46 protein-coding genes, 4 tRNA genes and 2 pseudogenes (1 of these 52 cut by a window edge) are annotated in these 57,385 nt (G+C 72.0%); 8 read left to right on the top strand and 44 right to left on the bottom strand.

The genetic code is table 11. From position 1 onward, the window contains the following. A protein-coding gene (locus ACFYUY_RS16280; RefSeq protein ID WP_387901125.1) for a hypothetical protein crosses the window boundary here: on the bottom strand, window positions 1-310 show its 5' portion. 1,511 nt of this gene lie to the left of the window's left edge; only the first 310 of its 1,821 coding nucleotides appear in the window; its start codon is at window positions 308-310; its stop codon lies off the left edge, out of view. A 146-nt stretch (window positions 311-456) separates the two neighbouring features. Beyond that, window positions 457-1,350, bottom strand: coding sequence for a glycosyltransferase (locus tag ACFYUY_RS16275; RefSeq protein WP_360209101.1), 894 nt, complete (start codon window positions 1,348-1,350; stop codon window positions 457-459). A 422-nt stretch (window positions 1,351-1,772) separates the two neighbouring features. On the opposite strand from ACFYUY_RS16275, the gene ACFYUY_RS16270 reads away from it, so the two are divergent. Continuing rightward, on the top strand, window positions 1,773-3,527 hold the full coding sequence (locus ACFYUY_RS16270; RefSeq protein WP_387901122.1) for a hypothetical protein: 1,755 nt from the start codon (window positions 1,773-1,775) through the stop codon (window positions 3,525-3,527). A 102-nt stretch (window positions 3,528-3,629) separates the two neighbouring features. Here ACFYUY_RS16270 and ACFYUY_RS16265 read toward each other — a convergent pair whose 3' ends face one another. The 10 genes from ACFYUY_RS16265 to rpsL form a co-directional block, all read right to left on the bottom strand. Then, a complete protein-coding gene (locus tag ACFYUY_RS16265) occupies window positions 3,630-4,007 on the bottom strand; it encodes a DUF2304 domain-containing protein (protein WP_360209106.1) in 378 nt (125 codons plus the stop codon). Further along, entirely contained in the window at window positions 4,004-4,693 is a 690-nt protein-coding gene (locus ACFYUY_RS16260; RefSeq protein ID WP_360209108.1) for a glycosyltransferase family 2 protein, read from the bottom strand. Before ACFYUY_RS16260 ends, ACFYUY_RS16265 begins: the two co-directional genes overlap by 4 nt. Window positions 4,694-4,800: 107 nt before the next feature. Further along, the gene (locus ACFYUY_RS16255) at window positions 4,801-6,132 is read right to left on the bottom strand and encodes a hypothetical protein (protein WP_387901118.1); all 1,332 of its coding nucleotides are present in this window, start codon (window positions 6,130-6,132) and stop codon (window positions 4,801-4,803) included. A 124-nt stretch (window positions 6,133-6,256) separates the two neighbouring features. Then, the gene (locus tag ACFYUY_RS16250) at window positions 6,257-8,332 is read right to left on the bottom strand and encodes a hypothetical protein (protein WP_360209113.1); all 2,076 of its coding nucleotides are present in this window, start codon (window positions 8,330-8,332) and stop codon (window positions 6,257-6,259) included. Window positions 8,333-8,505: 173 nt separating this feature from the next. Beyond that, window positions 8,506-8,931 (bottom strand): GtrA family protein, encoded by a 426-nt coding sequence (locus ACFYUY_RS16245; RefSeq protein WP_360209115.1) that lies wholly within the window; start codon window positions 8,929-8,931, stop codon window positions 8,506-8,508. Next, window positions 8,928-9,887: a glycosyltransferase family 2 protein gene (locus tag ACFYUY_RS16240; protein WP_387901113.1), complete on the bottom strand. Its 960-nt coding sequence runs from the start codon at window positions 9,885-9,887 to the stop codon at window positions 8,928-8,930. The genes ACFYUY_RS16245 and ACFYUY_RS16240 overlap by 4 nt, the downstream gene beginning before the upstream one ends. A 186-nt stretch (window positions 9,888-10,073) precedes the next feature. Continuing rightward, window positions 10,074-11,267, bottom strand: coding sequence for an elongation factor Tu (gene tuf / locus ACFYUY_RS16235; protein ID WP_326846505.1), 1,194 nt, complete (start codon window positions 11,265-11,267; stop codon window positions 10,074-10,076). 234 nt (window positions 11,268-11,501) lie between these two features. Then, entirely contained in the window at window positions 11,502-13,607 is a 2,106-nt protein-coding gene (gene fusA, locus ACFYUY_RS16230) for an elongation factor G (RefSeq protein ID WP_360209121.1), read from the bottom strand. Between the two features lie 39 nt (window positions 13,608-13,646). Continuing rightward, complete coding sequence (gene rpsG / locus ACFYUY_RS16225; RefSeq protein ID WP_030055803.1) at window positions 13,647-14,117, bottom strand: 30S ribosomal protein S7; 471 nt, start codon at window positions 14,115-14,117, stop codon at window positions 13,647-13,649. A 2-nt stretch (window positions 14,118-14,119) separates the two neighbouring features. Continuing rightward, window positions 14,120-14,491: a 30S ribosomal protein S12 gene (gene rpsL, locus ACFYUY_RS16220; RefSeq protein WP_360209123.1), complete on the bottom strand. Its 372-nt coding sequence runs from the start codon at window positions 14,489-14,491 to the stop codon at window positions 14,120-14,122. A gap of 597 nt (window positions 14,492-15,088) precedes the next feature. Here rpsL and ACFYUY_RS16215 point away from each other — a divergent pair. From ACFYUY_RS16215 to ACFYUY_RS16200, 4 genes are all read left to right on the top strand, one after another. Continuing rightward, window positions 15,089-15,952, top strand: a complete 864-nt coding sequence (locus ACFYUY_RS16215; RefSeq protein ID WP_360209126.1) for an ABC transporter ATP-binding protein — start codon at window positions 15,089-15,091, stop codon at window positions 15,950-15,952. Further along, window positions 15,949-17,586, top strand: coding sequence for a transporter (locus tag ACFYUY_RS16210; RefSeq protein WP_360209129.1), 1,638 nt, complete (start codon window positions 15,949-15,951; stop codon window positions 17,584-17,586). Before ACFYUY_RS16215 ends, ACFYUY_RS16210 begins: the two co-directional genes overlap by 4 nt. Before the next feature lie 106 nt (window positions 17,587-17,692). Continuing rightward, window positions 17,693-18,979 carry a DUF2786 domain-containing protein gene (locus ACFYUY_RS16205; protein ID WP_387901107.1) on the top strand — a complete coding sequence of 429 codons (1,287 nt, stop codon included), beginning with the start codon at window positions 17,693-17,695 and terminating at the stop codon, window positions 18,977-18,979. 77 nt (window positions 18,980-19,056) lie between these two features. After that, window positions 19,057-20,169 carry an ADP-ribosylglycohydrolase family protein gene (locus ACFYUY_RS16200; protein ID WP_387901105.1) on the top strand — a complete coding sequence of 371 codons (1,113 nt, stop codon included), beginning with the start codon at window positions 19,057-19,059 and terminating at the stop codon, window positions 20,167-20,169. Window positions 20,170-20,250: 81 nt separating this feature from the next. Here ACFYUY_RS16200 and ACFYUY_RS16195 read toward each other — a convergent pair whose 3' ends face one another. From ACFYUY_RS16195 to ACFYUY_RS16095, 21 genes and pseudogenes are all read right to left on the bottom strand, one after another. Then, on the bottom strand, window positions 20,251-21,570 hold the full coding sequence (locus ACFYUY_RS16195) for a serpin family protein (protein ID WP_387901102.1): 1,320 nt from the start codon (window positions 21,568-21,570) through the stop codon (window positions 20,251-20,253). A gap of 50 nt (window positions 21,571-21,620) precedes the next feature. Then, a pseudogene (locus tag ACFYUY_RS16190) lies at window positions 21,621-22,013 on the bottom strand (ADP-ribosylglycohydrolase family protein); the annotation flags it as partial. Window positions 22,014-22,130: 117 nt separating this feature from the next. Next, window positions 22,131-23,345 carry a cytochrome P450 gene (locus ACFYUY_RS16185; RefSeq protein ID WP_360209154.1) on the bottom strand — a complete coding sequence of 405 codons (1,215 nt, stop codon included), beginning with the start codon at window positions 23,343-23,345 and terminating at the stop codon, window positions 22,131-22,133. 179 nt (window positions 23,346-23,524) lie between these two features. Next, window positions 23,525-24,268: a Sir2 family NAD-dependent protein deacetylase gene (locus ACFYUY_RS16180; protein WP_360209157.1), complete on the bottom strand. Its 744-nt coding sequence runs from the start codon at window positions 24,266-24,268 to the stop codon at window positions 23,525-23,527. 149 nt (window positions 24,269-24,417) lie between these two features. Beyond that, a complete protein-coding gene (locus ACFYUY_RS16175; RefSeq protein ID WP_360209159.1) occupies window positions 24,418-25,026 on the bottom strand; it encodes a hypothetical protein in 609 nt (202 codons plus the stop codon). Window positions 25,027-25,170: 144 nt separating this feature from the next. Continuing rightward, window positions 25,171-25,851: a response regulator transcription factor gene (locus ACFYUY_RS16170; RefSeq protein ID WP_360209162.1), complete on the bottom strand. Its 681-nt coding sequence runs from the start codon at window positions 25,849-25,851 to the stop codon at window positions 25,171-25,173. Further along, window positions 25,848-27,038, bottom strand: a complete 1,191-nt coding sequence (locus ACFYUY_RS16165; protein WP_387901097.1) for a sensor histidine kinase — start codon at window positions 27,036-27,038, stop codon at window positions 25,848-25,850. Before ACFYUY_RS16165 ends, ACFYUY_RS16170 begins: the two co-directional genes overlap by 4 nt. Before the next feature lie 127 nt (window positions 27,039-27,165). Continuing rightward, on the bottom strand, window positions 27,166-27,837 hold the full coding sequence (locus ACFYUY_RS16160; RefSeq protein ID WP_360209167.1) for a hypothetical protein: 672 nt from the start codon (window positions 27,835-27,837) through the stop codon (window positions 27,166-27,168). A gap of 181 nt (window positions 27,838-28,018) precedes the next feature. After that, a tRNA-Met gene (locus tag ACFYUY_RS16155) sits at window positions 28,019-28,092 on the bottom strand. Window positions 28,093-28,328: 236 nt separating this feature from the next. Further along, a complete protein-coding gene (locus ACFYUY_RS16150) occupies window positions 28,329-32,222 on the bottom strand; it encodes a DNA-directed RNA polymerase subunit beta' (RefSeq protein ID WP_360209170.1) in 3,894 nt (1,297 codons plus the stop codon). Window positions 32,223-32,320: 98 nt separating this feature from the next. Next, entirely contained in the window at window positions 32,321-35,797 is a 3,477-nt protein-coding gene (gene rpoB / locus ACFYUY_RS16145; RefSeq protein WP_360209173.1) for a DNA-directed RNA polymerase subunit beta, read from the bottom strand. Between the two features lie 739 nt (window positions 35,798-36,536). Further along, window positions 36,537-36,920 (bottom strand): 50S ribosomal protein L7/L12, encoded by a 384-nt coding sequence (rplL, locus tag ACFYUY_RS16140; RefSeq protein WP_360209176.1) that lies wholly within the window; start codon window positions 36,918-36,920, stop codon window positions 36,537-36,539. An 88-nt stretch (window positions 36,921-37,008) separates the two neighbouring features. After that, the gene (gene rplJ / locus ACFYUY_RS16135) at window positions 37,009-37,572 is read right to left on the bottom strand and encodes a 50S ribosomal protein L10 (RefSeq protein WP_188308276.1); all 564 of its coding nucleotides are present in this window, start codon (window positions 37,570-37,572) and stop codon (window positions 37,009-37,011) included. A gap of 370 nt (window positions 37,573-37,942) precedes the next feature. Then, window positions 37,943-38,809, bottom strand: coding sequence for a hypothetical protein (locus ACFYUY_RS16130; protein ID WP_387901091.1), 867 nt, complete (start codon window positions 38,807-38,809; stop codon window positions 37,943-37,945). A gap of 73 nt (window positions 38,810-38,882) precedes the next feature. After that, the gene (locus ACFYUY_RS16125; protein WP_387901088.1) at window positions 38,883-39,836 is read right to left on the bottom strand and encodes a hypothetical protein; all 954 of its coding nucleotides are present in this window, start codon (window positions 39,834-39,836) and stop codon (window positions 38,883-38,885) included. 113 nt (window positions 39,837-39,949) lie between these two features. Further along, window positions 39,950-40,738, bottom strand: a complete 789-nt coding sequence (locus ACFYUY_RS16120) for a hypothetical protein (protein ID WP_387901085.1) — start codon at window positions 40,736-40,738, stop codon at window positions 39,950-39,952. Between the two features lie 170 nt (window positions 40,739-40,908). Next, on the bottom strand, window positions 40,909-41,631 hold the full coding sequence (gene rplA, locus ACFYUY_RS16115; protein WP_360209186.1) for a 50S ribosomal protein L1: 723 nt from the start codon (window positions 41,629-41,631) through the stop codon (window positions 40,909-40,911). Window positions 41,632-41,708: 77 nt separating this feature from the next. Further along, entirely contained in the window at window positions 41,709-42,143 is a 435-nt protein-coding gene (gene rplK / locus ACFYUY_RS16110; protein ID WP_360209188.1) for a 50S ribosomal protein L11, read from the bottom strand. Between the two features lie 166 nt (window positions 42,144-42,309). Then, the gene (gene nusG / locus ACFYUY_RS16105) at window positions 42,310-43,206 is read right to left on the bottom strand and encodes a transcription termination/antitermination protein NusG (RefSeq protein WP_387901082.1); all 897 of its coding nucleotides are present in this window, start codon (window positions 43,204-43,206) and stop codon (window positions 42,310-42,312) included. A gap of 211 nt (window positions 43,207-43,417) precedes the next feature. Further along, the gene (secE, locus tag ACFYUY_RS16100) at window positions 43,418-43,756 is read right to left on the bottom strand and encodes a preprotein translocase subunit SecE (protein ID WP_360209190.1); all 339 of its coding nucleotides are present in this window, start codon (window positions 43,754-43,756) and stop codon (window positions 43,418-43,420) included. A gap of 144 nt (window positions 43,757-43,900) precedes the next feature. Further along, window positions 43,901-43,973 (bottom strand) — tRNA-Trp (locus ACFYUY_RS16095). Window positions 43,974-44,256: 283 nt separating this feature from the next. Here ACFYUY_RS16095 and ACFYUY_RS16090 point away from each other — a divergent pair. Beyond that, window positions 44,257-45,504 carry a pyridoxal phosphate-dependent aminotransferase gene (locus ACFYUY_RS16090; RefSeq protein ID WP_387901078.1) on the top strand — a complete coding sequence of 416 codons (1,248 nt, stop codon included), beginning with the start codon at window positions 44,257-44,259 and terminating at the stop codon, window positions 45,502-45,504. 106 nt (window positions 45,505-45,610) lie between these two features. After that, on the top strand, window positions 45,611-46,666 hold the full coding sequence (locus ACFYUY_RS16085; RefSeq protein WP_360209195.1) for an adenosine deaminase: 1,056 nt from the start codon (window positions 45,611-45,613) through the stop codon (window positions 46,664-46,666). Here ACFYUY_RS16085 and ACFYUY_RS16080 read toward each other — a convergent pair. From ACFYUY_RS16080 to ACFYUY_RS16045, 8 genes and pseudogenes are all read right to left on the bottom strand, one after another. Further along, on the bottom strand, window positions 46,656-47,699 hold the full coding sequence (locus ACFYUY_RS16080; protein ID WP_387901074.1) for a UDP-N-acetylmuramate dehydrogenase: 1,044 nt from the start codon (window positions 47,697-47,699) through the stop codon (window positions 46,656-46,658). The two genes, ACFYUY_RS16085 and ACFYUY_RS16080, sit on opposite strands and share 11 nt — an antisense overlap. Before the next feature lie 64 nt (window positions 47,700-47,763). After that, window positions 47,764-49,341: a DHA2 family efflux MFS transporter permease subunit gene (locus tag ACFYUY_RS16075; protein ID WP_387901071.1), complete on the bottom strand. Its 1,578-nt coding sequence runs from the start codon at window positions 49,339-49,341 to the stop codon at window positions 47,764-47,766. Between the two features lie 259 nt (window positions 49,342-49,600). After that, window positions 49,601-50,116, bottom strand: a pseudogene (locus ACFYUY_RS16070) (TetR/AcrR family transcriptional regulator); the annotation flags it as partial. 138 nt (window positions 50,117-50,254) lie between these two features. Beyond that, on the bottom strand, window positions 50,255-50,677 hold the full coding sequence (locus ACFYUY_RS16065) for a MaoC family dehydratase (RefSeq protein ID WP_360209206.1): 423 nt from the start codon (window positions 50,675-50,677) through the stop codon (window positions 50,255-50,257). A gap of 5 nt (window positions 50,678-50,682) precedes the next feature. Next, a complete protein-coding gene (locus tag ACFYUY_RS16060; protein WP_360209208.1) occupies window positions 50,683-51,141 on the bottom strand; it encodes a MaoC family dehydratase N-terminal domain-containing protein in 459 nt (152 codons plus the stop codon). A gap of 119 nt (window positions 51,142-51,260) precedes the next feature. Then, window positions 51,261-51,425, bottom strand: coding sequence for a 50S ribosomal protein L33 (rpmG, locus tag ACFYUY_RS16055; RefSeq protein ID WP_006604855.1), 165 nt, complete (start codon window positions 51,423-51,425; stop codon window positions 51,261-51,263). Between the two features lie 83 nt (window positions 51,426-51,508). After that, window positions 51,509-51,581, bottom strand: a tRNA-Met gene (locus tag ACFYUY_RS16050). 43 nt (window positions 51,582-51,624) lie between these two features. Then, a tRNA-Thr gene (locus ACFYUY_RS16045) sits at window positions 51,625-51,697 on the bottom strand. Between the two features lie 268 nt (window positions 51,698-51,965). On the opposite strand from ACFYUY_RS16045, the gene ACFYUY_RS16040 reads away from it, so the two are divergent. Further along, window positions 51,966-53,237 carry a hydrolase gene (locus tag ACFYUY_RS16040; protein ID WP_360209211.1) on the top strand — a complete coding sequence of 424 codons (1,272 nt, stop codon included), beginning with the start codon at window positions 51,966-51,968 and terminating at the stop codon, window positions 53,235-53,237. 383 nt (window positions 53,238-53,620) lie between these two features. On the opposite strand, the gene ACFYUY_RS16035 is transcribed toward ACFYUY_RS16040, so the two are convergent. From ACFYUY_RS16035 to ACFYUY_RS16025, 3 genes are all read right to left on the bottom strand, one after another. Continuing rightward, entirely contained in the window at window positions 53,621-54,295 is a 675-nt protein-coding gene (locus ACFYUY_RS16035; RefSeq protein WP_360209214.1) for a response regulator, read from the bottom strand. After that, window positions 54,288-56,831, bottom strand: coding sequence for an ATP-binding protein (locus tag ACFYUY_RS16030; RefSeq protein ID WP_387901066.1), 2,544 nt, complete (start codon window positions 56,829-56,831; stop codon window positions 54,288-54,290). The genes ACFYUY_RS16035 and ACFYUY_RS16030 overlap by 8 nt, the downstream gene beginning before the upstream one ends. A gap of 183 nt (window positions 56,832-57,014) precedes the next feature. Continuing rightward, window positions 57,015-57,385 (bottom strand): potassium-transporting ATPase subunit C (locus tag ACFYUY_RS16025; protein WP_387901063.1); only part of this gene is annotated, 371 nt, incomplete at its 5' end.

The raw sequence follows: 57,385 nt of genomic DNA, 5'->3' as shown, positions 1-57,385 counted from the left end.
CCAGGCTGCCCCGGTAGGCGGCGTAGAGCAGCACCGCGAGGACGGGCAGGCCCACGACGGCCGCGTACTTCTGCACCATGGCCAGGCCGCTGACCTGACCGACCCGGTTGAGCGGGTTGACGTTGATGCGGGTGCAGAGCAGCGTGAAGACGAAGGCCGCCACGATCGAGACCAGGGCCTCGGCCGAGCGCACCGCCCAGGGCCGTGCCAGCAGGCCGTCCATGCGCCCGAGGCGGGCGGCGATCGCGCCCTCCGCTTGTCGGGACTCCGCCTGGGAGCCGCCGACCGGGCTGGTGGCCAGATCAGTCATGTCAGTCACTTCCGTGCGGTGGCCACGTCCGGTGAGTGGCATGGAGTGGCGTGGTGGTCGGCGATCGGAGAACAGCGGACATCATAAAACCGCCGCCCGGAGCCCGGGCTCCGGGCGTCGGCCCGCGACGGCCGCTCAGTGCCTGGTCAGCTGCTGCGGACGGCGCGGCCGACCATGGCGCCGGCGTGGGCGAAGTCACCCGCGCCGAGGCGCCCGGCGGCGACCATCAGGGCGTGCAGGCGGGAGGAGAGGTGCAGGTCCGCCGAGCGGGCCGCGGCCGTCCAGCCCTTGGCGCGCAGCTCCTTGGAGATCAGCGTGTAGTAGCGCAGCTCCTCGTCGAAGCGCTTGCCGTCCTTGACCCGGTTCGAGGAGTCGCTGGCCTGGTGGCGGCGGTAGCGGAACACCTCGCGCTCGTCGACCAGCAGGTTGCCGCCCTCCATCAGCATGTCGACCATGAAGGCGAGGTCGTGGATGGCGTCGATGTCCGGGCGGTACGGGATCTTCGACAGCGCGGACTGGCGGTAGGTGAGCGACGGCGTGTAGAGCCAGTTGCCGGAGAGCAGGCTCTTCACCGCGGCCTCGCCGCCGATCACGCCGGCCTTGCGGGCCGGGGCGCTGATCCGGCGCTTGACCTTGTCGCCGATGCCGAGCGCGGGCACCAGGTTCCCGTCGCTGTCCATCACCCGCACGCCGGGCTGGACGGCGATCGCGGTCGGGTCGGCCCGCAGGCGCTCCAGGACGACGTCCAGGTAGTCGGGCTCCAGCAGGTCGTCGGCGCCCATCATCGAGACGAACTCGCGCTCGGCCAGGGTGGAGGCCTTGTAGGTGTTGCCGTTCGGGCCGAGCCGCTCCTCGTTGCGGACGTACCGGATCCGTTCGTCGTCCAGGCTCTCGATGTACTCGAGCGCCCGGGTGCCCGGGTACTGGTCATCCACGATGGTCAGCCGCCAGTCCTGCTGGTGCTGGGCCCGGATGCTGTCGATGGTGGCGAACAGGTACTCCGGGTCGCCGTAGTACGGGATGACGAAATCGACGCTCATAACGGCGCCGCACCTCCTGGTCCTGGATCACGCTTCGGTGCCGCCCGGCCGCGGCCGCAGGGCGAGCCAAGTCAACCAGCTTTGCCCGGCCGGTGCGTCGGCCGGTCCGCCCACCCGGGCCCGGAGCCCGGGCGAACCGCGGCGCAAGGGGCCCGAAAGGGAAATTCCGGCGCACGGAAATGCGTCCGGCGGGCGACCCGGAAATGAATCGTCCCGACGATGTCCGGATTTCCCCCGTTTTCAAAACATCCACACCTTCGCAAATGTGGTCTGGACCAATAGGATACCTTCGGAGCGACATGTCGGCCCCCGGCGATCCGGGTTCTGAAGGGCTCCACTCGATGACCATCAGCGTTCCGCAGCACGCCAGTAGGCCTCGGCGGTCGCATGCGATACCGGTGACTCCCCCTCCCGTTCAACGGATGAACGGGCGTCAGAGTTCAGCCTGGTGGCTCCCGGTCGAGGGCTTCGTCGGGGTGTCCGCCGCCCTGCTCATGACCTGGGCGGCCCGGTTCGTCCACGTCGATCCCATGGTGCGGGTCGGTCAGGTCAGCGGACTCGCCGGTCTGCAACTCGTCCTGCTGCTCGCGATGGGCGGCACCGTCGGACTTCTGCTGCTCGTGATGCGCCGGTGGCCGGTGCTCCCGCTGCAATTCGGCGCCGCGATATTCGCCGGCCTCTCCAGCGGCGTCCTCGCCGCGGCCGTCTCGCTCGCACTCCGCGGCACCCCCTGGCCGCTCGGCGGTCAGGGCGGCGACGCCGGAGTCCTCCAGGGCTGGGCCTTCAACATCATCCACGGCCAGCCGATCGACGACACCTACCCGCCGCTCTTCCCCCACCTGCTCGGCTGGTACACCCGGCACTTCACCGACGGCGACCCGGGCCACGCGCTGAAGATCGTCAGCCTGGTGTTCATCGCACTGCTCGGACCGACGGCCTACGTGGCCTGGCGGCTCATCCTCCCCCCGCTGTGGGCCCTCGGCATCGGCGTCACCGCCTCGCTCCCGCTGGCCGACCCGTACAAGCCGTACACCACGATCGTGCTGGTCGGGCTGCTGCCGGTGCTGGCCAAGCTGCTGCAGCTGATCCAGCGCTCCCAGCTCCTCGGCCGCCGCCGCGCGGCCGTCCTGGGCGCCGTCGTCGGGGCGGTGCTCGGGCTGCTGTTCCTGCTGTACTCGGGCTGGTTCGTCTGGTCCGCGGCCGGCCTGGTGCTGATGGGCTTCGTCCTGCTGGTCCGCCAGTGGCGCACCCACGGCACCCCCGCCCTGGTGACGGCCCTGCTGCTGGTCGGCTCGGCCGGCGCGGTCTTCCTCGCGGTGTCCGGCTTCTACCTCACCCGGTTCCTCTCCTCCGCGGGCGGCGCCGTCGACCGCTACTGCTACTTCGACGTCTACACGGAGCCCAGCTACTTCACGATGTGGGGCGGCGACATGCCCGGCGGCCTCGGGCTCGGCGCCTGGCCGCAGCCCGGCGAGATCGGCGGCGTCGGCCTGTTCGCCGTCGTGCTGCTGGTCGGGGCCGCCGCCGCGCTCGTGGTCGGCCCGCGCAACTCCGTGGTGCTGGCCACCGCGGCCGCCGCGGCGAGCGCCTTCCTGATGCGCTACTGGTACGCCTCCCACATGTGGAAGGACCAGGCGGTGATGCTCTACCCGCGCACCAACCAGCAGCTGCTCTACTGCTTCGTCGTGCTCACCGGTCTGGCCCTGTTCCTCGGCGTCGAGCGCCTCCTGGAACGGCGGCACCGGACCGTTCCCCGGGAGCACCCCGAGCGGCCCGGGCGCACGCCCCGCCGCTACGCGCTGGCCTCGCTGTGCGCGCTCGGCCTGCTGATCGGCATGGCCGGCTCGTCCACCGGCAGCCGGTACATGCCCGAGCCCGCCGCCCGGATCGACAGCACCGGCAACCTCGCCCACACCGCCCAGGTCCTGCGCGGGCTGAACGGCGTCTGCTCGCCCTACGCGGACGCCGCGCAGTGCGTCGACCCGGTGCCGCCGGCGGTCTTCGACCAGGCCGCGAAGATCAGGAAGGACCAGGAGAACCAGCAGAAGCCCGAGTACCGGGTGCTGAGCTGCCAGGAGGGCGGCAGCCCGTACCCGCACGCCCCCAAGCCCACCCCCACCACCACCAAGGGGGCCGGTCGGCTGGAGACCCTGGTGGAGGCCCTGGTCCGGGGCTGAGCGCCCCCGGACACGGCTGAGGGCCGGCACCCCGTTCGGGGTGCCGGCCCTCGGCCGTCGGTGCCGGGCGCGCGGCCCTCGGCCCTCGCCGCGGGAGGCGGGTCAGCGGTCGGAGCCGACCGGGGCGTCGAGGCGGTCGTTGTTGTGGCGGACGCCCTCGGTGATGGCGACCGTACGGGCCAGGTCCGTGAGCTTCTTCTCCAGCGAGCGGAAGCGCAGGTAGGTGTTGAGCGTCAGGAAGCCCATGGCGATCACCATCAGGTAGAGCACCAGGTCGGTGCCGCGGCCCACGCCCAGCGCGGTGGCCAGCTTGGTGACGCCGGCCGGCCACAGGATCGCGATCACGTTGGCGATCACGAACAGCGCGAAGGCGATGCGCTTCCACGCCCGGGTGTTCGCGGCGTCCCAGCGCCGGACGAACAGGAGGGCCATGGCCACCGCGGCCAGGACGAGGATCAGCTGAATCCAGAGGTGATTCATCGGCGGTTACGCTCCCGCAGCGAGATGTCGAAGAGGATGTTCACGCCGTTGATCAGGGACTGGCCCTTGGCGCGCGAGTAGTCGGTGTAGAGGATGTCCACCGGGACCTCGGCGACCCGGAGGTCCGAGCCGGCGAGGAAGGAAACGATCTCCGAGGCGTGCGCCATGCCGTTCATGGTGATCCGGATCCGGCTGGCGGCCTCGCGGTTCATCACCCGCAGACCGTTGTGCGCGTCGGTCAGCTTGAGCTTGCGGGCGGTCGGGCTGACGGCCGCGGCGGTGCGGAGCACGACCCGCTTGATCCACGGCACCTGGCCGGTCTGCTCGATGAAGCGGGAGCCGAGCACGATGTCGGCCTCGCCCCCGCGCAGCAGCGCGACCATCTTCTCGACGTCGGCCGTCTGGTGCTGGCCGTCCGCGTCGAAGGTGGCGAAGTACTCCGCGCCCTCCTGCTCCAGGGCGTACCGCAGGCCGGTCTGCAGGGCGGCGCCCTGGCCCAGGTTGACCGGGTGGCGCACCAGGTGCGCGCCGGTCGTCATGACGTGCTTGGCCGTGTCGTCGGTGCAGCCGTCGTCGATCACCACGATGTTGGGGAAGGTCTTGCGTGCCCCTTCCACGACGTCGGCGATCACCTGGCCTTCGTTGTAGGCCGGGATCACCAGCCAGACGTTGTCATACTCGGACACAGGGGGCTCCATGCTTGGCGAACGGCACGGCGGCGCGTGCCTGGGTCTGTCTGTCGTCGGTGGTGATCACGGGCGTCGTCGGCCAATCACGGTCACGTCCCCCGCCCTCACGAGGTCCGCAGCGGCTCGGCCGCACCGCGGTCGTCCAGCCCGGTGTGCCCGGGGGCGGGACGCGAGGGGAACGCCCGGTACAGCGACCAGAGCATCAGGACGGCGCTGACCAGCGCTCCGGCGAGGTACGCGAGCTCGGCGCGCACGCCGACGGCGCCGGGGGCGAGCGCGACGGCTACCAATGCTACGGAACCGGCGGACCAGCCCACCAGCTGCCGGCGGTGCTGCCCGCTCGACATCAGCGCCTGGCCGAAGACCGTCGCGAGGACGTAGCAGAGGGTGCCGAGGACGAGCCACGCGAAGTCCAGCGGGCCGAGCAGGTCCTTGGCGTTGAAGAGCAGCGGGTTGAGCCAGGCGCCGAGGGCGATCACCGGCAGGCCGCCGCCGATGCACATCGCGGCGACGATCGCGGTGGTGCGGGTCAGCACCTTGCGGAACTCGGCGTGGTCGCCGGCCGCGGCGGCGCCGGAGAGCGCGGAGACCATCGAGGCCTGCAGGGCGCTGTAGGCGAAGAGCGGGACGCGGGCCATCACCACGGCCTGGCCGAGGGCGAAGACCAGGGCGTCGGAGGCCTCGGAGTGCTTCGGCGCCAGCAGGCGCACGCAGACGACGGTCGCGTTGACCACCAGCTGGCTGAGCATCACGGAGGCGATCAGCAGGCCGAGGCCGCCGGTGAGCTGGCGCCAGGCGACCTCGGGCCCGGGCGCGCGGTCCGCGAGGATGCCGCGCAGGCCGATCAGCGAGGCGGCGACGGGGGCGACCACCAGGATCAGGCCGAAGGCCAGTGCCGAGTGCAGTCCGATCGCGGCGGTCAGCGCGGCCAGGCCGATGCGCAGGGCGCCGTCGACGGCCAGCTGGGTGCCGTAGGGCCCGAACAGGCCGAGGCCGGCCAGCGCGCCGCGGGAGACCGAGCTCACCGCGAGGCCCGCCATGCCGCCGGCGAGCGCCACCACGAGCGTGCGGTCGCCACCGAACAGCTGGTCGGCGATCGGGCCCGCGGCGGCGGCCAGCAGGGCGCAGGCCGCCGCGAGGATGGCCAGGGCGAGCAGCAGCATCCGCCGGACCGCCGGCAGCGCGCCGTGCCCGGCCACCTTGCGGGCGGCGACCAGGCGCGTCAGTTCGAGCTCGACGGGCTGGAACAGGCCCCAGCCGATCGACATCACGATGGTCCAGAGCATCGTCACCCTGGCTGCGCCGGCCGTCCCGAGGCTGTAGCCCACGAGCGCCATGTAGACGTACGCCGAGGCGCCGAGCACGACCGTCCCACCGACCACGAGCCGCGCCCCCGGGGGTAGGACCCCAAGCAGCTTGGCGATCGGGTTCTTCATCACATGATCACCGAATTCATCGGCCGACCTTGCCACACGTCTCCGCACGAGGCCGGCCCGGCCGTGCGATTGCTGTGAATAGTAGCGGGTGGGCGTGAACATCCGATGACGGTGGGTCCCACCGTCAGCCACCGGGGAAGGTACGGCCCCACGGCTCCGTCCAGAGGTTCTGAGGATCGCTCAGCACCGTCACCGTGACACCGGCCGCGGCCAGGTCCCGCTTGATCCGTTCGCCCACCGACCGGTCCGCGGTCACGATGGTCGGCCGCACCGGCGCGGCCGGGAGCTTGGCGATGGCGCCCTTGAGGCGACCCATCGACTTCTGGTAGTCCTCCTCCTTCACCTGGGGGCCGCCGATCGACACCCAGTGGATGTCGTAGAGCGCCGCCATGTCGCCGCCACGCCGGTTCATCAGCGAGGCGAGCCAGGTGGCCTTGAGGTTCTTGTAGTCGTCGTTGGCGAAGAGCACGATCACCGGGCCCGCGCTCGGGATGTCCAGCGCCGCCGCGCCCTTGGGGCCCATGTCCCCCTTGAACTCGCCGCGCCCCCAGACCACCAGCCGGTTGCCGGACCACGCCGAGGGGTTGTCCTCGGTGGTCAGGAAGCCCCACTGCACGTTGGCGAAGAGGCTGAGCGCGGCGGCCACGGCCAGCCCGGAGGCCACCAGCTCGCCGGCCCGCCGCCGCAGCGTGCGGGCGCTCCCCCGGTACGCGGGCTGGAGGGCGATCCCGACGGCGCCGAGCGAGATCAGGCTGACCACGACGCCGACGGCCGTCATCTTGTGGATGTAGTAGGAGTACCGCCCGATGCTGTGCAGCTGGTACGCGGCGAAGGCGCTGAGCAGCGCGCCGGTGCCGAGCAGCACCGCGAGGTGGGCCTGGCCGGAGGCGGTCCTGCGGTAGCGCGGCATGGCCGCGGCGAGCAGGCCGAGCAGCCCGCCGCCGATCAGCACCGCGCGGTCGGCCTCGACGCTCGGGCCGCTCATGTTCGAGGCGCCGGCCACGTCCAGGTCGCCCATCAGCGAGAGGACGCTCGGCAGCGCCGCCACGCCCAGCGCGCACGCCAGCGCGCCGGCGGTCCACCACCAGCTCCACGGGAGCCTGCGCCGGTGCACCACCACCGCGCCCAGCAGGGCCACGCCCACGAAGGCGCCGTAGATGTTGTAGGTGTAGGTGACGGTGATCAGACCGGCCGAGGCGGCCAGCAGGAACTCGACGGGGCCCATCGCGGGGCGGATCAGCACGGCGAGCGCGAGCGCGATCAGCAGCAGGCCGATGAAGGTCGAGTCGAAGCCGTGGATCAGCAGGTCCGTGTAGTTGCTCGCGAACATGAGGGCGCCGACGCTCGCGCACACCGCGGCGCACCGCCACCCGTACAGCCGCGGCCCGGCGATCCACCGGGCGGCCCAGACCAGCGCGGCGCAGAACAGCGCGTAGGCCAGCAGCAGGTACAGGAAGTACCGGTTCATCGTGTAGAGCATGTCGCCGGGGTCGGCGCCGGAGTGGACCACCGCGTCGACCCAGGCCAGCAGGAAGTGCGAGCCCTGCGGGTACGTCACCTCGGACGGCGGGATCAGGAAGTTCCGGGCGGCCTCCTGGTGGAGGAAGTTGAAGCCGCCGACGCCCTGGATGCCGGAGAAGAAGGAGAAGTGCGCGAGGCGGTCCTCGGAGGTGGCGAACAGCGCGACCCGCTCGGCCGCCGACGTCCCCGCGACGGGGTGGAAGAGGTAGTGCCAGATGCCGTAGCCGGTGCCCAGGACCAGCAGGTCGGACCAGCGGAAGCGCACCGGCAGCCGCGGCGCGCGGCGGGCGGCCCAGGCCGCCACCGTCACCACGCTGAACATCAGACCGGTGGTGGGGATCGGCGACAGGCCCCACGGCCAGAGCGAGAAGAGCAGGCCGAAGGTCAGCACCGAGCCGGCCAGCAGCAGCCCGGCCACGAACAGCCGGTCCAGCAGCACGCCGCCGACCCTGATCACGGCGGCTATCGCGAGCAGCAGCAGCGGCAGCAGCACCACGCCCAGGTGCAGCGTGACCAGCCCGGCCGGCACCAGCCAGGACAGTGCGAGCCCCCCGGCCAGCACGAGCGGGCTGCGGCGGCCGGGCCGCCCCCCGCCGGTCGGGGCGGGTGGCGGCCCCGGCGGCGAGGTCGGTCGCGAGGCCTCGCGCTCGCGCTCGGGCGTGGAATGTACGGTCGACACGGTGCCGTGCCCCTTCGGTCGGAGTCCCTGCCGCCCGTCTCCCCCAGCCGGGTGCGGACTTCCTCTACCGTGAGCGGGCAGGCTACGAGCGCCCAGCATACCGAGTAGGCCCTTGCCGACAGCGGCTCAGGGCCCCGGGTGCACGGTCTGCGAACCGTCCGGAGCAACGCCGTTCAGCCGCGGAACACCCAGACCTTCAGCAGCACGAAGCGGGCCACCGTGGCGAGGCCGTTGGCGACGACCAGTCCGGCCACCTCGACCGGTCGGGAGGCGTCCGGCGCGACCTGGTCGAGCAGGGCGAGTACGCCCGCGCTGAGACCGAGTCCGATCAGGAAGGCCACCGCGCCCTGCAGTTGGTGCCGGACCATCCCCTGCGCGCCGGTCACCCCGAAGGTGAACCGCCGGTTGGCTGCGGTGTTGGCCACCGCGCTGACGGCCAGCGCGATCAGGTTGGCCGCCTGCGGGTCGGTGAACCACCGCGCGGCGACGAAGAGCCCCAGGTAGAAGAGGGTGCTGAGGACGCCGATGACCAGGAAGGACGGCAGTTGACGGCGGGTCGGCGGAGCGGGCTCGGACGCCTCCTCCTCGACGACGGTCACCGGCCCCGGCCCCGCTCGTCGTCCTCGGCCGAGTCGTAGCCGACGAAGTAGGTCGGCCGGGCCTGCACCGCCGAGTAGATCCTGCCGACGTACTCCCCCAGCAGTCCGACGCAGATCAGCTGCACGGCGCCGATGAACAGCATGCCGATGAACAGCGACGCCCAGCCCGGTACGGTCGCGCCGAGCACGTAGGAGACGGTGGTGTAGACCCCGAGGCCGATGCAGACCACGAAGCTCACCAGGCCCAGCCAGGTGGCGAGCCGCAGCGGGGCGGCGGAGAAGTTGGTGACGCTGTCCAGCGCCAGCCGGAGCATCTTGGACAGCGGGTAGTGGGTGCCGCCGGCCACCCGCTCCTCGCGGACGTACACCACCTCGCCGCTGGGGAAGCCGAGCCACGGCACCAGCAGCCGGTAGACCGGCTGGTGCTCGGGCAGCTGCTTGAGGGCCTCCACGGCCGCGCGGCTGAGCATCCGGAAGTCGCCGGCCTGGTTGGGCATCCGCTTGCCGACCAGCCGGCGCATCAGCCAGTAGTAGGCGCCGGCCGTCCGGCGCTTGAAGGCGGTGTCGGTGCCGCGGTCCCCGCGGACGCCGTAGACCACGTCGAGGCCCTGCTCGCGGGCCAGGTCGAGCATCTCCGGGATCTTCTCCGGCGGGTCCTGCAGGTCGGCGTCGATGCTCACCACGTAGTCGCCGAGGGCCCGGTGGATGCCGGCGGTGAGCGCGGCCTGGTGCCCGGAGTTGCGGGCGAAGCGGACGATGCGGAACTCCGGCCAGTCCTGCCGGATCTTCTGCATCAGGACGGGCGTGGCGTCCGTGCTGCCGTCGTCGACGCCCACGACCTCGTAGTCGGTCCCGAGCCCGTCCAGGATCGGCCGCAGCCGCTCGACGGTGAAGGGGAGCGCCTCCTGCTCGTTGTAGATCGGCATCACGACCGACAACAGTGGTGCCGTAGGCATGCGTTGGATCCCACTTTCCGCGACGGCGGGGCTGGACGGTGGCCCGACAATAACAGCCGGCCATGAGCGACCCGTGAGAGCGACCGGGGGCGGGTGAGGGCCGGATGAAGGCCGAAGGGCTCCGCACACTCGCGTGTGCGGAGCCCTTCGGTTCGCCTGAGCGGTGCAGGCAGGTCAGAACACCGATTACTTGATGATCTTGGTGACCTGGCCGGCGCCGACGGTGCGGCCACCCTCACGGATGGCGAACTTCAGGCCCTCCTCCATGGCGATCGGCTGGATCAGCGCGACCGTCATGCCGGTGTTGTCGCCCGGCATGACCATCTCGGTGCCCTCGGGGAGGGTCACGACGCCGGTCACGTCCGTGGTACGGAAGTAGAACTGCGGGCGGTAGTTGTTGAAGAACGGGGTGTGGCGGCCACCCTCGTCCTTCGACAGGATGTAGGCCTGGGCCTCGAAGTCGGTGTGCGGGGTAACCGAACCCGGCTTGATGATGACCTGGCCGCGCTCGACGTCCTCGCGCTTGATGCCACGGAGCAGCAGACCGACGTTCTCACCGGCCTGGCCCTCGTCGAGCAGCTTGCGGAACATCTCGATGCCGGTGACCGTGGTGGTGGTCTTGGTCTCCTTGATGCCGATGATGTCGACAGTCTCGTTGACCTTGAGGATGCCACGCTCGATGCGGCCGGTGACGACGGTGCCACGACCGGTGATCGTGAAGACGTCCTCGATCGGCATCAGGAACGGCTGGTCCACGGCGCGGGCCGGGGTCGGGATGGCCTCGTCGACGGCGTGCATCAGGCCGAGGAGCTTCTCGCCCCACTCCTTGTCGCCCTCCAGCGCCTTCAGCGCGGAGACGCGGACGACCGGCAGGTCGTCGCCCGGGAACTCGTACTCGGAGAGGAGCTCACGGACCTCGAGCTCGACGAGCTCCAGGATCTCCTCGTCGTCCACCATGTCGGCCTTGTTCAGGGCGACGACGATGTAGGGGACGCCGACCTGGCGGGCCAGGAGGACGTGCTCCTTGGTCTGCGGCATCGGGCCGTCGGTGGCGGCGACGACGAGGATCGCACCGTCCATCTGGGCCGCACCGGTGATCATGTTCTTGATGTAGTCCGCGTGACCCGGGCAGTCGACGTGGGCGTAGTGACGCGCCTCGGTCTGGTACTCGACGTGCGCGATCGAGATGGTGATACCGCGCTGCCGCTCCTCCGGCGCCTTGTCGATCTGGTCGAACGGCGTGAAGGGGTTGATCTCCGGGTACGCGTCGTGCAGCACCTTGGTGATGGCCGCGGTAAGGGTCGTCTTACCGTGGTCAATGTGACCGATGGTGCCGATGTTGACGTGGGGCTTCGTCCGCTCGAACTTCGCCTTCGCCACTGCAGTCCTCCTGAGGACAGTTCTGTACGCCGTGCTGACGTCAGTTGGTCTTTGATCGGGATTGGGCCCGGGGTGCCTGAGCACTCCGCACCGTCCCGCGGGTGGGGGCCGGAGGCACCCGGGAGAATCCGACCGGATCCTCCCGGGACGCCTCCTAATAGCCTAAGGGTTCGCAATCGTCCCGAATGTCGGGACGTTCGCGGCCTCGGGTAGGGAACCGGCTGGTGCCGGTCCTTACTCGCCCTTGGCCTTGGCGATGATCTCCTCCGCCACGGCCTTCGGCACCTCGGCGTACGAGTCGAACTGCATCGAGTAGCTCGCGCGACCAGAGGTCTTGCTGCGCAGATCACCGACGTAGCCGAACATCTCGGAGAGCGGCACCAGCGCCGTGACGACGCGGGCACCGTGACGCTCGTCCATGGACCGGATCTGGCCACGGCGAGAGTTGATGTCGCCGATCACGTCGCCCATGTAGTCCTCGGGCGTGGTGACCTCGACGGCCATCATCGGCTCGAGGAGGACCGGCTTGGCCTTCCGCGCGCCTTCCTTGAACGCCATGGAACCGGCGATCTTGAACGCGAGCTCGGAGGAGTCCACGTCGTGGGCCTGGCCGTCGAGCAGCTTCACGCGGACACCCTGGAGCGGGTAGCCGGCGAGCACACCGAACTCCATGGCCTCCTGCGCACCGGCGTCGACCGACGGGATGTACTCGCGCGGAACGCGGCCACCGGTGACCAGGTTCTGGAACTCGTAGCCCTCGCCGGACTCGATCGGCTCGATCGCGATCTGCACCTTGGCGAACTGACCGGAACCACCGGTCTGCTTCTTGTGGGTGTAGTCGATGCGCTCGACGGCCTGACGGATCGTCTCGCGGTACGCGACCTGCGGCTTGCCGACGTTGGCCTCGACCTTGAACTCACGCTTCATACGGTCGACCAGCACCTCGAGGTGCAGCTCGCCCATACCCGCGATGATGGTCTGGCCGGTCTCCTCGTCCGTGTTGACCTGGAAGGACGGGTCCTCCTCGGCGAGGCGCTGGATGGCGATACCCAGACGCTCCTGGTCACCCTTGGACTTGGGCTCGATGGCGACGCGGATGACCGGGGCCGGGAAGTCCATGGACTCCAGGATGACCGGGTTCTTCTCGTCGGCCAGCGTCTCACCGGTGGTGGTCTGCTTCAGGCCCATGACGGCGACGATGTCGCCGGCGCCCACCGACTCGATCTCCTCACGCTTGTTCGCGTGCATGCGGTAGATCTTGCCGATGCGCTCCTTCTTGCCCTTCACGGCGTTCAGCACCGAGGTGCCGGACTCCAGGCGGCCGGAGTAGATCCGGACGAAGGTGAGCTTGCCCAGGTGCGGGTCGGACATGATCTTGAACGCCAGCGCGGCCAGCGGCTCGTCGTCCGAGGCCTTGCGGGAGATCGTGGTCTCCGGGTCGTTGGGCTTGGTGCCCTCGATCGACTCGATGTCCAGCGGCGACGGCAGGTACTTGACGACCGCGTCGAGCAGGGGCTGCACGCCCTTGTTCTTGAACGCGGTGCCGCAGAAGATCGGCGTGAAGGCCGACTCCAGGGTGCCCTTGCGGATCGCCGTGTAGAGCAGCTCCTCGGGGACCTCTTCGCCCTCCATGGCGAGCATCATCACGTCATCGCTGACGTTCGACACCTCGTCCAGGAGACGCTCGCGGTACTCGTTCGCCTGCTCCTGCAGCTCGGCCGGGATGTCGACGATGTCGTACATCTCGCCCTTGGCGGCCTCGGCGGACCAGACCAGGGCCTTCATGCGGACCAGGTCGACGACGCCCTTGAAGTCCGCCTCGGCACCGATCGGGAGCTGCATCACCAGCGGGGTCGCGCCGAGGCGCTCCACGATGGTGTCGACGCAGAAGAAGAAGTTCGCGCCCGTGCGGTCCAGCTTGTTGATGAAGCAGATGCGCGGGACGCTGTAGCGGTCAGCCTGCCGCCACACGGTCTCGGACTGGGGCTCGACACCGGCGACACCGTCGAACACCGTCACGGCACCGTCGAGGACGCGCAGCGAACGCTCCACCTCGACGGTGAAGTCGACGTGACCCGGGGTGTCGATGATGTTGATGGTGTTGTCGACGCCGTCGACCGTCCAGTGACAGGTCGTCGCGGCCGACGTGATCGTGATGCCGCGCTCCTGCTCCTGCTCCATCCAGTCCATGGTGGCAGCGCCATCGTGGACCTCACCGATCTTGTACGAGACACCGGTGTAGAACAGGATCCGCTCGGTGGTGGTGGTCTTGCCCGCGTCGATGTGCGCCATGATCCCGATGTTGCGGACCCTGGCGAGGTCAAGGGAGGTTGCAGCCATGGTGGCTCGTTCTCTCTCTGTCTAGTGACGGGGTACGGACTACCAGCGGTAGTGCGCGAAGGCCTTGTTGGACTCGGCCATCTTGTGGGTGTCCTCGCGACGCTTCACGGAAGCGCCCAGGCCGTTGCTGGCGTCGAGGATCTCGTTCATCAGGCGCTCGGTCATGGTCTTCTCGCGACGGGCGCGGGAGTAACCGACCATCCAGCGCAGCGCCAGGGTGCTGGCGCGGCCCGGACGGACCTCGACCGGAACCTGGTAGGTCGCGCCACCGACACGGCGGGACTTGACCTCGAGGGCCGGCTTGACGTTCTCCAGCGCGCGCTTCAGCGTCACGACCGGGTCCGAGCCGGTCTTCTCACGGACGCCCTCGAGGGCGCCGTAGACGATCCGCTCGGCGGTGGAGCGCTTGCCGTGCAGCAGGATCTTGTTGACCAGCTGGGTGACGACCGGGGAGCCGTAAACCGGGTCGATGATGACCGGGCGCTTCGGGGCGGGGCCCTTACGAGGCATTCTTACTTCTCCTTCTTGGCGCCGTAGCGGCTGCGAGCCTGCTTGCGGTTCTTGACACCCTGGGTGTCAAGCGAACCGCGGATGATCTTGTAGCGGACACCAGGAAGGTCCTTCACACGACCACCGCGCACCAGCACGATGGAGTGCTCCTGCAGGTTGTGGCCCTCGCCCGGGATGTAAGCGGTGACCTCGATCCCGCTGGTGAGGCGCACACGGGCGACCTTGCGGAGAGCCGAGTTCGGCTTCTTCGGGGTGGTCGTGTACACACGCGTGCAGACCCCACGGCGCTGCGGGGAGCCGTTCAGCGCGGGAGTCTTGTTCTTCTCGACCTTGTCCTGCCGGCCCTTTCGGACCAGCTGCTGGATCGTAGGCACCGTTTCTCCGTTTTCTGTGTGCCAAGGCTTGGTGGAACTAACCTGCGGTGATCCCTCACACACGGCCCCGTGGTCGACCCACGCGGTCGGGTGTGTTGGGCTTATTCCGACACGGAATCCCATGGCTGATGTACAGCGACGGCGCTCAACGCGCGGGGCGCTGGAAGGCGCTCCGGCTCGGCGCGGCGACCGGTGTGCATGCACGCACAAGGACCCGGGGACACCCCAGGCACAAGGTCAGAGCGTACCTAGCGCATCGGGCGCGGTCAAAACAAATGCAACGCCGCAGGTCGCGGCCATCGGCCGGATGTCGCGGGAGTGTCCCGCGCACGACCACCCGGTGTCCGGCCGCCCTCCAACCGCTCTACCACAGCCGGACGGCCGCCGCCACCCGGGCCGCTCCGCCCGCGGCCCCTCCCGGGCGGCGGCGCGCCGGGTGCCGGGGCGCCGCGGCGCACCCGCCGGAACCCGCCGCGGACACGGCGCGCCCCCTCGTTCGGCCCAGTCGCTCAGGGGATGCTCAAAGCGGGCGACAGCCCGTTCGGCCGGTGCCAGGCTGGGCCAGAAGACGACCGACCACGAACAGAGAAGGCCGCCATGCAGGCGTCAGCGCCGCCGTCCGACCGACCCGGATCCGTCCCTCCGCCCGCCGTCAGCATCCAGGGGTTGTGGAAGCACTTCGGCGGGCAGGCCGCCGTCGCCGGACTCAGCCTGGAGCTGCCCGCCGGTGCGTTCATCGGCCTGGTCGGCCCGAACGGCGCCGGCAAGACCACCACCCTGTCCATGGTCACCGGCCTGCTCCGGCCCGACCAGGGCACCGTCCTCGTCCACGGCGGCGACGTCTGGGCCGACCCCGTCGCGGTGAAGGCCCGGATCGGCATCCTCCCCGAGGGCCTGCGGATGTTCGAGCGGCTCAGCGGCCGCGAACTGCTCCAGTACAACGGGCGGCTGCGCGGCCTGCCCGGCCCCGAGGTGGACCGCCGGGCCGAGGAGCTGCTGGCCGTCCTGGACCTCGCCCGGGACGCCGACAAGCTGGTCGCCGACTACTCCACCGGCATGCGCAAGAAGATCGGCCTGGCCGCCGCCCTGCTGCACAACCCCGACGTGCTCTTCCTCGACGAGCCCTTCGAGGGCGTCGACCCGGTCTCCGCGCAGACCATCCGCGGCGTGCTCAAGCGGTACGCCGCGGCCGGCTCCACGGTGGTCTTCTCCAGCCACGTGATGGAGCTCGTCGAGCAGCTCTGCGACTGGGTCGCCGTGGTCAACGCCGGCCGGGTGATCGCCCAGGGCCCGCTGGACGCCGTCCGCGACGGGCGCAGCCTGCACGAGGCCTTCCTCGACCTGATCGGCGTGCGCGAGGACGACGGCCAGGCGCTCGGCTGGCTCGGCGGCGGCCGGACCGGCGGCGACCACCACGGCGGCGGCCGGACCGGCGGCGACCAGACCGGGGGCGACCGGTGACCACCACCGCCACCACATCCGCCCGCACCGCCGGCGTGCCCGACGGCGGCACCGTCGTCCGCGCCCTGGTCGCGCTCAAGCTGCGGCTGCTGCGCAACGGCCTGCGCCGCAGCCCCGGCCGGACGGCCGTGTACGTCATCGGCGGCGTCGTCGGCCTGGCCTTCGCGGCCGGCATCGCCCTCGCCCTCGCCCTGCTGAACGGGCGGTTCGCCGGCTCCGGGGACGCCGGGGTGATGCTGCTCGGCGTCCTCACCCTCGGCTGGGCCGCACTGCCGCTGTTCCTGTTCTCCAGCGACGAGAGCGCCGACCCGACCCGGCTCACCATGCTGCCGCTGCGGCCCGGCCCGCTGCTGCGCGGGTCGCTGCTGGCCGCACTGATCGGGCCCGGCCCGGTGGTCAGCCTGGTGCTGGTGACCGGCGCGGCGCTGTCCGGCGCCGACGGCGCCGCCTCGGCGGCGGCCGCCGTGGTCGGCGTGCCGCTCGCCGTGCTCTGCCTGGTCACGCTCTCCCGCGCGGTGGCCGCGGGCAACGCCCGGATGCTCTCCAGCCGGCGCGGCAAGGACTTCGCGATCTTCGGCGGCCTGCTCTTCGCCCTGCTCGCCCAGGCCGCCAACGTCGGCTCGCAGAGCGTCTTCGGGCGCCCCGGCCAGCACCTCGACCTCAGCCCGCTGGCCCCGATCGCCTCGGTGCTGCGGTGGATCCCGCCGATCGGCGCGGCCGACGCGGCCCGCACCGCCGGCGAGGGCCGGTACGGGCTGGCGCTGCTCCAGCTCGCCTCGGCCGGGGCGCTGCTCGCCCTGCTGCTGCGCTGGTGGCGCGCCAGCCTCCAGGAGCTGATGGTCACCGCCGACTCCTCGACCCTGGAGGTGGCCCGCGGGGTGCGCGGCACGGGCGGCTGGCGCCTGCTGCCCGACGGCCGCGTCGGCGCGGTGATGCAGCGCCACCTCCGGTACGCCTGGCGCGAGCCGCGCGCCAAGGCCGCGGTGTTCACCAGCATCGGCATGACGGTGGTGATCTGCCTGCTGTCGGTCGTCCAGGGCTGGCCGAGCGTCTACCTGCTGGCGATGACCGGGATGTTCCTCGGGCTGCAGATGCTCAACCTGTTCGGCATGGACGGCTCTGCGTTCTGGATGGTCGCGGCGACCCTGCTCACCCCGGCCGACGCCCGGGACGAGCTGCGCGGCCGGGCCTACGCGGTGCTCTCCTACGCCGTCCCGGTGACGCTGGTGCTCGGGCTCCTGCTGGCCTCCGTCACCGGCGACTGGGCCGGCCTGCCGTCCGCGGTCGGCCTGGCACTGGCGCTGCTCGGCTGCGGCGTCGCACTCGGCGCGACGCTCAGCGTGCTCGCGCCGTACACGATGCCGGCCGACGGCAACCCGATGCGCAACGCCGCCCCCGGGCAGGGCGGGCTGCTGCTGGTCAACCAGTTCGGCTCGATGGTCGGGGTGGCGGTGCTCGCCCTGCCGGTGGGCGGCTACCTGGCCTGGGCGCTGCTCTCCGACGGCCCGACCTGGCCGCTGCTGCCGCTCGGCCCGCTCTACGGGGCCCTGGTCGCCGTGCTCGGCGTCCGCTTCGCGGCCCGACGGCTGCTGGAGCGTGCGCCGGAGATCCTCGCCAAGGCCGTCGAACGCTAGGACCCGCCTTCAGGCCCGTGCGGAGCGCCCGGCCCCCTCGGGGAGGCCGGGCGCTCCGGCATCATGGGCGGGAGGGCCGGACCGTCGAGGGAAGCAGGGGCACACCGTGGGCAAGCGCGCGCAGCAGGGCGGGAACGGGGGCGCCGGGCCGCTGCTGGAGCAGGCCGTGCGGTCGGTCCTGACCGTCCCCGACGAGGCGCTGGACCTCGCACTGGACACCGGGGCCTCGCTGCTCGCCGCCTCGGCCGCGCAGTGGCCGGATGTCAGCCGGGCCCTGCTCGGCCACGCGGACGCCGCCGTCGGCCGCTGCTGGTCCGCCGGGTGGCGCCCGGCCGACCTGGTCCGGGTGGTCCGGCGCGGGCTGAAACCCGTCCACCTGGCCCTCGCCGTCGACCTGATCGCCGCGGAGGGCCGCCGGCACCCCGCGGCGGCCCTCGACCGGCGCTGGCAGGAGCAGCTGCGCGAGCTGGAGGCAGAGGTGTGGTGGCCGGGCGACGAGCAGTACCTCGGCGCCTTCGCCCACCGGCACCGGCTGGACCGCTTCGCGCTCGCCACGGCGGCCCTGGAGCTGCTGCGGACCTGGGGCCGGCTGCCGCCGATCGCCCCGGTCGGCCCGGCGCCCGGCCGGCGGCCGCGGGCCGAGCGCGGCGACGGGCCGGTGCCCGGGGAGCCGCGGATGCTGGCCCGGATCCGGGCGCTGCTGGCGAAGGCCGAGTCCACCGAGTACCCGGAGGAGGCCGAGGCGCTCACCGCCAAGGCCCAGCAGCTGATGGCCCAGCACAGCATCGACGACGCGCTGCTGGCCGCCGCCGGCTCCGACCGGGACACCCCGGCGGCGCTGCGGATCGGCGTGGACAACCCGTACGAGGGCCCCAAGACGATGCTGCTGGACGCCGTCGCGGCGGCCAACCGCTGCCGGGTGGTGTGGGCCAAGGAGTTCGGCTTCTGCACCGTCGTCGGCTTCGACGGCGACCTGGACGGCGTCGAGCTGCTCTACACCTCGCTGCTGGTGCAGGCCACCCACGCGCTCAACAAGGCCGGCTCCGGCCGGGACTCCCGCAGCAAGGCGTTCCGGCAGTCCTTCCTGGTCGCGTACGCGGCGCGGATCCGCGAGCGGCTGACCGCCGCCACCGAGCGGACCACCAGTGCCGCCGCGGCCGGTCGGCACCTGCGCGAGGACGGCACCGAGGAGCAGCTGCTGCCGGACGCCCGGCTGCTGCCCGCGCTCGCCGCCCGTTCCGAGGCGGTGGACGACGAGGTCGGCCGGCTGTTCCCGAAGCTCGTCTCCCAGCGGGTCCGGGTGAGCGACGGCGAGGGCTGGGCGGCCGGGCGCGCCGCCGCCGACCGCGCCGCCCTGCACGGGCGTTCCGGGGAGATCCGCGGCCGGGCCTGAGCGCCCGGCGGGCGCCGGGCCGGGGAGATCGCCGGAACTGATAGAACGGAGGCCGCCACGAACCAAGGGGGATCGACGTGACGGAGTCGGCGGCCGAGTCGGGGTACCGGGACCGGGTGCGCGGGGCGCTGCTCGGCGGGGCCGTCGGTGACGCACTGGGCTGGCCGGTGGAGTTCCAGCAGCTCCACCAGATCCAGGAGCGGTACGGCCCGGACGGGGTGACCGGGCTGCCGGGCGGGCCCCACCCGGCCGAGGTCACCGACGACACCCAGATGACCCTCTTCACCGCCGAGGGGCTGATCCGCGGCTTCGTCCGCGGCTGGTCCGGCGGCGGCGGATCGGTGTCGCAGGCCGTCCACGGCGCCTACCGGCGCTGGCTGCTGACGCAGTACCAGGGGGCGCCGGACGCCGCACCGCAGCCCCACCCGTACGACGGCTGGCTGCTGCGGCAGCCCTTCCTGTACGCGCGGCGGGCACCGGGCAACGCCTGCCTGAGCGGGGTGTCCGAGCACCCGGTGTTCGAGGCGCCGTCGATGATCGGGCGGCCGGGTCCGATCAACCCGCACTCCAAGGGCTGCGGCACGGTGATGCGCTCGGCGCCGTTCGGGCTGGCCCGGCTGGGAGTCGAGCAAGCCTTCGGACTGGCCGTGCAGTGCGCCCAGCTCACCCACGGGCACCCGACCGGCTACCTCGCGGCGGGCGCCTTCGCGGCGCTCGTGGAGCGGCTGGCGACCGGGACGGAGCCGTGGGCCGCGGTCGGCGAGACCGTGGAGCAGATCCGGGAGCTGCCGGCCTCGAAGGAGACGGTGCAGGCGCTGGCCCGGGCCGTCCGGGTGGCCCAGGAGTCGCAGCCCTCGGCGGAGGCGGTGGAGCGGGTGGGGCTCGGCTGGATCGCCGAGGAGTGCCTGGGGATGGCCGTGTACGCGCTGCTCGCGGCCACCCTGGACGCCGACCCGGTGCGCACCGCGCTGCGGCTGTCGGTGAACCACTCCGGGGACAGCGACTCCGTGGGCGCGGTCTGCGGCAACCTGGTCGGCGCCGCGTACGGCGCGTCGGCGCTGCCCGCCGAGTGGACCGGGGCGATCGAGGGCCGGGCGGAACTGCTGCGGGTGGCCGACGACCTGCTGGTGCTGTTCGGCAGCCGGGACCCGGCCCACCCGGCGCTCGGCGGCCGCTACCCCGCCGGGTGAGCCCTGCCGGGAGGGCACTGGCGGGACGGCGCTGGCGGGAGTGCACTGCCCGGTGAGCCCCGCCGCGGCCGCGGATGAGCGCTACCCCGCCTGCGGGTCGGTGACCTGGCCGAGGAAGAGCGGCCGCCCGTCGGCGGTGTCCCGGACCAGGAACAGGAACGGCCGGTCGACGTGCAGCTCGACGGCCTCCGGCGCGGCCGGCGCGGCCATCACGCCCACCCCGGCGCCGCTGCCGGCGGCCGCGACCGTGCCGTCCTCGGTGACCTCGACGGTGGCCTTCTGCACCACCGTGCTCAGGCCGAGCTGTTCCTTGGCCAGCCCGCTGAAGTCCGGGGCGTCGAAGGCCGCCCGGACGCCGAGCGCGCGCAGCGCGGAGGTGAGGTCCGAGCTCGTGTCGAAGTGGAAGCGCGGCAGGGTCAGGTCGACGGACCGCTCCTCCAGCGCGCCGAGGATCCGGTCGAGCTGGGGCTGGTCCAGGCCCTTGGTGAAGGCCGTGAAGCCGCCCTGCGCCGGGACGATCAGATCCATCGCCAACCCGCCCTCCGCGTAGGGGAGTTCGACGGCCTGCCAGGGTTCGCCGACGATGCCTCCGGAGCCCTCGGCGTACCGCAGGGTGCCGGTTCGGGCCATCGTGGCGACCGCCGGCGCGGAGCCGTCGAGCTTGCGGAAGGGCCGGTCGGAGGTCTTCGCGGGGGTGAAGGCGGTGGCCCACTTCGCCTTCAGGTAGAGCGCGTCGGTGAGGACCAGCCGGGTGTCGGAGGTGATCTGCCGTTCGCCGAACAGGTCCTTGATCCGCCCTTCGGTGGCCTTCTCCACCGCCGTGTTGACGAGCCGGCGGCTGCCCGCCGGGTCCTTGGCGAAGTCGACGGGGTGCACTCCGGCGTCGAAGGCGGTGGCGAGGGTGTCCAGGTACGCCGGGTCGACGGTCAGGCCCTGCTGCGTCCACAGGTCGTCCGTCTGCCGCAGGGTGAGCTTGTCGGTGGCCGGGACCGGGCGGGCCAGCGCCCCGGTCACCAGCGCGTACTGGCGCGCGTCGAGCCCGCTGTGCAGGGCCTTGCCGAGTTCGTCGGCGGTCGCGCCGCGGGCGCCCGGGAGCAGCATGGCGAGCACGGTCGCCAGCCCCGACGGGGAGAGCACCAGGTTGCGCCCCGCGCCGTCCGGTGGCGCCGTGAGCGCGTGCAGGAGGTCCACCCCGAAGGCGCTGGTCCCGGCCGTCACCTCGGCCGACCGGGCCGGGTCCGCGGTCGGCCGGACGGACGACGCCGTGACCCGGACGGTGGGGGTGTCCGCCGCCGTGCTGCCGCACCCGGCCAGCGCCGGCCCGGCGGCCAGCACGGCGGCGAGGAGCAGCCCGGCCGGACGGCGGGAGCGGTGGTGCCCTGCGCTGCTGCGGTTCGTCATGGCCCTTCGACGCACCGCCCCGGCAGCCGGTTCCGCCCGCTCCGGGGGCCTCAGTCCCAGAGCGCCCCGAGGGCGAGCAGCTCGTCCCGGTGCTCGATCCGCCCCACCCAGTCGGCCGGCCAGACCGACCCGCCGTGGTGGGCGCCGGCGAAGGCGCCGGTGAGGCAGGCGAGGGAGTCGGAGTCCCCACTGGAGTAGGCGGCCCGCCGGACGGCGGCGACCGGGTCGTCCGGCAGCAGCAGGAAGCAGAGCAGCCCGGTCGCCAGGGCCTCCTCGGCGATCCAGCCCTCGCCGGTGGCCAGGCACGGGTCCGCCTCGACGTCGGGTGCGGCGAGCGCGGCGTCCAGCCGGTCGAGCACGCGGAGGCAGTCGTCCCAGCCGCGGGCGATCACGTCCTGCGGCGAGCCGCCGTGCCAGCGCTCGGCGAGGTCGCCGAGCCAGAAGCCGTCGTTCGCGATCATCTCGACCGTCCGGAACTCCGTCACCCGGCCGATCGCGTCCCCGATCGCCAGCCCCAGCAGCGCCCCCGTCGCCTTGCCCACGGCCCTCTCCCCGCTTCCCTACAGCTCGACCAGCAGTTCGCCGAGCCCCCGGATCACGTAGCCCGGGTTCCACTCGGGCTCGCGGCTCAGCCGCAGGCCCGGGGCCCGGCGCAGCAGCGTGCCGTAGGACTCGGTGAGCTCCAGTCTGGCGAGCGGGGCGCCGAGACAGAAGTGGATTCCGGCGCCGAAGGTGACGTGGGGGTTGTCGGCGCGGGCGAGGTCGAGGCGGTCGGGGTCGGTGAAGCGGGCCGGGTCGCGGTTGGCGGAGCCGAAGAGGAGGGCGATCTCGGAGCCGCGCGGGACGGTGACGCCGTGCAGCTCGACGTCCTCCAGGACCCATCGCTCGAACATCTGCAGCGGGGTGTCCCAGCGCATCAGCTCCTCGACGGCGGTGGGCAGCAGCTCGTCCACGGCTCCGCGCAGCCGGGCGAGTTCGCCGGGGTTGCGGAACAGCGCCCACCAGCCGTTGCCGGTGGTGTTGACGGTCGCCTCGTGGCCGGCGTTGAGCAGCAGCACGCAGGTGGAGACCATCTCCTGCTCGCTGAGCGCGTCCGAGCCCTCCTGGGCCTGGATGAGCGCGCTGATCAGGTCGGTGCCGGGGGCGGTGCGGCGCTCGCGGATGAGGGCGCGCAGGTAGTCGGAGAACTCGGTGCTCGCGGTGACGGCCCGGCGGGCCGCCTCCTCGGTCGGGTTGAGCTCGAACATGCCGGTGATGTCGGCGGACCAGGGCCGCAGCAGGTGCCGGTCGGCCTCCGGCACGCCGAGCATCTCGGCGATCACGGCGACCGGCAGCGGCTCGGCGACGGCGGAGATCAGGTCGCCGCCGCCGGCCGCGAGCAGGTCGTCGACGAGTTCTCCGGCGAGCCGCCGGACGGTCGGCCGCAGGCCCTCGACCATGCGCGGGGTGAAGGCCTTGGAGACCAGCCGGCGGATCCGGGTGTGGTCGGGGGCCTCCAGGTCGAGCAGCCCGTGGTCGTTGAGCGTGTGGAAGGGCTCGTGCGCCGGGTCGGGCTCGGGGCGGCCGAACTCCTGGTGGCTGAAGCGGTGCGTGTAGGTGCGGCCGAGCCTGCGGTCCCGCAGCAGCGCGCTGACGTCCGCGTGGCGGGAGACGAGCCACTGCCCGGTGGGTTCGAAGAACGTCACCGGTGCGTGCTCGCGCAGTTCGGCGTACGCGTCGTAGGGGTGGGCCACGAACGCCGCCGACCAGGGGTCGAACTTCGCCGTCGTCGTCATCGCTCGGTCGCTCCAGGCCGTGAGGGGAACCGGAAGGATCATCGTACGCACGCGGTCCGTCGCGTCCAGGGGTGATCCGGAGGGCGTCACCGGGGGCACCGCCGAGGACGCCGGGGCGTCAGGACGCCGGCATGCCAGCACGTCAGACGTCAGGTCGTCAGGCCCCCGGCGTCAGGACGTCACCGGGGGCGTTCCGCCAGCAGCTTCGCCACCAGCGCGGGGAGCGCCGTGGAGATCGGCTCCCGGACCACCTCGTCGGCGACCTCGTCGAACGGCGTCGGTTCGCCGTTCACCACCACCAGCCGGGCACCGGACTCCCGCGCGATCTGCGGCAGTGCCGCCACCGGGTAGACCTGCAGACTGGTGCCCACCGCGATGAACAGGTCGCAGGCCCTGGCGACGGCGTCGGCCTGCTGCAGCACCACCGGGTCCAGCGACTCCCCGAACATCACCGTCCGCGGCCGGAGCACTCCCCCGCACTCCCGGCAGGCCGGGTCCGGCTCCCCCGCCGCGACCCGCTCCAGCGCCTGCTCCATCGCGCCGACCGCCCGGCAGCCCACGCACTGCACCTCCCGCGCGGTGCCGTGCAGTTCGAGCACCTTGCGGGCCGGCAGTCCGGAGCGCTGGTGCAGCCCGTCCACGTTCTGGGTGAGCACCCGCAGCGGCAGGCCGGAACGCTCCAGCTCGACCAGCGCCCGGTGCCCGGCGTTCGGCTCGGCCCCGAGCGCGCCCGCCTCGGCTCGCATCACCCACGCCCGGCGGCGCACCTCCGGATCCCCCAGGTAGGGGCCGATGGTGACCATCCGTTGGGCCGACGGGTCGCGCTGCCAGAGCCCCTGCGGGCCGCGGTAGTCGGGGATGCCGGAGTCGGTCGAGATGCCCGCGCCGGTGAGGACGGCGATCAGGGGGCGCTTCGTGGTCATGCCCGGACGGTACGGCCGGGGCCGCCGGCACCGCCACCGAGTATCCGCACGCGGCGCCGGCTCCACCGCGGACCGGCCCGGGCACGGCCGGACGGGTGCCCGCTCCTCCCCTGCGGGAGCGGGCACCCGTCCGGACGGGCCCACCGCGGTCAGGCCAGGGCCGCGCGGCGCACCGTGCCGGGCCGGACCAGCGGGGCCAGGGCCGCCAGGTAGCAGACCGCCGCCACCGGGATCAGCGCCAGGTCGACCCCCGAGGCGGCGGTGCCCACCAACATCAGCACCGGGCTCCACCAGCGCAGCGCCCGGGCCGGGCCGGCCGCCGCGGCGACCAGCAGCGCCAGCAGGCCGACGTAGAACAGCAGCGGACCGACCTGGTAGACGAGCGGCAGCACCCCCGGCACGCCCTGCACCCGGTCGAACAGCCGCGACTGATCGGCCTTGTCGGCCGCCACCACACCCACGTACAGGTCGATCCCGATCTGCACCAGCGAGCACGCCAGGCCCGCGAACGCCGTCCCCAGCGCTGCCCCGGCCGCGGCCCGCCCGGCGGCGGAGCGCGGGGCGAGCAGCCCGCGCAGGGCCACCAGCACCGGGGCGAACAGCAGCAGGCCGGCGAACATCGCGGTGTGGCCGGCCGTCCAGCCGAGCCCGGGGGCCCGGGAGCCGGGGACCAGCCGGATGCCGCCGTACAGCGCCATCAGCGCCGGGGCGGCGACGGCTGCGTACGGGGTGAGGCGGTGCGTGCGAAGGCGGTTCATCCTGGGCTCCTGCGGTGATCCGTGGTCCGTTCCGACCCCACCGATGCTGTCCGCCGACCCCCTCGTCACGGATCGCCCGCACCGGTGAACCCGCCGCCTCCCCCGCACGGGGGAGCACCGGCCGCGGCCCGCCCGGCCGGCGCCTCAGGACTCCCCGGCCACCACCGCGCCGGCCTCGTACGCGAACACCACCGCGTGCACCCGGTCCCGCAGCCCCAGCTTGCCGAGCACGTTGCTGACGTGGGTCTTCACGGTGTGCTCGCTGACCACCAGCTCGGCCGCGATCTCCGCGTTGGACAGTCCGCGCGCCAGCAGCCGCAGGGTCTCCTGCTCGCGCAGGGTCAGCTGCTCCAGCAGCCGGGACGGCGGCCGCACAGCCCGCTCGGGCGCGCCCGGGCGGCGGGCGGCGAACTCGCCGATCAGCCGCCGCGTCACCGAGGGGGCGAGCAGCGCCTCGCCGGAGGCCACCATCCGCACCCCGTGGGCCAGGTCGTCCCGCCGGACGTCCTTGAGCAGGAAGCCGCTCGCGCCGGCGTACAGCGCGTCGAAGACGTAGTCGTCCGCGTCGAAGGTGGTCAGCATGATCACCTTGGTGGCCGGGAACTCGGCGCAGACCCGGCGGGCCGCCTCCAGGCCGTCCATCACCGGCATCCGGACGTCCAGCAGCAGGACGTCCGGGCCGTGGGTGCGGACCGCCTCGACGGCCTCGGCGCCGTCCCGGGCCTCGGCCACCACCTCGATGTCGGGCTGCGCGTCCAGGATCATCCCGAACCCGGCCCGCACCAGCTCCTGGTCGTCCGCGACGACCACCCTGATCGGCTTCATCCGCCCGCCTCCTCCACCACCACGCCCGCCGCCCCCAACGGCAGCCGGGCACTCACCAGGAAACCGCCGCCACCCGGCCCGGGCCCGGCCTCGGCCCGCCCGCCGCAGGCCGCCGCCCGTTCCCGGATGCCGACCAGGCCCCGGCCGCCGGACCAGCCCGCCACGGTGCCGGCGGCGGCCACCGGCAGCCCCCGGCCGTTGTCGGACACCACCAGCTCCATCACCTCGCCGGCCCGCCGCACCCGCACGGCCACCCGGTCCGCACCGGAGTGCTTGACCGTGTTGGTGAGCGCCTCCTGCACGATCCGGTACGCCGCGGCCTGGACGTCGGCGGGCACCGCGGCCAGCCCTTCGGCCAGTTCGAGCTCCACCGTCAGCCCGGCCCGGCGCACCCGCTCGGCCACCGCGGCGAGCTCGGCCAGCCGGGGCTGCGGGGCCAGCTCCGGGCCGGCCCCCTGCTCCTTCAGCACCCCGAGCACGCGCCGCAGCTGGACCATCGCGTCCCGGCCCGCGTCGGCGATGGTGTCGAAGGCGCGGATCGCCCGCTCCGGATCCCCGTGCACCACCAGCGGCCCCGCCTCGGCCTGGATCACCATCAGCGAGACGGCGTGCGCCAGGATGTCGTGCATCTCGCGGGCGATCCTGGCACGCTCCTCCGCCACCGCGCGCCCGGCCTCGCTGGCCACCCGCTCCCCCGCCTCCCGGGCCCGCTCGGCCTCCAGCCGGGCCAGCCGCCGCTGGGCCCGCACCAGCGAGCCGAAGACGAACGAGCCGACCGAGGTGAGCAGGCTGAACAGCATGCCGTTCGGCGAGTGGGTGCCGACCACGTTGCCGACCACCACCGCCGCCAGCACCGCCCAGCGGGCCCGCTCCGAGCAGCGCTCGGCGACGGTGTAGAGGCCGATCACGCCGGCCAGCGGCACCTGCGGGTTCGCCGAGTGCGCCACCACGGACAGCGTCACGAAGGCCACGCTGCTCGCCGCGAGCGCCCCGAGCGGCGCCCGGCGCCGCCAGGGCAGTGGCAGCGCGGTCGACACGGCCACCAGGTAGACCCACCCCGGCCAGGCCGTGTCGTCGTTGTAGACCGCCCAGACCGAGATCGCGGCCGAGGCCGCCGCCAGCGCGGAGTCCAGCACGTACGGACTCAGCCCCGCGGACCACTTCCGCCAGCGCGCCGCTCCCACCACCCTCGGCCCTCCCCCGTAGCCGGGGGCGCCGCCCCCGCGGAGAAGATCATGCCCTACCGGCAGCACCTCCGGAACGGCCCGGAAGGGCCGGGCCGCGGCGGACCGCACCGGCCGGGCCCGCGCCGGCTCAGGCACCGTCGACCGTCACACCGCCGGCCCCGGTCCGCGCGGTGATGCTGTGCGCGGCCCCCGGCCGGGACGGGATACCGACCTCCACCCCGCCGGCGCCCGCCCGGGCGTCCACCGCGTACTCCGCCCCGTTCGGCACCCGGACCCGCACCCCACCGGTCGAGGCCGTCGCCTCCACCGTGTCCGGCGCGGCCGCGAAGTCGGCCCGCACGCCGCCCGTCCCGGTGCTCAGCCGGACGTTCTTCGAGGTCAGCCCGGTGGCCTCGACCCCGCCGGTGCGCACCTGCGCCTGCACCTCGCCGGCCAGCCCGACCAGCCGCACCCCGCCGGTCTCCTGCTCGATCCGCACCTTCGTCCCGGCCGGCACCCGCACCGTGTACCCGACGCCGCAGCCGCTGCAGTCGTAGGTCAGCCGCAGCACGCCGTCCCTGACCTCGTGGGTGGTGGCGGGCGCGTCGCCCCGGTAGTTCTGCTCCTCGACCACCTGCACCGCGTCGCCACCGCCGGTCACCACGATCCCCCCGGTGTGCGCGTCGACCACCAGCTCCCGCACCGGCTCGGAGACCCGGTAGCGCACCGTCCGGTGCTCCTGGTCGTCCCCCGGCAGGCAGGCCGACATCCCCGCCAGCACCGCCCCCGTGATCGCCACCGCGCCCAGCATCCGCTTCATCTCCGGCCCCCTTCGAAAGCCCCGTCGTCCCGGCTCCGGAAGCCTCCCGCGGCGGCCCGCTCCGCCACCTCCCCCGGCGGAGCGGTTCCCGCGCCTCCCCCGCACGGGGGAGCGCCCCCGTCCCTCCCCCGGGAACGCCGAAGGGCCCGGAGGCGTGATGCCTCCGGGCCCTTCGAACGAGTAGCGGGGACAGGATTTGAACCTGCGACCTCTGGGTTATGAGCCCAGCGAGCTACCGAGCTGCTCCACCCCGCGTCGGTGAACACGACCTTACGCCACTGCGGCCGAATCACCTAACCGGTTGTTCCCGGGCCCCCTCACCGGCCCCGCCCCGGCCCCGCCCCGGCCTCGCGCCGGCCCCTCACGACCCTGCGGAGGCGCCCCGCGGAGCCGGGGAACGCCGCAGGGCGGCCACCCCCTGAGGGGTGACCGCCCTGCGGTCGGTGACACCTGGACCGGCCTCCCGCCCGTCACCGGGCGGAGAGGGGGACTCAGCCGGTGTACGGGCCGTAGTCGTAGTCGTCCAGCGGGACAGCCTGGCCGGAGCCGGCGCCGAAGGGCGACAGGTCGTAGTCGTCGTAGCCGACGGCCGAGTACATGGCGGCCTTGGCCTCCTCGGTCGGCTCGACCCGGATGTTGCGGTAGCGGGGCAGACCCGTACCGGCCGGGATGAGCTTACCGAGGATGACGTTCTCCTTGAGGCCCAGCAGCGGGTCCGACTTGGCGTGGATCGCCGCGTCGGTGAGGACCCGGGTCGTCTCCTGGAAGGAGGCGGCCGACAGCCAGGACTCGGTGGCCAGCGAGGCCTTGGTGATACCCATCAGCTGCGGACGGCCGGAGGCGGGGTGACCGCCCTCGGAGACCACGCGACGGTTCTCCTGCTCGAAGCGGCCGCGCTCGACGAGCTCGCCCGGGAGCAGCTCGGCGTCGCCCGACTCGATGATCGTCACGCGGCGGAGCATCTGCCGGATGATGATCTCGATGTGCTTGTCGTGGATCGACACACCCTGCGAGTTGTAGACCTTCTGGACCTCGGCGACCAGGTGGATCTGGACGGCGCGCTGGCCCATGATGCGCAGGACGTCGTGCGGGTTGGTGGCACCCATGGTCAGCTTCTGGCCGACCTCGACCGCCTCGCCCTCGCTGACCAGCAGCTTGACGCGCTTCGAGACCGGGTAGGCGATCTCGTCGGTGCCGTCGTCCGGCGTGACGACCAGCTTGCGGGTCTTCTCGGTGTCCTCGATGCGGACCCGGCCCTGCGCCTCCGAGATCGGGGCCACACCCTTGGGGGTACGGGCCTCGAAGAGCTCGACGACACGCGGCAGACCCTGGGTGATGTCGTCACCGGCCACACCACCGGTGTGGAAGGTACGCATCGTCAGCTGGGTGCCGGGCTCACCGATGGACTGGGCGGCGATGATGCCGACCGCCTCACCGATGTCGACCAGCTTGCCGGTGGCCAGCGAGCGCCCGTAGCACATGGCACAGGTGCCGACGGCCGACTCGCAGGTCAGGATCGAGCGGGTCTTGACCTCGGCGATGTTGTGCCGGATCAGCTCGTCGATCAGCACGTCACCGAGGTCGGTGTTGGCGGTGGCCAGCAGCTTGCCGTCGATGGTGATGTCTTCGGCGAGCATGCGGGCGTACACGCTGGTCTCGACGTCGTCGGCCTTGCGCAGCACGCCGTCCGCACCCACGGAGCCGATCGCCAGCTTCAGGCCGCGCTCGGTGCCGCAGTCCTCCTCGCGGATGATGACGTCCTGGGAGACGTCGACCAGACGACGGGTGAGGTAACCGGAGTCGGCGGTACGGAGGGCGGTGTCGGCCAGACCCTTACGGGCACCGTGGGTGGAGATGAAGTACTCCAGCACGGACAGACCCTCACGGAACGACGCCTTGATGGGTCGCGCGATGGTCTCGTTCTTGGCGTTCGACACCAGACCACGCATACCGGCGATCTGGCGCATCTGCATCATGTTTCCACGGGCGCCCGAGTCGACCATCATGAAGATGGGGTTCGTCTTCGGGAAGTTCGCGGCCATGGCGTCCGCGACCTCGTTGGTCGCCTGGGTCCAGATGCCGACGAGCTCCTGCTTGCGCTCGTTGTCGGTGATCAGACCGCGCTCGTACTGCTTCTGGACCTTCTCGGCCTTGGCCTCGTAGCCCTCCAGGATGGCGGGCTTGCTCGGCGGGACGATGACGTCCGAGATGGAGACGGTGACACCCGAACGGGTCGACCAGTGGAAGCCGGCCGCCTTCAGGTTGTCCAGGGTCGCCGCGACGACGACCTTGGGGTAGCGCTCCGCCAGGTCGTTGACGATCGCGGAGAGCTGCTTCTTGCCCACCTCGTAGTCGACGAACGGGTAGTCCTCGGGCAGCAGCTCGTTGAAGAGCGCGCGGCCCAGGGTGGTGGTCAGGCGGAACGGCTCGCCGTCGAACCAGGTGGACTGGCCCTCCTCGTCCACCGGCGGGGTCCAGCCGCGCGGCGGGACGGTGCCGGCCTGCAGGCGCAGCTCGATCGGGGCCTGGACGTCCAGGTCGCGGGCGTCGAAGGCCATGATCGCCTCGGCGGTCGACGAGAAGGTGCGGCCGGCGCCCTTCACGTTGTCGCGGTCCGAGGTGAGGAAGAACAGACCGAGCACCATGTCCTGGGTCGGCATGGTGACGGGGCGACCGTCGGCCGGCTTCAGGATGTTGTTCGAGGACAGCATCAGGATGCGGGCCTCGGCCTGCGCCTCCGCGGAGAGCGGCAGGTGGACGGCCATCTGGTCACCGTCGAAGTCCGCGTTGAACGCGGTGCAGACGAGCGGGTGGATCTGGATGGCCTTGCCCTCGACCAGCTGCGGCTCGAAGGCCTGGATGCCGAGGCGGTGCAGGGTGGGCGCACGGTTCAGCAGGACCGGGTGCTCGGCGATGACCTCTTCGAGGACGTCCCACACGACCGGACGGGCGCGCTCGACCATGCGCTTCGCCGACTTGATGTTCTGCGCGTGGTTCAGGTCGACCAGGCGCTTCATCACGAACGGCTTGAAGAGCTCCAGCGCCATGGCCTTGGGCAGACCGCACTGGTGCAGCTTGAGCTGCGGGCCGACGACGATGACCGAACGGGCCGAGTAGTCGACTCGCTTGCCGAGCAGGTTCTGGCGGAAACGACCCTGCTTGCCCTTCAGCATGTCGCTGAGGGACTTCAGCGGGCGGTTGCCCGGGCCGGTGACCGGACGGCCGCGGCGGCCGTTGTCGAACAGCGCGTCGACGGCCTCCTGGAGCATGCGCTTCTCGTTGTTCACGATGATCTCGGGCGCGCCGAGGTCGAGAAGCCGCTTCAGGCGGTTGTTGCGGTTGATGACGCGGCGGTACAGGTCGTTCAGGTCGGAGGTCGCGAAGCGGCCACCGTCCAGCTGCACCATCGGACGCAGGTCCGGCGGGATGACCGGGACGCAGTCCAGCACCATGCCGTTGGGCTTGTTGGTGGTCTGCAGGAACGCCGAGACGACCTTGAGGCGCTTGAGCGCACGGGTCTTCTTCTGGCCCTTGCCGGTGCGGATGATCTCGCGCAGGCGCTCGGACTCCTCGGCCAGGTCGAAGGTCTCGAGGCGGTCCTTGAGGGCCGCCGCGCCCATCGAGCCGGAGAAGTAGGTGCCGAAGCGGTCGCGCAGCTCGCGGTAGAGCAGCTCGTCGCCCTCGAGGTCCTGGACCTTGAGGTTCTTGAAGCGGGCCCACACCTCGTCGAGGCGGTCCAGCTCGCGCTGCGCGCGGTCGCGCAGCTGCTTCATCTCGCGCTCGGCGCCCTCGCGCACCTTGCGGCGCACGTCGGCCTTGGCGCCCTCGGCCTCCAGCTCGGCGAGGTCGGTCTCGGCCTTCTTGGCGCGGGCCTCGAGGTCGGAGTCGCGGCGGTTCTCGATCTGCTGGCGCTCGACCGAGACGTGCGCCTCCAGGGACGGCAGGTCGCGCTGGCGGCGCTCGTCGTCGACCCAGGTGATCATGTAGGCGGCGAAGTAGATGACCTTCTCGAGGTCCTTCGGCGCCAGGTCCAGCAGGTAGCCCAGGCGGGACGGGACACCCTTGAAGTACCAGATGTGGGTGACCGGGGCGGCCAGCTCGATGTGGCCCATCCGCTCGCGGCGCACCTTGGCGCGGGTCACCTCGACGCCGCAGCGCTCGCAGATGATGCCCTTGAAGCGGACGCGCTTGTACTTACCGCAGTAGCACTCCCAGTCCCGGGTGGGGCCGAAGATCTTCTCGCAGAAGAGTCCGTCCTTTTCGGGCTTCAGGGTGCGGTAGTTGATGGTCTCCGGCTTCTTGACCTCGCCGTGCGACCACTGGCGGATGTCGTCGGCGGTGGCCAGGCCGATGCGGAGCTCGTCGAAGAAGTTGACGTCAAGCACTGGTCGTCAAGCCCTCTTTCGTAAGTCGAGAGTCGTTCATGTGGTCTGAGGGGGGCCTGGGGGTGGGCCGGCTGCGCGGGCAGCCGGCCCCACCTCCGTCAGACCTCTTCGACGCTGCTCGGCTCGCGCCGGGACAGGTCGATGCCGAGCTCCTCGGCGGCGCGGAACACGTCCTCGTCGGAGTCCCGCATCTCGATGGACTGGCCGTCCGAGGACAGCACCTCCACGTTGAGGCAGAGCGACTGCATTTCCTTGATGAGGACCTTGAAGGACTCGGGAATGCCGGGCTCGGGGATGTTCTCGCCCTTGACGATGGCCTCGTAGACCTTCACGCGGCCGAGCACGTCGTCGGACTTGATGGTGAGCAGCTCCTGCAGCGCGTAGGCCGCGCCGTACGCCTCGAGGGCCCACACCTCCATCTCACCGAAGCGCTGACCACCGAACTGCGCCTTACCACCGAGCGGCTGCTGGGTGATCATCGAGTACGGGCCGGTCGAGCGGGCGTGCAGCTTGTCGTCGACCAGGTGGTGCAGCTTGAGGATGTACATGTAGCCGACCGAGACCGGCATCGGGAACGGCTCGCCGGAGCGGCCGTCGAACAGGCGGGCCTTGCCGGTGGAGTTCACCAGGCGCTCACCGTCACGGGTGAGGGTGGTGTTGTCCAGCAGACCGGTGATCTCGTCCTCGCGGGCGCCGTCGAAGACCGGGGTGGCGAGGTTGGTGCCGCCCTGGACGGTGTCGGCGCCGATCGCCTGCAGGCGCTGGGCCCACTCGTCGGCGAGGCCGGAGACGTCCCAACCCTGCTTGGCGAGCCACCCGAGGTGGATCTCCAGGACCTGTCCCGGGTTCATTCGGGACGGGACACCCAGCGGGTTGAGGATGATGTCGACCGGGGTGCCGTCCTCGAGGAACGGCATGTCCTCGACCGGGAGGATCTTGGAGATGACACCCTTGTTGCCGTGGCGGCCGGCGAGCTTGTCACCGTTGGTGATCTTGCGCTTCTGGGCCACGTAGACGCGGACCAGCTGGTTCACGCCGGGGGGCAGCTCGTCGCCCTCCTCGCGGTCGAAGACGCGGACGCCGATGACCTTGCCGGACTCACCGTGCGGCACCTTCAGCGAGGTGTCGCGGACCTCACGGGCCTTCTCACCGAAGATCGCGCGGAGCAGGCGCTCCTCCGGGGTCAGCTCGGTCTCACCCTTCGGGGTGACCTTGCCGACCAGGATGTCGCCGGTGACGACGTCGGCGCCGATGCGGATGATGCCGCGCTCGTCGAGGTCGGCGAGGACCTCCTCGGAGACGTTCGGGATGTCCCGGGTGATCTCCTCGGGGCCGAGCTTGGTGTCACGGGCGTCGACCTCGTGCTCCTCGATGTGGATCGAGGAGAGGACGTCGTCCTGCACGAGGCGCTGCGACAGGATGATCGCGTCCTCGTAGTTGTGACCCTCCCACGACATGAACGCCACGAGCAGGTTCTTGCCGAGGGCCATCTCGCCCTCGTCGGTGCACGGGCCGTCGGCCAGGACCTGGCCGGACTCGACCCGGGCGCCCTCGTCCACGAGCACCTTCTGGTTGAAGGCGGTGCCCTGGTTCGAGCGGGTGAACTTGGCGGCGCGGTACGTGGTGTACGTGCCGTCGTCGTTGGCCACGGTGACGTAGTCGGCCGAGACCTCCTGGACGACACCGGCCTTCTCGGCGGTGATGACGTCCGCGGCGTCGACGGCGCAGCGGTACTCCATGCCGGTGCCGACCAGCGGAGCCTCGCTCTTCAGCAGCGGCACCGCCTGGCGCATCATGTTCGAGCCCATGAGCGCGCGGTTGGCGTCGTCGTGCTCGAGGAACGGGATCATGGCGGTCGCGACCGACACCATCTGGCGCGGCGAGACGTCCATGTAGTCGATCTCGGTGCCGGGGATGTAGTCGATCTCGCCGCCACGGCGGCGGACCAGGACGCGCGGCTCGGCGAAGTGCAGGTCCGCGGTCAGCGGCGCGTTCGCCTGGGCGATGACGTAGCGGTCCTCCTCGTCGGCGGTGAGGTAGTCCACCTTCTCGGTGACGACACCGTCGACGACCTTGCGGTACGGGGTCTCGATGAAGCCGAAGGCGTTGACCCGGCCGTACGAGGCCAGCGACCCGATCAGACCGATGTTCGGGCCTTCCGGGGTCTCGATCGGACACATGCGGCCGTAGTGCGAGGGGTGCACGTCACGGACCTCGAAGCCGGCGCGCTCACGGGAGAGACCACCGGGACCGAGGGCGGACAGACGGCGCTTGTGGGTCAGGCCCGACAGCGGGTTCGTCTGGTCCATGAACTGCGACAGCTGGCTGGTGCCGAAGAACTCCTTGATGGAGGCGACGACCGGCCGGATGTTGATCAGGGTCTGCGGCGTGATCGCCTCGACGTCCTGGGTGGTCATGCGCTCGCGCACGACGCGCTCCATGCGGGCGAGACCCGTACGGACCTGGTTCTGGATGAGCTCGCCGACGTTGCGCAGGCGGCGGTTGCCGAAGTGGTCGATGTCGTCGACCTCGACCACGATGTCGCGGCCGGTCTCGTCGTTCCACTCGGTCTCACCGGCGTGCAGCTTCACCAGGTACTTGATCGCACCGATGATGTCGGGCTCGGTGAGCACGCCGGAGTCCAGCGACTCGGCGTTGCCCAGCTTCCGGTTCACCTTGTAGCGGCCGACCTTCGCGAGGTCGTAGCGCTTCGGGTTGAAGTACAGGTTCTCCAGAAGCGTCTGCGCGGCCTCGCGCGTCGGCGGCTCGCCGGGGCGCAGCTTGCGGTAGATGTCCAGCAGCGCGTCGTCCTGGCCCTGGGTGTGGTCCTTCTCCAGGGTGTTGCGCATGGACTCGTACTCGCCGAACTCCTCGAGAATCATCTCGTTGGTCCAGCCGAGCGCCTTGAGCAGCACGGTGACGGACTGCTTGCGCTTGCGGTCGATGCGGACGCCGACCATGTCGCGCTTGTCGATCTCCATCTCCAGCCAGGCACCACGCGAGGGGATGACCTTGCAGGAGTAGATGTCCTTGTCGGACACCTTGTCCAGGGTGGAGTCGAAGTACACACCCGGGGAGCGGACCAGCTGCGACACGACGACACGCTCGGTGCCGTTGATCACGAACGTGCCCTTGTGGGTCATGAGCGGGAAGTCGCCCATGAAGACCGTCTGAGACTTGATCTCACCGGTCTCGTTGTTGGTGAACTCGGCCGTGACGAAGAGCGGGGCCGCGAACGTGAAGTCGCGGTCCTTGCACTCGTCAATGGAGTTCTTCGGCGGCTCGAAACGGTGGTCGCGGAAGGTCAGCGACATCGACCCACTGAAGTCCTCGATCGGGGAGATCTCCTCGAAGATCTCCTCCAGACCGGACTTGGTGGGGACGTCCAGACCGTTCTCCAGCGCCTCCTCGACCCGGGACTTCCAGGCCGCGTTGCCGAGCAGCCAGTCAAAGCTCTCGGTCTGCAGGGCGAGGAGGTTGGGGACCTCGAGGGGCTCCTTGATCTTCGCGAACGAGACGCGGAGCGGGGCGGTGGATGCGGCGGAATTGTTCGAGGCGTTGCGCGGCGCGGCCAAGAGGGGGGTCCTTCCGAGGGCTCGGAGCTCACTACGCGCGTACCAGCCGGGCCTGCTTGGGCTTGGTCCCGCCTCCCTCGCCACTGGCCTCCGCCGGGGATCGAAACCCCAGGTCAGAGCCGCTTTGCGGAGGCGATGCCAGACCCCTTCAGGGCAACGCAAACTCCGGGCGACGAGTCACGGAGCAGCTAACAGGCAGCGCAAAGGGACAGTGTAGCCAAAAGGCACACTGCTGTCCAGCTCTGATTCGGAAACCGAATCGGAGACTCCTCCCGGTAGCCGGCGGCCGCGAACGACCACCGGGTACTGCACCGGCCCGGGCACTGCCCGGGCCCCATAACTCACGTGGAGTCATTTCCCGCCGGAGCCACTGGTTATGCATCCAGCGGCGAACCAACCGGGCGGACTCGCGCCTTGAGAATCGCGCGCCGCGCCGGGTTCGTCAAGGGCCCGCCGGCGGGGCGGGCCTCGACCCCTTCATCGGTCGGACGCCCCCCGGCGTTACAGAAGCCGTGGTGGGGGCCACCGCCGATGACGGTGATCACCATACCCCCCGGCACCGACGGTGCCGAGTGGACTCTCGGCCGGACCGGTGGCCCGGCGCCGCGGGGCCCGGTGGGGCCGGGAACGCGAAAAGGCCGGGCCGACCACCCGCAAGGGTGATCGGCCCGGCCTCGGGCGCCCTCAGCCCGCAAGGGGCTCAGGGGGTACCCACCAGCCGACTACGGCTGGCGAGGAGTCACTTGACGGTGACCTTGGCGCCGGCACCCTCGAGGGCGGCCTTGGCCTTCTCGGCAACGTCCTTGGCAACCTTCTCCAGGACCTTGGCACCAGCGGTGTCAACGAGGTCCTTGGCCTCCTTCAGGCCGAGGGAGGTCAGGGTGCGCACCTCCTTGATGACCTGGATCTTCTTGTCGCCAGCGCCCTCGAGGATGACGTCGAACTCGTCCTGCTCCTCGACGGCCTCGGCCGGGGCACCGGCGGCGGCAACGCCGGCCACGGCGACCGGGGCAGCGGCGGTGACGTCGAACTTGTCCTCGAAGGCCTTCACGAAGGCGGCGAGCTCGATGAGGGTGAGCTCCTCGAACTGCGCGAGCAGCTCGTCCTGGGTCAGCTTCGCCATGATGGCGTCCTTCCACTAAATCGGCAGGTGGTGCCGTATGTACGGGTTGGGCGGGCACGGGCCCGCAGCGAGGCGTGAGCCTGCCGAACTACTCGGCGGCCTCGTCCTCGGCGGCGGGAGCCGGCGTACCGGCACCGCCCTGCTCGACCTTGTCGCGCAGCGCGTCCACAGTGCGGACGAGCTTCGACGGCAGGGCCTGGAAGAGCGCGGCAGCCTGGGACTGCTTGGCCTTCAGGGCACCCGCCAGCTTGGCGAGCAGCACCTCGCGGGACTCGAGGTCCGCGAGCTTCTTGATCTCATCGGCGGACAGCGCCTTACCGTCAAGGACACCGCCCTTGATGATGAGAGCGGGGTTCTCCTTGGCGAAGTCACGCAGAGCCTTCGCCGACTCCACCGGGTCACCGGTGACGAAGGCGACAGCCGTCGGACCGTTGAACAGGTCGTCGAGCTCGGAGATCCCGGCCTCATTGGCCGCGATCTTGGTCAGCGTGTTCTTCACCACGGCGTACTCGGCGTTCTCGCCGAGCGAGCGACGCAGGGTCTTGACCTGCTTCACCGAGAGACCGCGGTACTCGGTCAGCAGCGCCGCGGAGGAGCCACGGAACTTGTCCGTGATCTCGGCGACGGCAGCAGCCTTGTCGGGCCTTGCCATAGGCTTACGCCTCCTTCCGTGATGTCGAAGTCCGGCCGACCGCGAAAGTCGACCATTCACACCTCGAACCGGCCGGACGGAAGGAAAGCTCCTGCGGAAAAGCAGATGAGCCCCGGTGCGCAGGCGCACGGGGCTCGTGACGACCTCGACGGGCGATCGCGCGAACGCGGACCCGGAAGTCGAAGCTCCAGACACACCTGCGCGGGCTGCCTGCGCACGAGGCGCAGATCCTTCGGCCACCCGCTCCCCTGGGGGCGCATGGTGACAACCAGCGGTCTTTGGCTTCGGCAACATTAACCGGACGCGCCCGTCCGGGGCAAATCGCCCCCGACCGACCGGCCCGGGGCGGTGCCCGCAGGGCCCTCCGGGCTCAGCGGGCCAGCGGGGAGACCGTCCGGGTCCCGGTGTCCACGGTGTCCGTCTCGGCCGGGGCCTGCACCGAGAGCAGCGGGCCGGCGAAGTCGGAGTAGACCACCGAGTCGTCCGCCCGGCCGCTGTCCCCGCTGCCGGTGCGCTGGAGCTTGACCAGCTGGTCCTTGTCGTTGAGCCAGAGGTCCAGGGTGAGCGAGAGCGAGCCGCCGGGGGCCAGCGCGGCCCGCAGGCCGTCGCGGCGGGCCTGGGTCAGCTGGGTCTGGGCGGCCGCGTAGCGCTCGGCGGTGGTGACGACCCGGTAGTGCTCGACCGTCGAGTCCTCGTACTTCTCCTCCGCGACGAACTGGGCGTCCGCGCCGTCGGCGGTGGCGGCGGCCAGCGCCTCGACCGGGTTCAGCAGGTCGATCAGGCCCGCGTAGGGGACCTCCTTGTGGCCGTCCTGGTCCGCCGGGACGGCGAACCGCTCCCAGTGCCGGCCGCCCTGGCGGGCCGCGGTGGCGGCGTCGCCGCCCTGGTACGCGACGGTGTCCACGACGATCAGCTGCTCGGCCCCCGAGGGGGTGGAGCGCTTGATCTGGAGCGCCGTCTTGGGCTGCCAGAAGAGCGGCCCGGCCCCGGCGTCCGCACCCAGCCGGTAGCTGACCTTGGCCCGGCGGGCGGTCTGCACGGCCAGCTGCGCGGAGAGCAGCACCCCGTGCGGCGACCGGTCGGTGGGCTTGGCCGGCCCGGTCGGCGACGCGGAGGCGGTCGGACTCGGGCTGCCGGAGGGCGTGGGCGGTGCGTCCTCACCGCCGCCGCATCCGGTCAGCCCGGTCGCCAACAGGACGACGGCGGCGAGTGCCGCCAGCCGCTGTCGTCCCGCCATCGTCCGATCCCTCCTCGCCCGGGCGCCGTGTCGGCGGCCTTCGTCTCCGGCCACCTTGCCACCCGGGCCGGGGTCAGCTGGTGGCGCCCCCCTTGCCGAGCTTGGCGAGTTCGGCCTGGTCCACCGTGTCGGACGGGTCCGGCGCGGTCGTGGTGACCGGGGTGCCGTAGTCCGAGTAGGTGACGGTGGCCTTGAACGGGCCGGCCTTGGTGTCGGCCTGCTCGGTGCGCTTGACCACCAGCTGGTCGGCGTCGACCCAGACGTCGACCTGCTCGCTGGTGATGCCGGCGGTGTCCAGGTTCTGCTTGATCTGGTCCGCCTGCTCCTGGGTCAGCCCCTTGCCGGTGGCGGCGGCGATGTCGGTGGCGCTGAGCTCGCCGGTGTAGTGGGTGGCGGCCTTGCCGTTCACCGACTCCTGGCCGACCTCGGTCACCTTGCCGGAGGCGATCAGCGTGCGGACGCCCTGGACCGGGTCGGCGCTCTTGAGCTGGTCGCTCGCGCCGCCGGTGGTCTTGGCCTGGTCGGCCATGCTGTACCGCAGCCAGTGCCGGCCGCCGAGGGCGTCGACCACGTTGCCGCCGAGGCGCAGGTACATCGCGTCCTTGGTGAAGCGGTACGGCGCGGACTGGCTGCCGGTCAGCGGCGTGATGGCCTTGCCCAGCGGTGAGCCGGACATGTCCATCGTGATGTCGCCCCGGAGGCCGTCGGCCCAGGAGACCGCGCCCTTGCCCTTCATGGTGACCTCGCCGAACACGATCGACTCGTCGATCTTGGCCGACTTGGCGGCGCTGGTCTTCTGGGTCACCTGCTCCAGGAAGACCACCGGGGTGACCTTCGCGGGCGGTGCGCTCGGGGTGCTCGGCGCGGCGGCCGACGGCGTCGCCGCGGCGGCGGCGGTGGTCGGCTGCGCGGCCGCGGTGGTCGGCGCGGGCGCGGCGGTCTTGTCGTCGTTGTTGTTGCAGGCGGTCGCGGTCAGCGCCAGAGCGGCGAGGACGACGGCGACTGCGGCCTTGCGGGTTCCAGGCATGGTTCCCCCCTTGAGGATCCCAACGATCCAGAGAAGAGCAGATTTTCAGCTTCTTCTCATCCGGGACTCTAACGGATCGCCAGAGCCCCCATGCACCGGTTTGTCCCCCTCCCCTAGGTACCCGCGGGAGGGGTCGCGTCCCCCGCCGCGAGAGCTGAGACATCCGTCGTGGTCACCGTGGTTCCCGCGCTGCCGCGGACCGTCTCACGGAGCTTCAGCAACTGCTCGCCGGGGCCGACCCAGACGTCGTAGCCGATCGCCTGGACACCCCGCCGGTGGTACCAGTCGACCACCGCGGCCAGCCGGCCGGGGGCCAGCTCCCCGTCCGCGGCGAAGTACTCGGCCACCGTCGCGGAGCCCCGGTAGTGCGCGACGGTGACCCCGGCCAGCTGCTCGCCGCCGAGCGAGCCGAGCTTGCCGGTCTGCGCCATCGTGTAGGCGCGGCTGCCCGGGTTGGTGATCAACCCGGTCATCCAGCCGCCCGCGTAGCCGCCCGGCGCCGCGTCCGCCGCCCGCGGGTCCAGCGACTCCGCGGTGTCCCGGTCGGCGTGCCGGGGCGGGGCGCCCTGGTAGGCGAGGTCGAGCGCACCGTCGCGGACGGTCAGCTGCCCGGCGCCCCGCTCGTCGGTGACGGTCAGCGCGGCCTCGTCCCTGGCGCCCCAGGAGAGCGTGCCGGTGGCGGTGCGCCGGCCGTCGGGGCCCTCCTCGACCACGTCGATCCGGGCGCCGCCGACGTCGTCCAGCGCCTGGGCCGCGGTGAGCACCACCTGCCGGGGCGGCACGGGCGCGGCCGCGCCGCCGGGGGTCCGGGTGTCCTGGACGGCGAGCAGGCTGCAGCCCGTGGTGGCGCCGAGCAGCAGGAGGGCCGCCGCCAGGAGGGCGGGGCGGGGGGTGGGCGGCACGGCACGCTCCGACGGTCACACGTTCTGCACATGAGCTGACCGGCAGAGCGTACGACGACTCGGTCACACGTTCCCATCCGGTGAGGTCACCATCCGGAAACGACGGCGGGCCCGCACCCCCGTGAAGGGGTGCGGGCCCGCCGTGACGGACTGCTTCAGAGCCGGGAGGCTCAGACCGCGGCCGGGTCCTCCTCGACGAGGAGGTTGCGGGTGCGGTTCGGGTCGACCGGGACACCCGGGCCGATGGTGGTGCTGACCGCGGTCTTCTTGATGTAGCGGCCCTTGGCGGCGGACGGCTTGGCGCGGAGCACCTCGTCCAGCGCGGCGGCGTAGTTCTCGACCAGCTGCTCGTCGGTGAAGGAGACCTTACCGATGATGAAGTGCAGGTTCGAGTGCTTGTCGACGCGGAACTCGATCTTGCCGCCCTTGATGTCGTTGACAGCCTTGGCGACGTCCGGGGTCACGGTGCCGGTCTTCGGGTTCGGCATCAGACCACGGGGACCGAGCACGCGGCCCAGGCGGCCGACCTTGCCCATGAGGTCCGGGGTGGCGACGACGGCGTCGAAGTCGAGGCGGCCCTTGGCGACCTCGTCGATGAGCTCGTCGGAGCCGACGATGTCGGCGCCGGCAGCACGCGCGGCCTCGGCACGGTCGCCGGTCGCGAAGACCAGGACCCGGGCGGTCTTACCGGTGCCGTGCGGGAGGATCACGGTGCTGCGGACCATCTGGTCGGCCTTGCGCGGGTCGACGCCCAGACGCATGGCGACCTCGACGGTGCCGTCGAACTTGGTGGTGCTGGTCGCCTTGGCGAGGCGGATGGCCTCGAGGGGGGCGTAAAGGCGCTCGCGGTCCACCTGGGCGTCCGCGGCCTTCAGAGCCTTGCTGCGCTTCACTGCTGCTCCTGAATGGTGATGGGAGTCGTGGTGTCACGGGCCTGCGCAGGCCCTACCACAGGGACGAGAAGGGCTGATCAGCCCTCGACGGTGATGCCCATCGACCGGGCGGTGCCGGCGATGATCTTCTCCGCCGCGTCCAGGTCGTTGGCGTTCAGGTCGGGCATCTTGGTCGTGGCGATCTCGCGGACCTGGGCGCTGGTGAGCTTCGCGACCTTGGTCTTGTGCGGCTCGGCCGAGCCCTTGTCGATACCGGCGGCCTTCAGGATGAGGCGCGCGGCCGGCGGCGTCTTCGTGATGAAGGTGAAGGAACGGTCGTCGTAGACCGTGATCTCCACCGGCACGATCATGCCGCGCTGCGACTCGGTCGCAGCGTTGTAGGCCTTGCAGAACTCCATGATGTTGACGCCGTGCTGGCCCAGCGCGGGGCCGACCGGCGGCGCCGGGTTGGCCGCACCGGCGTTGATCTGGAGCTTGATAAGCCCCGTGACCTTCTTCTTCTTGGGAGGCATGTCTCTCCGGGTCCTTCCGAGAGGTGATTGCTGGTGCGTGCGGAACCGGGGCGACACCCGGCCGCCAGCACACACATCGGACCAGGCTAACGCGGATGCGCCGCTGGACCAAAACGGATCCGGGGCGGGGCGCTCGGCCCCGCCCCGGATCCGAAGAGCGTGGGGACTAGTTCTTCTGGATCTGGTCGAAGGAGAGCTCGACCGGGGTCTCCCGGCCGAAGATCTCGACGAGGCCCTTGACCTTCTTCGAGTCGGGGTTGATCTCGTTGATGGTCGCCTGCAGGGTCGCGAACGGCCCGTCGGTGACGGTGACCGAGTCGCCGACCTCGAAGTCCAGCACCTGGATCTCGCTCGGCTTGACCGGCGAGGGCTTGCCGGCCTCCTTGGCCGCCTGGCGCTCGACGTCCGGGGCGAGCATCTTGACGACCTCGTCCAGGGTCAGCGGGTACGGGTCGTAGGCGTTGCCGACGAAGCCGGTGACACCGGGGGTGTTGCGCACGACGCCCCAGGACTCCGGGGTGAGGTCCATGCGCACCAGGACGTAGCCGGGGAGCTTGTTCTGGCGGATGGTCTTGCGGTCGCCGTTCTTGATCTGGACGACCTCCTCCTGCGGCACCTCGGCCTGGAAGATGTACTCCTCGACGTTCAGCGAGACGGCGCGCTGCTCCAGGTTCTGCTTCACCCGGTTCTCGTAGCCGGCGTAGGTGTGGATCACGTACCACTCGCCCGGCATGAAGCGCAGGTCCTCGCGGAACTTGGCGACCGGGTCGACCTCCTCGGCCTCCTCGGTCTCCTCGGCCTCCTCGGTCTCCTCCTCGACGACCTCGACGACCTCGTCGGCGGCGGGCTCCTCGTCGCCCTCCACGTGCAGCGCGACCTCCTCGGCGGGCTCGCCGGCCTCGGCCTCGTCGTACGCCTCGACCTCGTCCTCGTCGCCGTCCGCGGCGTCCACGATCTGCTCGGCGGCCTCGGCGTCGACAGCCAGCTCGGCCGCGTCCAGCTCGGCGGCGACATCCGCCTCGCGGACGGTCTCGTCGGCGTCGTACAGGGGGGACTCAGACACGGTGGCTGCTTCTTTCCTGGAGATGGTGAAGGTGGCGCGCTCCGGGGCCGCCGCCGGCGTGCTGCCGCTCACACGGGCGCCAGGCGAGGACTCGGAGACTTCAACAGTACCGAGTCAACGGTAGCGGCCGCGTACGTCCGGCGCAGACAGCACGACCCGGGCCGAGGATCGGCCCGGGTCGGGAAGCTGTTTCGAAGGTGCGGCGGCCAGGTCAGCCGAAGATCCAGAGGCTCAGCTTGGAGAAGCCGTAGTCCAGTCCGGCCACGATCGCCATCATGACCACGACGAACGTGACCACGACGGCCGTGTAGCTGGTGAGCTCGTTGCGCGTCGGCCAGACGACCTTGCGCAGTTCGGCGATGATCTGGCGGTAGAACAGCCCGATCCGGGCGAACAGGCCCTTCTTGCCGCGCTTGCCCGACTTCTTGTCGGCGCGCTTGCGGTCGCGACGCGAGTCGCCGCCCTCGCCAGAGGTGGTCTCGGCAGCGCCGTCGGCACCCTCGGGGTTGCCGCTCTCAGGCGTTGCGGTGGAGCCCGTGGTCTCCGTCACTCGTCCTCACCTGAATCCGGGTCCTGCCGAGCGAGACGTACCCGATGGGGCACGAGCGTCCGGCTAAGCGGTGCTGATCGGTGCCCTCTCCGCATCAAGCCCGCTCGCTCTGTGGAGCGAACGGGCTGAAAGCGGATCAAGCAGCAGGGCAAGAGGGACTTGAACCCCCAACCGCCGGTTTTGGAGACCGGTGCTCTACCAATTGAGCTATTGCCCTACGGTGCCTCGTGGCTCCGTAGCGACCAACCTACCGCATCTCCCCCCACTGTCTGCACAGGTGGTGGAAGCTCCGGTCTTTTCGGCGGGCCGTCGAGCAGTGAGTGTACGTGGTCGAGGGGTGTTTGGTCGAACCTCTTCTTCCGGGTGCGCTGGTTGCCCGGCATATGTCCGGCATGCCCGCATGATCACCGGCGGATCGGCGTCCGCCGCCATGTGGACGGACGGGTACGGATGGTGAAACCGCGCCCCCCGGCCCGTGCCGGTTCTGCGACCATGCAGGCATGAGCGCTTCCACCCCGCAGCCCGACCGTTCCATCCGCCCCGCCGACCGCCGGGTCTCCGCCCGGATCGGCGCGATCGCCGAGTCCGCGACCCTCGCCGTGGACGCCAAGGCCAAGGCCCTCAAGGCGGCCGGCCGTCCGGTGATCGGCTTCGGCGCCGGCGAGCCCGACTTCCCGACCCCGGACTACATCGTCGAGGCGGCCGTCGAGGCCTGCCGCGACCCGAAGAACCACCGCTACACCCCGGCGGGCGGCCTGCCCGAGCTGAAGTCCGCGATCGCCGCCAAGACCCTGCGCGACTCCGGCTACGAGGTGGACGCCGCCCAGATCCTGGTCACCAACGGCGGCAAGCAGGCGATCTACGAGGCGTTCGCGGCGATCCTGGACCCGGGCGACGAGGTCATCGTCCCGGCCCCGTACTGGACCACCTACCCGGAGTCGGTCCAGCTGGCCGGCGGTGTCCCGGTGGAGGTCGTGACGGACGAGACCACCGGTTACAAGGTCTCGGTCGAGCAGCTGGAGGCCGCCCGCACCGAGAACACCAAGGTCGTGCTCTTCGTCTCGCCGTCCAACCCGACCGGCGCGGTGTACACCCGCGACGAGGCCGAGGCGATCGGCCGCTGGGCGCTGGAGCACGGCCTCTGGGTGCTCACCGACGAGATCTACGAGCACCTGGTCTACGGCGACGCGACCTTCACCTCGCTGCCGGCCCTGCTGCCCGAGCTGGCCGACAAGTGCATCGTGGTCAACGGCGTCGCCAAGACCTACGCGATGACCGGCTGGCGGGTGGGCTGGGTGATCGGCCCCAAGGACGTCATCAAGGCCGCGACCAACCTGCAGTCGCACGCCACCTCCAACGTCTCCAACGTCGCCCAGCGCGCCGCGATCGCCGCCGTCAGCGGCGACCTGTCCGCCGTGCACGAGATGCGCACCGCCTTCGACCGCCGCCGCCGCACCATCGTGCGGATGCTCAACGAGATCGAGGGCGTCTACTGCCCCGAGCCCGAGGGCGCGTTCTACGTCTACCCGTCCGTCAAGGGCCTGCTCGGCAAGGAGATCCGCGGCAAGCGCCCGGCGAGCTCCAGCGAGCTGGCCTCGCTGATCCTGGACGAGGCCGAGGTCGCGGCCGTCCCGGGCGAGGCCTTCGGCACCCCCGGCTACCTGCGGTTCTCCTACGCGCTCGGCGACGCCGACCTGGCCGAGGGCATCGGCCGGCTGCAGAAGCTGCTCGGCGAGGCCCGCGACTGACGTCGCCCCGGGTACGGGATCAACCCGCGACCGCCCTCCTTCACCCCTTCGGGGGACGGAAGGAGGGCGGTTCCCGTCGGGGGGCCCGATGCGGCAGTATCGGCGAATGGAACGCCTGTTGAACCCGCGAGACGTCAGGGGCCTCCCGAAGGCCCACCTGCACCTGCACTTCACCGGCTCGATGCGGCCCGCCACCCTGCTGGAGCTGGCCGACAAGCACGGCGTCCGGCTGCCGGAGGCACTCAGCTCCGGCGAGCCGCCCAAACTGCGGGCCACCGACGAACGCGGCTGGTTCCGCTTCCAGCGCCTCTACGACACCGCCCGCTCGGTGCTGCGGGACGAGGAGGACATCCGCCGGCTGGTCCTGGAGACCGCCGAGGACGAGCGCCGCGACGGCTCCCGCTGGCTGGAGATCCAGGTCGACCCGACCTCCTACGCGCCCCGGCTGGGCGGGCTGATCCCCGCACTGGAACTGATCCTGGACGCCGTGGAGCAGGCCGCCGCGGCCACCGGCACCGGCATCCGCGTCCTGGTCGCGGCGAACCGGATGAAGTCCCCGATGGACGCCCGGACCCTGGCCCGGCTCGCCGTCCGCTACGCCGACCGCGGCGTGGTCGGCTTCGGCCTCTCCAACGACGAGCGCCGCGGACTCGCCCGGGACTTCGACCGGGCCTTCGAGATCGCCCGCAAGGGCGGGCTGCTGGCCGCACCGCACGGCGGCGAGCTGGCCGGGCCGGAGTCCGTCCGGGACTGCCTGGACGACCTGGGCGCCGGCCGGATCGGCCACGGCGTCCGCGCCGCCGAGGACCCGCGGCTGATGGCCCGGCTCGCCGACCGCCAGATCACCTGCGAGGTCTGCCCGTCCTCGAACGTCTCGCTCGGCGTCTACGAGCGCCCCGAGGACGTCCCGCTGCGCAGGCTCTTCGACGCCGGCGTGCCACTGGCCCTGGGCGCCGACGACCCGCTGCTGTTCGGCAGCCGGCTGGCCGACCAGTACCTCCTGGCCCGCGAGGTCCTGGGCTTCGACGACGCCGAACTGGCCGAGCTGGCCCGCCAGTCGGTGCGCGGTTCGTGCGCACCGGAGGCCGTCCGCAAGGAGCTGCTGGCGGACGTGGACGCCTGGCTGGCGGACGGCTCCGGCCCGCACGGCGCTACAGGCTGACCCCGACCATCACCGGCTCGTTCACCAGCTCGACCCCGAAGGCCTCCCGCACCCCGTCCCGGATCTCCCGGGCCAGCGCCAGGAGGTCCTCGGCGGTGGCCGAGCCCCGGTTGGTGAGGGCCAGGGTGTGCTTGGTGGAGAGCGTGGCGGGGCCGCCGCCGTAGCCCTTGCCGAAGCCGGCCCGGTCGATCAGCCACGCGGCCGAGGTCTTGGTGCGGCCCTCCGGCGCCGGGTAGGCGGGGGCGTTCTCGGTGCCCGGGCGGGTCCGGAAGGACTCGTACTGCGCCGCGGTGAGCACCGGGTTGGTGAAGAAGGAGCCGGCCGACCAGGTGTCGTGGTCCGCCGGGTCCAGCACCATGCCCTTTCCGGCGCGCAGGCCCAGCACCGCCTCGTAGGCCTTCTCCAGCGGCACCCGCTCGCCCTGCTCGACGCCGAAGTGCCCGGCCACCTCGGCGTACTTGACCGGGGTGGAGAGGCCGCCGTGGTCGGCGAGGGCGAAGCGCACCCGCAGCACCACGTAGCGGTCCGGCTCGGCCTTGAAGCGGCTGTGCCGGTAGGAGAAGCCGCACTCGGCGCCGGTGAGCGTGACCACCCGGTCGGCGGTCCGGTCGTAGGCGACCACCTCGGTGATCGACTGGGCGACCTCCTGGCCGTACGCGCCGACGTTCTGCACCGGGGTCGCGCCGGCCGAGCCGGGGATGCCGGCCAGGAACTCGATGCCCGCCAGGCCGTGATCGCGCACCGCGCGGGTGACCGCCTCCGACCACACCTCGCCGGCGGCCAGCTCCAGCACCGTGCCGTCCAGGGCGAAGCCGGTGGTCGCGATCCGCAGCACGGTGCCGGGGAAGCCCGCGTCGCCGATCACCAGGTTGGACCCGCCGCCGAGGACGAGCAGCGGCTCGCCGGCCGCGTCGGCCGCGCGGACGGCGGCGATCACCTCGTCGTCGGTGTGGGCGGTCACCAGGCGGCGGGCCGGGCCGCCGAGCCGGAGCGTGGTCAGCGGGGCGAGGGGGGCGTCGTTTTCTACCAGCACGCCCACCAGCGTACGGGGGGAGGGGGCGCCGTCCGGCACCCCTTCCCCCCGGTGGACCCGGTGCTCAGCCGCGGGCGGCCTCGGCCGGGACGGGCCGGTCGGCGGCCCCGGCGTCCGCGGGCTCGCCGGCCTTCGCGGTCTTCGCGGTCTTCGCGGTCTCGGTCTGCTCGGCCTGCTCGGGCTTCGCGTCCGCCTCGGCCTTCGTGTCCGCGGTGTTCTCCCCGGCGGGCGCCGCGGAGGCGACGGGCTTCACCCGGCGCGGGAGGAGCATCGCGCACAGCGCCGCCACCACGACCACCCCCGCGCCGACGTACAGCGCGGGCACCAGGCCGTCGACGAAGGACTGCTCCGAGGTGTAGCCGCCCTGCGCCGAGAACACCGCCGAGAGGACGGCCACCCCGAGCGCGCCGCCGACCTCGCGCAGCGCGTTGTTGGCGCCGGAGGCGATGCCCTGCTCCTCCGGAGCGACGCTGTCCATCACCAGGGCGGCGGTCGGTGCGAAGTACAGCGACATGCCGATGCCGCAGATCACCACGGCGGGGACCTCGGAGGCGTAGTCGTAGCCGGTGGCCGCGCCGTTGATCGCCGCGTACAGCGCCAGGCCGAGGCCCTGCAGGAGCAGCCCGGTCACCACGATCGGGCGGCCGCCGAAGCGGTCGGCGAGGATGCCCGCGATCGGGGCGACGATCAGCGGCATGCCGGTCCACGGGAGCATCCGGATGCCGGCCTCCTGCGGGCTGTAGCCGCCCACGGTCTGCAGGTGCTGGCTGATCAGGAAGATCGAGCCGAACATCCCGAGGAACATCAGCAGGCCCGAGGCGTTGACCGCGGAGAAGGCCCGGCTGCGGAACAGCCGCATCGGCAGCATCGGGTGCTTCGCCCAGCGCTGCTCGTACAGCACGAAGGCGGCCAGCGACAGGACGCCGGCGACCAGCGAGAGCAGCACCAGCGGGCTGGTCCAGCCGTCCGGGTTGCCGCGGATCAGGCCGAGGACGACGCCGAACAGGCCGAGGCTGACCAGGACGGTGCCGGCCACGTCCAGCGCCGGGCTGGCGCCGCGGCTCTCCCGGAGCTTGACGGCGGAGAGCGGCACCAGGACGAGGCCGACCGGGACGTTCACCCAGAAGATCCACTGCCAGGAGAAGTGCTCGGTGAGCATGCCGCCGACCAGCGGCCCGGTGGCGATGGCGAGGCCGTTGACGCCCGCCCAGATGCCGAAGGCCAGGCCCCGCTTGGCCGCGGGCACCGCGTTGGTGAGCAGCGTGAGGGTGAGCGGCATCGAGACGGCGGCCCCGGCACCCTGGACGGCGCGGGCGGCGATGAGCGCGCCGATGCCCGGCGACAGCGCCGCCGCGGCGGAGCCGACCGTGAAGAGCGTGAGCCCGATCAGGAAGATCCGGCGCCGGCCGAACCGGTCGCCGAGCGCGGCGCCGAACATCAGCAGGACCGCGAAGGCCAGGGTGTAGGCGCTGACCGTCCACTCCAGGTCGGACAGGCCGCCGCCGAGGTCCTCCCGGATGGAGGGCAGTGCGGTGGTGACGACCAGGTTGTCCAGGCTGGCCATGAAGCCCGCCACGCTGGTGATCACCAGGGTCCAGACACCGAGCCTGCCCAGGCCCGGCGCCTCCGTTTTCTCCGACATGACTCCCCCAGTTCACTCTGGATAGTTATTGATCAATAACTTCTGCGGGCCGAAAGAGGGCCGTACGGACTCCGCCGCACGGCCGACACCCGGCGTCCTACTCGGTCTGCTCCCCGGCCGGCCCCTCGACCAGCCCCTCGGGCCCCTCGTCCGACCCCTCGGCGTGTTCCTCGTCCGACCCCTCGGCGTGTTCCTCGTCCGACCCCTCGGCGTGTTCCTCGCCCGACCCTTCGGCGTGTCCCTCGTCACCCCGCCCGAAGCCGTCCCAGATCCGGTGCTCCCGCGGGAACCCCAGCGCCACCAGGGTGTTGATCAGCATGCCGTAGGCCATGAAGGCGGTCGCCTCGTCGGTGTCGCCGCCCAGCCGGATCCTGATCCGGTCGAACAGGTCCAGCCAGCCCTTCCGGGCGGCCTCGCCGATCTCGTCCTCGTCCGCGGTGTCACCGGCGAACACCGAGACGTAGAGCTGCATCTGCATCATGAGCTGCTCGCGGTCCTCGACCAGCCCCAGGTACGCGCGGGACATCGCCTCGCCGGCCGCCTCGCCGGTCAACCCGGCCGACGCCTCGTCGAAGACCTGCCAGGTCTCCTCGATGCAGCGGTCGGCGGCGGCCTTGAAGATCGCCTGCTTGCCCGGGAACAGCCGGAACAGGTACGGCTGCGAGACGCCCACCCGGCGGGCGATCGTCTCGGTGGACGTCCCCCGGTAGCCGCTCCTGGCGAACTCGATCATCGCGGCACGGACGACGCTCTCGCGCCGCTCCTCCGCACTCATCCGCATGCTCGCCCTCGCCATGGGATCAAAGTTAGTGGCCAATCACTATCCAGGCAAGGCCCGCGGCCGCGGCGGGAACCCGTCGGGCGGGCCCCGTCGCGGCGGACGGGACGGGGGCGGCCGTGCCGCGCCCCGGCCTCAGCCGAGCTGGACGACGGCCTTCGACATCCCGAGGACCTTCTGCCCGCCCGTGGTGGCCAGCAGGTCGACCTGCACCCGGCGGCCCTCCAGCAGCTTGGCGACCTTGGCCGACACCTCGACCACCGCGCCGACCCCGTCGTTCGGCACCGGGACCGGACGGACGAAGCGGACGCCGTACTCGACCACCGCGGCCGGGTCGCCGACCCAGTCGGTGACCACCCGGATCGCCTCGGCCATGGTGAACATGCCGTGCGCGATGACGTCCGGCAGGCCGACCTCCAGCGCGAACCTCTCGTTCCAGTGGATCGGGTTGAAGTCCCCGGAGGCGCCCGCGTAGCGCACCAGGGTGTCGCGGGTCACCGGGAAGGACTGCGCCGGCAGCTGGGTGCCGACCTCGACCTCGTCGTAGCTGATCGCCATCGTGCTCACTCCCCCGCCTCGTCGGCGGCCCGGGCCACCAGCGTCATGACCGACGTCACCACGTGCTCGCCGATCGCGTCCGACACCTCGCCACGCACGGTGAGCACGTCGTTGCCCGCCAGCGACTTGATGTTGTCGATGGTCACCGCGACCGTCAGCCGGTCGCCCGCCAGGATCGGGCGGGTGTAGGCGAACTTCTGGTCCCCGTGCACCACCCGGCTGTAGTCCAGGCCCAGCTCCGGGTCCTCGACCACCTGGGAGGCCGCCCGGTAGGTGATCACGAACGGGAAGGTCGGCGGGGCGATCACGTCCGAGTGGCCCAGCGCCTTCGCCGCCGCCGGATCGGTGAACGCCGGGTTGGCGTCACCGATCGCGATCGCGAACTCGCGGATCTTCTCCCGGCCCACCTCGTACGGCTCGGTGGGCGGGTAGGTCCGCCCGATGAAGGAGGGGTCGAGCGCCATGGCAGCTCCTCGAAAAGCGGGTGGATACGAAAAAGCTCCGGGCCGCACCCCCCTGGAGGGATGCGGCCCGGAGTTCAAGACCTGAATTCACACAGGCCCGATGATGCCCTGCGTGAGGGTCAGCGGGTCTCGCGGTGCGCGGTGTGCGAGTTGCAGCGGGGGCAGTGCTTCTTCATCTCAAGACGGTCCGGGTCGTTACGCCGGTTCTTCTTGGTGATGTAGTTCCGCTCCTTGCACTCCACGCAGGCCAGCGTGATCTTCGGGCGGACGTCGGTGGCAGCCACGGGAGTGCCTTCCTTGGACAACGAATAAGAACACAACAAGAGTAGCCGACCGGGAGTGCGATCTCCCGACCGACTACGCGGGGTAGCGGTGACCGGACTTGAACCGGTGACACAGCGATTATGAGCCGCTTGCTCTACCAACTGAGCTACACCGCCACGGTGATCCGCAGCACAGCCGAGGCTGACTGCTTCTCACCAGAGCCCCCATGCGGAATCGAACCGCAGACCTTCTCCTTACCATGGAGACGCTCTACCGACTGAGCTATAGGGGCGAACGAGGAAGAGATTACACGTTTCGCGCCCAGAGGTGAAATCCGTATCCCGACGCGAAGTCCGCAGGTCGGCGAGGTGCACGGACGAACGATCCAAGGCCCCGCGTTCGATCGGCCCCGGAGCCGCACGGCCCGACCCGATACGACTATTGCCCGCCTCCCGGCACCCCGCGCCCTCGCGCCATAGGCTCGACCCTCATTGACCGGGACGGCCCGGGACCAGCACGGTCCGGCCGACCGGACGGGCCAGGGCGGGAAGGAGCCGGCGATGGACAGCTCAGCCGCCGACGGGCCGCACTCCGGCCCCGGCCCGGCGGCCAACCCGCTCGGGCACGGCCCCGTCCTCCTGCTCACGGGCGCCCGGCTCGCGGACGGCCGGGTGGTGGACGTCCGGATCAGCGGGGACCGGATCCAGGCCGTCGGCACGGTCGGCAGCCTCGGCCCGCTGCCCGCGCTGCCAGGCGCCCCCACCGTGACCACCGGCGCCCGGATCGACCTCACCGGCTACCTGCTGCTGCCGGCCCCCGCCGAGGCGCACGCCCACTACGACACCGCCTTCTCCGCCGCCCTGCCCGCCCCGCCTCCGGACACCCCCGCCGACCTCACCCGCCGGGTCACCGAGGCCGCGCTCACCTCGCTCGGCTACGGCGCCACCGCCCAGCGCACCCACGTCCGGATCGGCGACGTGCACGGGCTGCGCCGGCTGGAGGCGGTGCTCACCGCGCGGCAGGCCCTGCGCGGCCTGGCCGAGCTCCAGGCGGTGGCGATGCCCCGGCTGCTCACCGGGCGGGCCGGCGCGGACGGCCGGGCGCAGCTGCGCGACGCGCTCAAACTCGGCGCCACCGCGGCCGGCGGCTGCCCCGAACTGGATCCGGACCCGGCCGGGTACGTCCAGGTGCTGCTGGACGCCGCCCGGGAGGCGGACTGCCCGGTGGACCTGCACACCACGGCCGCGGACCACGCACGACTCGCCAGGCTGGCGGGTGCGCTGGCCCCGCTGCGGCCCCGGGTGACGCTCGGCCCGTGCGGGGCGCTGGCCCGGGGCGCCGCCGCGGCACTGGCCACCAGCGGGGTGCGGGTGGTGTGCCTGCCGCAGAACGGCGGCTGCACCGGACTGGAGGGCCGCTCGTCGGGTCTGCGCCCAGGACTGCTGCGGGAGTTGGTGGAGGCCCGGGTGCCGCTGGCGGCGGGCAGCGGCGCGCTGCGGGACCCGTCCAACCCGGTCGGCCGGGCGGATCCGCTGGAGGCGGCCTACCTGCTGGCGGCGAGCGGGGAGCTGGACGCCGACGCGGCGTACGACGCGGTGGCCAACCAGGCCCGCAGCGCGCTGGGGCTGCCGCTGGTCCGGGTGGACGCCGGGTTCCCGGCGGAACTGCTGGCGGTGCGCGGGGACAGTCTGACGGGGGCGCTCGCGGGCGGCCACAGCCGGCTGGTGGTGCACAGCGGACGGGTGGTCAGCCGGACCAGCGCGGTACGGGAGTTCGCGGACACCGTGGCGCTGGCGCTGCCCCGGCAGTCGGGGAGCACCGGAGGGGGTTAGCGCCCGTCCCGCGGATCCCGTCGGGCGGATCCCGCCCGGCGGCGGCCCCGGGGCCGGGCAGCCGGGGAAGCCTGCGAAGCCGGGGAAGCCCAAGGGGCGCGCAGCCTTGGCTGCGCGCCCCTCCCCCACTACTGGCCGCCGTTCGACGGGCGGCTGGAGCGGTCCCGGGCCTCCCCCACATAGGAGCCGGTCCCGCTCGGTCGACACCGACACTACGCCCACGGAGCACCGCCCCCGACCGGCCTTGACGCCCCCCTGTCGCCCGCGGGACCGCTCTTGACGGGCCGTTGACGCGACGGGACCGGACCGGCCCGGGGCTCCCGGCTCAGCCCCGGCCCGGCTCAGGGCTCAGAGCTCCCGGCTCCCGGCTCAGGGCTCAGGGCTCAGGGCTCGTACCGGTAGCCGATCCCCGGCTCGGTGATCAGGTGCCGCGGCCGGGCCGGATCGCGCTCCAGCTTGCGGCGCAGCCCGGCCAGGTAGACCCGCAGGTAGTTGCCGCGCCCCTCCTGGGCCGGCCCCCACACCTCGCGCAGGATCTGCCGCCCGGGCACCAGCCGGCCGGGGTTGGTCACCAGCAGGGCGAGGATCCGCCACTCGGTCGGGGTGAGCCGCACCGGGCCGCGCGGGCCGGTCACCGTGGTGGCGGTGAGGTCGACGGTGTGGTCGCCGATCACCGGCCGGCCCGGCGGGGCGCCGACCGGCGGCCGGCGCAGCACCGCCCGCAGCCGGGCCAGCAGCTCGTCCATCAGGAACGGCTTGGTCAGGTAGTCGTCGGCGCCCGCGTCCAGGGCGCCCACCTTGTCGGCGGCGCCGGACCGGCCGGAGAGCACGATGATCGGCGCCGCACTGCGGGTGCGCAGGCCGCGCAGCACGTCCATGCCGTCGAGGTCCGGCAGGCCGAGGTCGAGCAGCACGGCGTCCGGGGCGCGGTGCGCGGCGCGGTCCAGCGCCTCGCCCCCGCTGGCCGCGGTGCGGACGGCGTACCGCCGGGCGCTGAGGTTGATCCGCAGGGTGCGCAGCAGCGCCGGCTCGTCGTCGACGACCAGGATCTCACTCATGGACGGGCTCCTCCGCGGTCGCGACGGGCAGGGTGAGCAGCATGGTGGTGCCGCCGCCGGGGGTGTCCTCGACCTCCAGGCTGCCGCCCATGGCCTCGGCGAGGCCGCGGGAGAGGGCCAGGCCGAGGCCGACGCCGGTGGTGTTGTCGGTGTCGCCGAGGCGCTGGAAGGGCAGGAAGACCCGGTCGCGGTCCTCGGGCGCGATGCCGGGGCCGCGGTCGATCACCCGGATCTCCACCTGGTCGGCGTGGTGGCTGGCGGTCACCAGGACGGGTGCGCCGGGGGCGTTGTGGCGCAGCGCGTTGGTGATGACGTTGGCGAGGACGCGCTCCAGCAGGGGTGGGTCGGCGAGCACCGGCGGGGCGGTCTCCAGGTCGAGCGGCTGGACCGGCGCGTACGGGTCGGCGAGGCTGTCGAGCGCCCGGGGCAGGACCTCGTCGACGTGGGTCCCGGTGAGGTGCAGGGTGAGGGCGCCGGCCTGGAGGCGGCTCATGTCGAGCAGGTTGTCCACCAGACGGGTGAGTTTGACCAGTGATTCGTCGGCGGTGGCGAGGAGTTCGGCCTGGTCCTCGGGCGAGAACTCGACGTCGGGGCTGCGCAGCGAGCCGACCGAGGCGAGGGCGGCGGCGAGCGGGGTGCGCAGGTCGTGGCTGACGGCGGCGAGCAGGGCGGTGCGCATCCGGTCGGCGGCCTTGATCGGCTCGACCTCGGCGGCGACCACGGCGAGCCGCTCGCGTTCCAGGGCGGCGGCGGCGTGGGCGGCGAAGGCGGTCAGCACCCGCTGGTCGGCGGCGGGCAGCCGGCGGCCGGTGAGGACCAGCAGGGCGTCCGTGGCCACCGGGACCTCGGTGGTCTCGACGGGGGCGCCGTCCTCGTCCGGCTGCCCGGCCCCGGAGTGCGCGATCACCTCGCCGTCGGCCCGGGAGAGCAGGGCGACCGTCCGCATGCCGAAGGCCGTCCGGGACTTCTCCAGCAGGGCGGGCAGCGCGTCGGCGCCGCGCAGCACGCTGCCGGCCAGGGTGGAGAGGGTCTCGGCCTCGGCGGTGGCGCGGGCGGCCCTGCTGGTGAGCCGGCCGGCGTGGTCGACGACGGTGGAGACGGCGAGTGCGACGGCCGCGAAGACCACCAGGGCGACGATGTTGTTGGTCTCGCCGATGGTCAGGGTGTGGATGGGCGGGATGAAGTAGTAGTTGAGCAGCAGCGAGGCGGTGACCGCGGCCAGCAGGGCGGAGGTGGCACCGCCCAGCAGCGCGACGATGACCACGCCGAGCTGGAAGATCAGCGCGTCGGTGGTGAGGTTGATGCTCTCGTGCGCCTGGGAGAGCACGGCGGTCAGCAGCCAGGGCAGCGCGAACCCGGCGGCGTAGCCGGCGACGGTGCGGCGGCGGGAGTGGCGGCGGCCGAGCGAGGGCAGCCGGCCGCGGCCGGTGAACGCGTGGGTGACCATGTGGACGTCGATGTCCTCGGAGGCGTCCACGGTGGTCTCCCCGATACCGGGGCCGGTCAGGAAGCGGTTGACCCGGCCGCGGCGGCTGGTGCCGAGCACCAGCTGGGTGGCGTCGTGGGCGCGGGCGAAGGCCAGCAGCGCGGTGGGGATGTCGTCGCCGACGACCATGTGATAGCTGCCGCCGAGGGTCTCCACCAGTTGCCGCTGCTGGGCGAGCGCACCGGAGGAGGCGCCGGCCAGGCCGTCGCTCCTGGTCACGTGGACGGCGAGCAGCTCGCCCCCGGCGGTCCGGTCGGCGATCCGGGCGGCGCGGCGGATCAGGGTCTCGCCCTCGGGGCCGCCGGTGAGGGCGACCACGACGCGCTCCCGGGTCTCCCAGACCCGGTCGATGTTGTGGCTGGCACGGTAGTCGCGCAGGCCCTCGTCGACCCGCCCGGCCACCCAGAGCAGGGCGAGTTCGCGCAGGGCGGTGAGGTTGCCGACCCGGAAGTAGTTGGAGAGCGCGGCGTCCACCTTCTCGGCCTTGTAGACGTTGCCGTGGGCCATCCGCCGGCGCAGTGCCTGCGGGGCCATGTCGACGAGTTCGATCTGGTCGGCCCGGCGGACCACCTCGTCCGGGACGGTCTCGCGCTGCGGGACCCCGGTGATCTTCTGGACGACGTCGTTCAGCGACTCCAGGTGCTGGACGTTGACGGTGGTGATGACGTCGATCCCGGCCGCCAGGATCTCCTCGACGTCCTGCCAGCGCTTGGCGTTCCGGCCGCCGGGGATGTTGGTGTGCGCCAGCTCGTCGACCAGCACGACGGCGGGGCGGCGGGCGAGCACGGCGTCGAGGTCCATCTCCTCGAACCCGGCCTCGCGGTAGGTGCGCCGGGCCCGGGGCAGCACCTCCAGACCGGCCAGCATGCCCTCCGTGTGGCACCGCCCGTGGCACTCGACGTACCCGACCACGACGTCGGCGCCGCGCTCGCGTCTGCGCCGGGCCTCGTCCAGCATCCGGTAGGTCTTGCCGACCCCCGGCGCGGATCCGAGGTACACCCTCAGCCGGCCACCGCGGATGCCGGTGCCGGGGGTGAGGTCGCGGGGCATGGGCGCTGCTTCTTTCCATCGGGAGGGAAGGCCGGGCGTGCCTTCCGTCGGGAGCGGAGGCCGGTCTGGTCCCGTCCGGGGAAGCGGGCGGGGAGCGGGCGGGGACGCGTGCGACCGGCCCGGGCGCGGGAGCCGTTCTCCCGCGCCCGGGCCGGCCCGGTCACTCGATGCTGTGACGATGTGTCACTTCTGCTCGCTGAGAGCCTTGTTGAGCAGGACGACGTTGACGCCGTCCTGTCCGAGGAAGCCGAGCGAGCGGCCCTCGGTGTACGTGTCGACCAGCTGGTTCAGCCTGTCGACCGGCAGGTTGCGGGCCTTGGCGACCCGGTCGACCTGCTCCTTGGCGTAGGCCACGGAGATGTGCGGGTCGAGGCCGGAGCCGGAGGCGGTCAGTGCGTCGGCCGGCACGCTCGCCGGGTCGACGCCGTCGAAGGCGGCGACGGCGGCGCGGCGGTCGTTGACGGCCTTCAGCAGGTCCTCGCTGTTCGGGCCCTGGTTGGAGGCGCTGGAGGAGGACGGGTCGTAGCCGGCCCCGGCGGCGGAGGGGCGGGGCT

The sequence above is a fragment of the Kitasatospora sp. NPDC004745 genome (assembly GCF_042873275.1).
GTDB lineage: Bacteria > Actinomycetota > Actinomycetes > Streptomycetales > Streptomycetaceae > Kitasatospora.
This window is presented reverse-complemented; position numbering and strand designations above follow the sequence as displayed.

Excerpts from the sequence above, each read along its gene's own strand:
- ACFYUY_RS16275 (WP_360209101.1), bottom strand. The coding sequence starts at position 1,350 with ATGAGCGTCGATTTCGTCATCCCGTACTACGGCGACCCGGAGTACCTG.
- ACFYUY_RS16270 (WP_387901122.1), top strand. The coding sequence starts at position 1,773 with ATGAACGGGCGTCAGAGTTCAGCCTGGTGGCTCCCGGTCGAGGGCTTC.
- ACFYUY_RS16265 (WP_360209106.1), bottom strand. The coding sequence starts at position 4,007 with ATGAATCACCTCTGGATTCAGCTGATCCTCGTCCTGGCCGCGGTGGCC.
- ACFYUY_RS16255 (WP_387901118.1), bottom strand. The coding sequence starts at position 6,132 with ATGAAGAACCCGATCGCCAAGCTGCTTGGGGTCCTACCCCCGGGGGCG.
- ACFYUY_RS16240 (WP_387901113.1), bottom strand. The coding sequence starts at position 9,887 with ATGCCTACGGCACCACTGTTGTCGGTCGTGATGCCGATCTACAACGAG.
- fusA (WP_360209121.1), bottom strand. The coding sequence starts at position 13,607 with ATGGCTGCAACCTCCCTTGACCTCGCCAGGGTCCGCAACATCGGGATC.
- rpsG (WP_030055803.1), bottom strand. The coding sequence starts at position 14,117 with ATGCCTCGTAAGGGCCCCGCCCCGAAGCGCCCGGTCATCATCGACCCG.
- ACFYUY_RS16215 (WP_360209126.1), top strand. The coding sequence starts at position 15,089 with ATGCAGGCGTCAGCGCCGCCGTCCGACCGACCCGGATCCGTCCCTCCG.
- ACFYUY_RS16195 (WP_387901102.1), bottom strand. The coding sequence starts at position 21,570 with ATGACGAACCGCAGCAGCGCAGGGCACCACCGCTCCCGCCGTCCGGCC.
- ACFYUY_RS16185 (WP_360209154.1), bottom strand. The coding sequence starts at position 23,345 with ATGACGACGACGGCGAAGTTCGACCCCTGGTCGGCGGCGTTCGTGGCC.
- ACFYUY_RS16180 (WP_360209157.1), bottom strand. The coding sequence starts at position 24,268 with ATGACCACGAAGCGCCCCCTGATCGCCGTCCTCACCGGCGCGGGCATC.
- ACFYUY_RS16175 (WP_360209159.1), bottom strand. The coding sequence starts at position 25,026 with ATGAACCGCCTTCGCACGCACCGCCTCACCCCGTACGCAGCCGTCGCC.
- ACFYUY_RS16170 (WP_360209162.1), bottom strand. The coding sequence starts at position 25,851 with ATGAAGCCGATCAGGGTGGTCGTCGCGGACGACCAGGAGCTGGTGCGG.
- ACFYUY_RS16160 (WP_360209167.1), bottom strand. The coding sequence starts at position 27,837 with ATGAAGCGGATGCTGGGCGCGGTGGCGATCACGGGGGCGGTGCTGGCG.
- rplL (WP_360209176.1), bottom strand. The coding sequence starts at position 36,920 with ATGGCGAAGCTGACCCAGGACGAGCTGCTCGCGCAGTTCGAGGAGCTC.
- rplJ (WP_188308276.1), bottom strand. The coding sequence starts at position 37,572 with ATGGCAAGGCCCGACAAGGCTGCTGCCGTCGCCGAGATCACGGACAAG.
- ACFYUY_RS16130 (WP_387901091.1), bottom strand. The coding sequence starts at position 38,809 with ATGGCGGGACGACAGCGGCTGGCGGCACTCGCCGCCGTCGTCCTGTTG.
- ACFYUY_RS16125 (WP_387901088.1), bottom strand. The coding sequence starts at position 39,836 with ATGCCTGGAACCCGCAAGGCCGCAGTCGCCGTCGTCCTCGCCGCTCTG.
- rplK (WP_360209188.1), bottom strand. The coding sequence starts at position 42,143 with ATGCCTCCCAAGAAGAAGAAGGTCACGGGGCTTATCAAGCTCCAGATC.
- ACFYUY_RS16090 (WP_387901078.1), top strand. The coding sequence starts at position 44,257 with ATGAGCGCTTCCACCCCGCAGCCCGACCGTTCCATCCGCCCCGCCGAC.
- ACFYUY_RS16085 (WP_360209195.1), top strand. The coding sequence starts at position 45,611 with ATGGAACGCCTGTTGAACCCGCGAGACGTCAGGGGCCTCCCGAAGGCC.
- ACFYUY_RS16075 (WP_387901071.1), bottom strand. The coding sequence starts at position 49,341 with ATGTCGGAGAAAACGGAGGCGCCGGGCCTGGGCAGGCTCGGTGTCTGG.
- ACFYUY_RS16065 (WP_360209206.1), bottom strand. The coding sequence starts at position 50,677 with ATGGCGATCAGCTACGACGAGGTCGAGGTCGGCACCCAGCTGCCGGCG.
- ACFYUY_RS16060 (WP_360209208.1), bottom strand. The coding sequence starts at position 51,141 with ATGGCGCTCGACCCCTCCTTCATCGGGCGGACCTACCCGCCCACCGAG.
- ACFYUY_RS16040 (WP_360209211.1), top strand. The coding sequence starts at position 51,966 with ATGGACAGCTCAGCCGCCGACGGGCCGCACTCCGGCCCCGGCCCGGCG.
- ACFYUY_RS16035 (WP_360209214.1), bottom strand. The coding sequence starts at position 54,295 with ATGAGTGAGATCCTGGTCGTCGACGACGAGCCGGCGCTGCTGCGCACC.
- ACFYUY_RS16030 (WP_387901066.1), bottom strand. The coding sequence starts at position 56,831 with ATGCCCCGCGACCTCACCCCCGGCACCGGCATCCGCGGTGGCCGGCTG.